The 57,671-nt window shown below is 32.9% G+C and carries 38 protein-coding genes and 1 pseudogene (1 of these 39 running past the window's edge); 19 read left to right on the top strand and 20 right to left on the bottom strand.

Annotated elements, in window-relative coordinates; genetic code table 11:
• The 3 genes in view from AABL81_RS10675 to AABL81_RS10665 are tightly spaced (at most 15 nt apart) and all read right to left on the bottom strand, a layout consistent with a single transcriptional unit that may run on beyond the window.
• Positions 1–470: the 5' portion of a porin family protein gene (locus tag AABL81_RS10675; protein ID WP_158210090.1), read on the bottom strand. The gene continues 226 nt to the left of window position 1, outside the view; only the first 470 of its 696 coding nucleotides appear in the window; it begins with the start codon at positions 468–470; the stop codon falls past the left edge of the window.
• 15 nt (positions 471–485) lie between these two features.
• Positions 486–1,691: a DUF3078 domain-containing protein gene (locus AABL81_RS10670; RefSeq protein ID WP_233269319.1), complete on the bottom strand. Its 1,206-nt coding sequence runs from the start codon at positions 1,689–1,691 to the stop codon at positions 486–488.
• A gap of 3 nt (positions 1,692–1,694) precedes the next feature.
• Complete coding sequence (locus tag AABL81_RS10665; protein ID WP_341341018.1) at positions 1,695–3,461, bottom strand: 1-deoxy-D-xylulose-5-phosphate synthase; 1,767 nt, start codon at positions 3,459–3,461, stop codon at positions 1,695–1,697.
• Positions 3,462–3,533: 72 nt separating this feature from the next.
• On the opposite strand from AABL81_RS10665, the gene AABL81_RS10660 reads away from it, so the two are divergent.
• From AABL81_RS10660 to pbpC, 3 genes are read left to right on the top strand one after another with little or no spacing between them, the layout of a single operon-like run.
• Positions 3,534–3,974, top strand: coding sequence for a nucleoside deaminase (locus tag AABL81_RS10660; protein WP_341341017.1), 441 nt, complete (start codon positions 3,534–3,536; stop codon positions 3,972–3,974).
• Positions 3,975–3,985: 11 nt separating this feature from the next.
• On the top strand, positions 3,986–9,505 hold the full coding sequence (locus AABL81_RS10655) for an alpha-2-macroglobulin family protein (protein WP_341341016.1): 5,520 nt from the start codon (positions 3,986–3,988) through the stop codon (positions 9,503–9,505).
• Between the two features lie 55 nt (positions 9,506–9,560).
• Positions 9,561–11,939 carry a penicillin-binding protein 1C gene (pbpC, locus tag AABL81_RS10650; protein WP_341341015.1) on the top strand — a complete coding sequence of 793 codons (2,379 nt, stop codon included), beginning with the start codon at positions 9,561–9,563 and terminating at the stop codon, positions 11,937–11,939.
• Positions 11,940–11,976: 37 nt separating this feature from the next.
• Here the strand turns inward: pbpC and AABL81_RS10645 are convergent, their stop codons facing one another.
• Positions 11,977–13,533 (bottom strand): Rne/Rng family ribonuclease, encoded by a 1,557-nt coding sequence (locus AABL81_RS10645; RefSeq protein ID WP_158210085.1) that lies wholly within the window; start codon positions 13,531–13,533, stop codon positions 11,977–11,979.
• Between the two features lie 292 nt (positions 13,534–13,825).
• Positions 13,826–14,122 (bottom strand): HU family DNA-binding protein, encoded by a 297-nt coding sequence (locus AABL81_RS10640; RefSeq protein ID WP_038986039.1) that lies wholly within the window; start codon positions 14,120–14,122, stop codon positions 13,826–13,828.
• Positions 14,123–14,260: 138 nt separating this feature from the next.
• Between AABL81_RS10640 and mutY the strand changes: the two genes are divergently transcribed.
• Genes mutY through gldD form a run of 3 tightly spaced genes read left to right on the top strand, consistent with a single transcriptional unit; the run spans position 14,261 to position 16,367 of the window.
• Positions 14,261–15,313 carry an A/G-specific adenine glycosylase gene (gene mutY, locus AABL81_RS10635; protein WP_341341014.1) on the top strand — a complete coding sequence of 351 codons (1,053 nt, stop codon included), beginning with the start codon at positions 14,261–14,263 and terminating at the stop codon, positions 15,311–15,313.
• A 1-nt stretch (position 15,314) separates the two neighbouring features.
• A complete protein-coding gene (locus tag AABL81_RS10630; protein WP_158210083.1) occupies positions 15,315–15,758 on the top strand; it encodes a single-stranded DNA-binding protein in 444 nt (147 codons plus the stop codon).
• Positions 15,759–15,791: 33 nt separating this feature from the next.
• Complete coding sequence (gene gldD, locus AABL81_RS10625) at positions 15,792–16,367, top strand: gliding motility lipoprotein GldD (protein WP_341341013.1); 576 nt, start codon at positions 15,792–15,794, stop codon at positions 16,365–16,367.
• A 377-nt stretch (positions 16,368–16,744) separates the two neighbouring features.
• On the opposite strand, the gene AABL81_RS10620 is transcribed toward gldD, so the two are convergent.
• The 3 genes from AABL81_RS10620 to AABL81_RS10610 all read right to left on the bottom strand — a co-directional run bounded on the left by AABL81_RS10620 (position 16,745) and on the right by AABL81_RS10610 (position 20,617).
• Positions 16,745–17,128: a heavy-metal-associated domain-containing protein gene (locus tag AABL81_RS10620; protein WP_158210081.1), complete on the bottom strand. Its 384-nt coding sequence runs from the start codon at positions 17,126–17,128 to the stop codon at positions 16,745–16,747.
• A gap of 99 nt (positions 17,129–17,227) precedes the next feature.
• Positions 17,228–19,279 carry a M16 family metallopeptidase gene (locus AABL81_RS10615; protein WP_341341012.1) on the bottom strand — a complete coding sequence of 684 codons (2,052 nt, stop codon included), beginning with the start codon at positions 19,277–19,279 and terminating at the stop codon, positions 17,228–17,230.
• A gap of 18 nt (positions 19,280–19,297) precedes the next feature.
• On the bottom strand, positions 19,298–20,617 hold the full coding sequence (locus AABL81_RS10610) for a M16 family metallopeptidase (protein WP_158210079.1): 1,320 nt from the start codon (positions 20,615–20,617) through the stop codon (positions 19,298–19,300).
• A 364-nt stretch (positions 20,618–20,981) separates the two neighbouring features.
• On the opposite strand from AABL81_RS10610, the pseudogene rplU reads away from it, so the two are divergent.
• From rplU to AABL81_RS10595, 3 genes and pseudogenes are all read left to right on the top strand, one after another.
• Positions 20,982–21,338, top strand: a pseudogene (gene rplU / locus AABL81_RS10605) (50S ribosomal protein L21); the annotation flags it as partial.
• Between the two features lie 27 nt (positions 21,339–21,365).
• Positions 21,366–21,626: a 50S ribosomal protein L27 gene (gene rpmA / locus AABL81_RS10600; protein WP_090405633.1), complete on the top strand. Its 261-nt coding sequence runs from the start codon at positions 21,366–21,368 to the stop codon at positions 21,624–21,626.
• 833 nt (positions 21,627–22,459) lie between these two features.
• Complete coding sequence (locus AABL81_RS10595; RefSeq protein WP_341341011.1) at positions 22,460–23,782, top strand: hypothetical protein; 1,323 nt, start codon at positions 22,460–22,462, stop codon at positions 23,780–23,782.
• Positions 23,783–23,850: 68 nt separating this feature from the next.
• On the opposite strand, the gene dgt is transcribed toward AABL81_RS10595, so the two are convergent.
• The 7 genes from dgt to AABL81_RS10560 all read right to left on the bottom strand — a co-directional run bounded on the left by dgt (position 23,851) and on the right by AABL81_RS10560 (position 35,104).
• Positions 23,851–25,200 (bottom strand): dGTP triphosphohydrolase, encoded by a 1,350-nt coding sequence (gene dgt / locus AABL81_RS10590; RefSeq protein ID WP_158210077.1) that lies wholly within the window; start codon positions 25,198–25,200, stop codon positions 23,851–23,853.
• Between the two features lie 17 nt (positions 25,201–25,217).
• Positions 25,218–25,922: an AAA family ATPase gene (locus tag AABL81_RS10585; RefSeq protein WP_341341010.1), complete on the bottom strand. Its 705-nt coding sequence runs from the start codon at positions 25,920–25,922 to the stop codon at positions 25,218–25,220.
• 171 nt (positions 25,923–26,093) lie between these two features.
• Positions 26,094–27,179, bottom strand: a complete 1,086-nt coding sequence (locus AABL81_RS10580) for a hypothetical protein (protein WP_341341009.1) — start codon at positions 27,177–27,179, stop codon at positions 26,094–26,096.
• Positions 27,180–27,300: 121 nt separating this feature from the next.
• Positions 27,301–29,694 carry a ribonucleoside-diphosphate reductase subunit alpha gene (locus AABL81_RS10575; RefSeq protein WP_341341008.1) on the bottom strand — a complete coding sequence of 798 codons (2,394 nt, stop codon included), beginning with the start codon at positions 29,692–29,694 and terminating at the stop codon, positions 27,301–27,303.
• 27 nt (positions 29,695–29,721) lie between these two features.
• Complete coding sequence (locus AABL81_RS10570; RefSeq protein WP_090405650.1) at positions 29,722–30,699, bottom strand: ribonucleotide-diphosphate reductase subunit beta; 978 nt, start codon at positions 30,697–30,699, stop codon at positions 29,722–29,724.
• 362 nt (positions 30,700–31,061) lie between these two features.
• Positions 31,062–32,282 (bottom strand): 2-oxoglutarate dehydrogenase complex dihydrolipoyllysine-residue succinyltransferase, encoded by a 1,221-nt coding sequence (odhB, locus tag AABL81_RS10565; protein WP_158210073.1) that lies wholly within the window; start codon positions 32,280–32,282, stop codon positions 31,062–31,064.
• Between the two features lie 47 nt (positions 32,283–32,329).
• The gene (locus AABL81_RS10560) at positions 32,330–35,104 is read right to left on the bottom strand and encodes a 2-oxoglutarate dehydrogenase E1 component (protein WP_158210072.1); all 2,775 of its coding nucleotides are present in this window, start codon (positions 35,102–35,104) and stop codon (positions 32,330–32,332) included.
• Positions 35,105–35,219: 115 nt separating this feature from the next.
• Here AABL81_RS10560 and AABL81_RS10555 point away from each other — a divergent pair, with 115 nt between their 5' ends.
• On the top strand, positions 35,220–35,795 hold the full coding sequence (locus AABL81_RS10555; RefSeq protein ID WP_341341007.1) for a hypothetical protein: 576 nt from the start codon (positions 35,220–35,222) through the stop codon (positions 35,793–35,795).
• On the opposite strand, the gene AABL81_RS10550 is transcribed toward AABL81_RS10555, so the two are convergent.
• Both AABL81_RS10550 and AABL81_RS10545 read right to left on the bottom strand, forming a co-directional pair.
• Positions 35,779–36,123, bottom strand: a complete 345-nt coding sequence (locus AABL81_RS10550; RefSeq protein ID WP_158210070.1) for a hypothetical protein — start codon at positions 36,121–36,123, stop codon at positions 35,779–35,781. The genes AABL81_RS10555 and AABL81_RS10550 overlap by 17 nt on opposite strands.
• 10 nt (positions 36,124–36,133) lie before the next feature.
• A complete protein-coding gene (locus AABL81_RS10545) occupies positions 36,134–37,108 on the bottom strand; it encodes a polyprenyl synthetase family protein (protein WP_341341006.1) in 975 nt (324 codons plus the stop codon).
• A gap of 174 nt (positions 37,109–37,282) precedes the next feature.
• On the opposite strand from AABL81_RS10545, the gene AABL81_RS10540 reads away from it, so the two are divergent.
• From AABL81_RS10540 to AABL81_RS10515, 6 genes are all read left to right on the top strand, one after another.
• Positions 37,283–37,894 (top strand): TetR/AcrR family transcriptional regulator, encoded by a 612-nt coding sequence (locus AABL81_RS10540; RefSeq protein WP_158210068.1) that lies wholly within the window; start codon positions 37,283–37,285, stop codon positions 37,892–37,894.
• Entirely contained in the window at positions 37,887–39,209 is a 1,323-nt protein-coding gene (locus tag AABL81_RS10535) for a TolC family protein (protein WP_341341005.1), read from the top strand. Before AABL81_RS10540 ends, AABL81_RS10535 begins: the two co-directional genes overlap by 8 nt.
• A gap of 11 nt (positions 39,210–39,220) precedes the next feature.
• On the top strand, positions 39,221–40,282 hold the full coding sequence (locus AABL81_RS10530; RefSeq protein WP_341341004.1) for an efflux RND transporter periplasmic adaptor subunit: 1,062 nt from the start codon (positions 39,221–39,223) through the stop codon (positions 40,280–40,282).
• A 20-nt stretch (positions 40,283–40,302) separates the two neighbouring features.
• Positions 40,303–43,488 (top strand): efflux RND transporter permease subunit, encoded by a 3,186-nt coding sequence (locus tag AABL81_RS10525; protein WP_158210065.1) that lies wholly within the window; start codon positions 40,303–40,305, stop codon positions 43,486–43,488.
• 256 nt (positions 43,489–43,744) lie between these two features.
• Positions 43,745–44,641 (top strand): helix-turn-helix domain-containing protein, encoded by an 897-nt coding sequence (locus tag AABL81_RS10520; RefSeq protein WP_158210064.1) that lies wholly within the window; start codon positions 43,745–43,747, stop codon positions 44,639–44,641.
• Between the two features lie 162 nt (positions 44,642–44,803).
• Complete coding sequence (locus AABL81_RS10515; protein ID WP_158210063.1) at positions 44,804–45,805, top strand: beta-ketoacyl-ACP synthase III; 1,002 nt, start codon at positions 44,804–44,806, stop codon at positions 45,803–45,805.
• Between the two features lie 670 nt (positions 45,806–46,475).
• On the opposite strand, the gene AABL81_RS10510 is transcribed toward AABL81_RS10515, so the two are convergent.
• Positions 46,476–46,760, bottom strand: coding sequence for a helix-turn-helix domain-containing protein (locus tag AABL81_RS10510; RefSeq protein ID WP_158210062.1), 285 nt, complete (start codon positions 46,758–46,760; stop codon positions 46,476–46,478).
• Between the two features lie 405 nt (positions 46,761–47,165).
• Between AABL81_RS10510 and AABL81_RS10505 the strand changes: the two genes are divergently transcribed.
• Both AABL81_RS10505 and AABL81_RS10500 read left to right on the top strand, forming a co-directional pair.
• Positions 47,166–49,547 (top strand): TonB-dependent receptor domain-containing protein, encoded by a 2,382-nt coding sequence (locus AABL81_RS10505; RefSeq protein WP_341341003.1) that lies wholly within the window; start codon positions 47,166–47,168, stop codon positions 49,545–49,547.
• 14 nt (positions 49,548–49,561) lie between these two features.
• A complete protein-coding gene (locus AABL81_RS10500) occupies positions 49,562–51,934 on the top strand; it encodes a TonB-dependent receptor (protein ID WP_341341002.1) in 2,373 nt (790 codons plus the stop codon).
• Positions 51,935–52,081: 147 nt separating this feature from the next.
• On the opposite strand, the gene AABL81_RS10495 is transcribed toward AABL81_RS10500, so the two are convergent.
• Positions 52,082–54,835, bottom strand: coding sequence for a DEAD/DEAH box helicase family protein (locus tag AABL81_RS10495; RefSeq protein ID WP_341341001.1), 2,754 nt, complete (start codon positions 54,833–54,835; stop codon positions 52,082–52,084).
• A 302-nt stretch (positions 54,836–55,137) separates the two neighbouring features.
• A complete protein-coding gene (locus tag AABL81_RS10490; RefSeq protein WP_158210058.1) occupies positions 55,138–56,136 on the bottom strand; it encodes a 2-hydroxyacid dehydrogenase in 999 nt (332 codons plus the stop codon).
• 381 nt (positions 56,137–56,517) lie between these two features.
• On the opposite strand from AABL81_RS10490, the gene AABL81_RS10485 reads away from it, so the two are divergent.
• On the top strand, positions 56,518–57,671 hold a 1,154-nt coding region (locus tag AABL81_RS10485), incomplete at its 3' end, for a hypothetical protein (protein ID WP_341341000.1).

Raw genomic sequence — 57,671 nt, 5'->3', positions numbered from 1 at the left:
ACATAACTTGCTTTAAAACCTAAGTGAACCCTCCAAAACTTATGTGAAAAAGGTGTAGATGTACGCCATCTTAATTCAACAGGAAAATCAACTGCGTGCAATGAAACACTACTCTTTTTATAAGAATCAAGAATTATATGGTCGTGTTCAGTAGTTAAACCAAGGTTTCCTCTTAGATTTAAATAAGAGTACCCTATACCTGGAGCAATTGCCATTGTTCTTTTCTTATTGACAGGGAAATCGCGTAAAAATCCCCCATTCACACCAATTGAAACAGAATTTGGCGAAAAACCAGCAGGTTTATCTTGCAATAATGTATGCGTAATCCCAAAATAAAATTGGTCTTCTCTATATTTTAAATCAGCTTGTTGAATACTATCATTATTATGCTGAGAAATACTTTCCATTTCTTGAGCATTAACCCCTATATTCCCAACAAAGAATAAAACAAAAACGATTAACTTTTTCATTTGATTACCTAATAATTAAAATGAATATACTAAACCTACTCCAAGAGTCTGTTTAAACTGAACCTTAGGTCCTTCTAATACTTGAACACCATCACGTTCAACTTTATTCTTAACATTATCATCGTAAATCATATAAGCTCCAACATTGGCTCTTACATAATTATTCACTTTCAAATCTAACTTGAACTCCCAACTTACATCAATGTTTCCAAAATGATCAACATAATCACTGTAGAAGGTCAACTTATGTTCAATAAAAATATTTTTAAATATCTCTTTTTTCCACTCATTACTTAAAAGGAAACCAATCTCAGCTTTATACTTTTTTCCCCTTCTTATAATATTTCCTAAATCATCTTTCTCCGCTTTTTCAACACCAAATGCCCCCTGATCTGCTAAACGTTGATCATTCACAAAAGTTGCTTTATACGTAACTGGTGAAATATAAAACTTCATACCTGTTTTTGGAGTCACGTATTCCGCCCCCCAACCAACAAATAAATAAGCTGGAGCAAACCATCTCGATACAGGATCGTCAGTATTTGGATAATTGTATCCGTCTGTAAATTGTGATTTAAAATTCAGTTTAGCCACATAATACCAATCTGAAATTGCTGTGGATTTATAACCAAATGTAGAATTATACTCTAATACGTCATCAGACTTACGAAGTTCACGATCAGATTGCTTATTTACACCATAACGGACATTTAGGACATTATCCCAACTCAAACGCCCTTTTATATATTTACGGCCAAATTCTCCTTTAAAAAGCCCGGCAATTGAGTTCTCCCCTCCAGCACTCCAATTAACAAAAGCTATCTGATTAAAATCAAGTCCTAACTTATTTTTCTTCTCCCAATATCCAACTATTTCATTGTTTATAGGTAAAACATTAAGGTTAATCAAAGGATTAAACGTTGCTTTAATAGGATTAACTTTTGGTTTAGCACGTTCTACAAATATCTCTGGTTTAAAGAAAGGAACATCTCCATAAACATCATTATTTCCATAAGAAATAATATTTTCATTATAATTCTTCGCTGGTAAAAAACCCATCAACGGGTTAAAAGGGTTTTCTTGTAAACTAATCGTATCGCTTTTTATACTTTGTATATCTCGCTTTGCTTCTGTTTCTTGCACAGGTATATTCTGCCCGTAAGAAGATAAAAATCCTCCTAAAAAAACAGCTATAAATAAACACGTATTAAACTTTCCCAAAACCTAATTATTAATAATTTTCACAATACTTTCAACGTCAATTCCACACTCCTGTTGCTGCTGTTGAACAGTTGCTTGTTCCACAAACAAGTCTTTTACCCCCCTAACATCTACTGATACACCAGGATAATTAAAACTAACAAATTGTGCAATACTACTTCCAAATCCACCAATTGTAGTTCCATCTTCAAAAGTGACAATTCTTGAATACTCTTGACATATTTGATGTAACATTTGTTCATTTAATGGCTTTACAAAAAGAAAATGATAATGAGACCATTCATCGCTTTTAGTTTGCTTACAAGCCTCTATAACATTATTTCCAATTGTACCAGTTGTAACAAAAGCAAATTTATTCCCTTTTTGTAACTTTTTGACAAATTGATTCGTAATTTTTTCAAAGGGTAATTGCCACGAATAATTGATAAATCCTTTCCCTCTTGGATAACGAATTGCCCAAGGCGAACTAATTCCCAATTGTGTTGTATATAATAAGTTTCTCAACTCAAGCTCATTTAAAGGAGCTGCTATAACCATATTCGGAATACAATTTAAGTATGCAATATCATATACCCCTTGATGAGTAGCCCCATCCTCTCCTACTAACCCTGCTCTATCTAAGCAAAACACAACAGGTAAATTTTGTAGTGCTACATCGTGAATAACCTGATCATACGCACGTTGTAGAAAAGTTGAATAAATTGCACAATAAGGTATAAGTCCTTGCGTAGCCATACCTGCAGCTAAAGTTACTGCGTGTTGTTCTGCAATTCCAACATCTATTGCTCTTTCAGGTATTTCGTCCATCATATATTTTAATGAACTACCAGTAGGCATTGCAGGAGTAATACCAATAATATTTTTATTCTCTCTTGCTAACTCTAAAAGCGTTAATCCAAAAACATCTTGAAACTTTGAAGGAAACTCATCTTCTATTTTTTTTATCAATTCCCCAGTAACTTTATCAAACTTTCCAGGAGCGTGATATTTTACCTGATCTTCCTCAGCTTGTTTAAGCCCTTTACCTTTCGTTGTTATAACGTGTAAAAACTTAGGTCCCTTTACTTTTTGTAATCGTTTTAACTCTTTTACAAGACGAGGTAAATCGTGTCCATCTATAGGTCCTTTATAATCAAAATTCAAAGATTTAATCATATTATTCTCTCGAGGATTGGTACCAGACTTTACAGAAGTTAAATAATCTTTTAGAGCACCAACACTTGGATCAATTCCGATAGCATTATCATTTAGAATTACAAGCATATTAGCATCAGTAGCCCCTGCGTGATTCAATCCTTCAAAGGCCATACCTGATGCAATTGAAGCATCACCAACTATAGCGATATGTTGTTTTTCACAATCACCTTTTAAGTTAGAAGCTAATGCCATTCCTAAAATTGCTGAAATTGCGGTAGAAGAATGCCCTACGCCAAAGTCGTCGTATTCACTTTCTCCTCTTTTTGGAAAACCACTTATACCGTTTTTTTGTCTATTTGTATGAAAAACGCTTTGCCTTCCTGTAAGAATTTTATGACCATAGGCTTGATGTCCAACATCCCAAACCATAAGATCGTCAGGCGTATTGAACACATAATGCAAGGCAATTGTCAATTCAACAACTCCTAAACTTGCCCCTAAATGTCCTTCTTTTGTAGAAACAATATCAATTATAAAACTTCTAAGTTCAACCGCTAATTGCATAAGCTCATCTATAGATAGCTTTTTCAAATCTTGCGGGTTATTTATTTGCGGTAGTAACTTTTTGATCATTATAAAGATAAATAAAAACAAATTTACGATTTTGTTTCTATTTTTGACTTTCCAATTATGTTAACACACGAAATGAGTACATTTTTTACAGATGAATATTTTATGCGAATAGCTTTAAATGAAGCTAAATTAGCATATGAAAAAGGTGAAATACCTGTAGGAGCAATAGTAGTAGCCAATAATCAAATTATTGCAAAAAGTCATAATCTAACAGAACTACTACATGATGTAACTGCACACGCAGAAATACAAGCAATCTCTTCTGCTGCTAATTATTTAAACGCTAAATATTTGAAAAACTGCACTTTATTCGTTACTTTAGAACCATGTCAGATGTGTGCTGGAGCTCTTTATTGGAGCCAAATAAGCAATATCGTTTGTGGTGCTGAAGACTCTAAAAGAGGGTATCGTGCTATTGGGGGACAAATACACCCTAAAACAAAAATAACATTTGGTGTTCTTGAAGAAGAATGCGCTAACCTTATGAAATCGTTTTTCGAGAGTAAAAGATAAATTATACTAATATGAGAATTAGAAAATTATTATTGGTTTTCTGCTGTATGCTTTTTGTACTACAGTCGTGTAAAAAAGATAAGGGAGAACATTTGAATCTTTCTAATCCAAAACTATTTAGTGAATACATCCTTGGATTTACATCTGGTATTATTTCAACGAAATCACCAATTGACATTAATATTCCAACTAATTGGAAAAATTGGACACCTAATGAAGAGTTAGACAATAGCTTGTTTACAATTACACCAGCTATTAAAGGAAATGTCTATTACCTTGCAAATGATGTAATTCGCTTTCAACCAAGTGAGAGACTTAAACAAGATGAAAAATACCATATCACTTTTCACCTAAATAAAGTTGTTGATACAGAAGATGCTTTAAAAGATTTTACTTTTATGCTTATGACTGTACCTCAAATTTTCTCTACTGAATTAACAGATCTACAATCCATTAATGATGATGAATACACATTGAATGGAACAATTAATTCAAGTGATTTTATCACTACAGAGGATATTAAAAAGGTGATTTCTGCAACTCAAGAAAAACAAAAGTTAGACATTAACTTTACAACTGACGACAAAACAGAAGCTAAAGAATTTCCGTTTACTATAAATAAAATAAAAAGAAACACAGAAGAAAGCACTGTATCTGTTGAGATAAATGGTAAAGCTATTAAAGCAAGTCAAAAAACAACAGAAAATTACACGATTCCACAGAAAGATAGATTCTATTTATTTAAAGCAACTCCTGTTCCAAATGATTCTCAATCATTCTGGCTAAACTTTTCAAACCCTCTTAAAAAGAATCAAGATTTTGAAGGGCTAATTGACTTAGATAATAGTGATGCTAAACTAACTTTTTCTACTGATGGAAATGTTTTAAAAGTTTATAGTGATAAACCTTTTCTTGAAACTGTTAATTTGCGTGTTTTTGCCGGAATTGAAGACAATAAAGGCAATAAGACAGATAGAACAGAGAAGTATGAATTAAAATTTGGGGTACTAAAACCTGATGTACAGTTGCTTAAAAATGGTACTATTTTACCAAGTTCTGAAAACTTAAAAGTGAACTTTCAGGCTACTACTCTAAATGCTGTTGATGTAAAAGTGTACAAAATATATGAAAACAATATTTTACAATTTTTACAAGAAAACAATATTGATGGTAAATACAGCTTATACAAAGTAGCTGATCCTATAGCAAAAACAACCATTAAACTTACTAATGCTGATCCAAAGGCATTGTTGAGATACAATTCTTACGCATTAGATTTATCTACTCTTATCACTCCTGATCCAGGAGCAATATATCGCGTGGAGTTTTCTTTTAAAAAATCATATTCGCTTTATAATTGCCCAGCAAGTGAAACTGTAAACACACAAGATAACGATGAGGAAGAAGATATTTTCACGCAAGATTTAGAAGAAGACGAGGAAGATTATTACTATTACTACTTTCGTTGGGATGAAAAAGATAATCCTTGTTCAGACTCATACTATTACTATCACGAAAAACCTGCTACCAATATTTTAGCAAGTGATCTTGGAGTTATTATCAAAGGAGGAAACAATAATGTTTATACAGCAATTGTTACAAACTTATTAACTACTGATCCTGTAGCTGCAGCAACAGTAGAGTTTTATACTTTTAAACAACAGTTAATCACTTCTTCTAAAACTGATAACACAGGTATATTAACTGTTAACCTGCAAAATAAAAAACCTGCTTTTGCAATTGTACGAAGTGATAAAAACACAACGTATGTAAAAATTGATGGAGCTAACGCTTTATCTATGAGTAATTACGATGTTGATGGTTCTTCACTTCAAAAAGGTATCAATGGTTACATCTATGGAGAACGTGGAGTTTGGCGTCCTGGAGATAATATTTATCTTGATTTTATTTTAGATGATTTAGCTAACCCTATTCCATCTAACCACCCTATCAAGCTAACTTTTTCAGACCCATTTGGAAAAGTAGTGGACCAAATTGTCTTAAAAAAGAACAAAACAAATCACTATTCATTCCACTTAAAAACAAATGCTGAATCTCCAACAGGTAACTGGCAAGCAGTTATAAATATTGGTGGTGCTAAATTTTACAAACAAGTAAAAATTGAAACTATTAAGCCTAACCGCTTAAAAATTAAAAACAATATTGAAGGCAAAACAATCAAGAACAATAATAACCAAGTTATAGTTGACTATAACGTACAATGGTTACAAGGAAGTATTGCTCGCAATTTAAAAGCTGATGTTGTTCTAAAATTAATTCCACAAACAACTACGTTTAAAGATTATAAAAATTACCGCTTTGACAATAGTTTAAGTTCTTCTGGCTCACAAGAAATTAATGCATTTGCAGGATCTACGAATAATGAAGGTGATTTTGCATTTCCAGTGAACTTAAATAATGTTCCTCAAAATGCAGGAATGCTTAAAGCTATTTTTACAACAAAAGTTTACGAAAATGGAGGAGATATGTCAACAGATGTTTCTACTGCTACGATATCACCTTACCATACTTATGTTGGAATAAAAGCTCCTGAGGCTAATAAATATGGTTACTATGAGACAGATAAACCTTTAAACTTTAACCTGATTACAGTTAATGACTCTGGAACACCAACTTCTGGTGAAATTGACGTAACTGTTTATAGACGTAAAGGTTATTGGTGGTGGGGATCAAATAATGAAGGAGCGTCAAGCTATAGTAGTTCAAATTACTATTCTGTGTACAAAGCTACATCAACAGTATCAACCAAAAATAAAGGACAAGCAAATTATTCTATTACAATACCCGAACAAGATTGGGGTACATATGAAATCGTTGCTACTAATAAACATGGTAAGCACATTGCATCTTCAACATTCTATGTAGATTGGCCTTATTGGTCAGCTAAAACAAAGCATTCTCAAGGAAAAGAAGCAATTTCTTTGGCTATTGCAACAGATAAAAAAGATTACAATACAGGAGAAAAAGTAAAAATATCATTCCCTTCAAGTGAAGATGGTAGAGCGCTAATTTCGGTAGAAAATGGTTCAAGTGTATTAGAAACTCATTGGGTAAAAACTCAAAAAGGAGAAACTACTTTTGAGTTAACAACTACTGACGCTATGTCTCCAAATATCTATTTGAATATAACGGCAATTCAACCACACGCATCTACATTAAACAACTCTCCTATTCGTATGTATGGTGTTTCGGCAATTAATGTTTTCAATAAGAAAACAAAATTAGAACCGGAAATAATTATGCCTGACAAATTAAAACCTGAAGAAGAATTTACTTTAAAAGTGAAAGAAAAGAATGGTAAAAATATGTCATATACAATTGCGATTGTAGAAGATGGACTATTAGATTTAACACGTTTTAAAACTCCTACCCCTTGGAATACATTCTACAGCAAAGCAGCTTTAGGTGTACGCACTTGGGATGTTTTTGACGATGTAATTGGTGCTTATGGCGGTGCTATAAACCAAGTATTCAGTATTGGTGGAGATGAGGATTTAGGAGCAGGACAAGTTAAAAAAGCGAATCGATTCAAACCTGTGGTTATTCACTTAGGTCCTTTTGAACTTGGAGCAGGAAAAACAGCAAACCACAAAGTTAAACTACCAAAATATATTGGTTCTGTAAGAACAATGGTTGTTGCCTCTGATATAAATAACAAGGCTTACGGAAGTACTGATAAAACAGTTAAGGTAAACAATCCCTTGATGATATTAGGTTCTTTACCTCGAAGAGCTGTTCCTGGAGAAAAAATAACTCTTCCTGTAACTGTATTTGCAATGGAGAACCATGTTAAAAATGTAACTGTAAAAGTAAAAGCAGACGACAAGTTTCGCTTAGAAACAAGTGCTATTCAAGAGTTATCTTTTAGTGAACCAGATGAAAAAATAGCGTACTTTGACTTAGAAGTCTTACAGAAAACAGGTATTTCTAAAATTGAAATAGAAGCTACTTCTGGAAAAGAAAAAGCTACTTACGTAGTTGAGTTAGATGTAATGAATCCTAACCCAATAACTGTAAACAGTAAATCTGTAATAGTAGAACCAAACTCATCTGCATCGTTAGATTGGGAAAAATTTGGTATCAGTGGTAGTAATAAAGCTACTTTAGAACTTTCTACTTTTCCAGGTATTAACCTTACATCAAGACTTAATTACTTAATTGGTTATCCACATGGTTGTAGTGAACAAATCACCTCTGGTGTTTTCCCACAATTATTCTTGGTAGACTTTGTTAACTTAAGTAAAACGAAAAAAGAGAGTGTACAGCGCAATATTAATGAAGGTTTAAAACAGTTAGCTCAACGTCAATTATCAGATGGTAGTTTCCGCTATTGGAGCAGTGATTCATACTCTGATGATTGGACTACTTCTTATATTCTTCATTTCTTCATTGAAGCGGAGAAAAAAGGATACGCTCTTCCTGTTGGAAGCAAAGCAAGTGCTATCACATATCAACAAAAGGCTACTCGCCAGTGGTCTTTTAATAGTAAAAGTGCTAATGATTTTGCTCAAGCTTATAGACTGTATACACTTGCCTTAGCTGGTAATGCTGATTTAGCTTCTATGAACCGTTTAAGAGAAACAAATGGAATTTCTACAAATGCTAAATTGCGTTTAGCTGCTGCTTATGCTTTAGCTGGACAAAAAGATGCTGCTAATAAGCTTATCGCTAATGCAAAAATCAGCGAGAATGCAAATACGAACTATTATTACTATGGCTCATTTGAAAGAAACCTTGCTATGGCTTTAGAAACTTATGTTTTAACGAAGTCAAATAAAAATACCGCAAATGAATACGCTATTGAATTAGCTAATCGCCTTGGTTCAAATAGTTGGATGAGTACTCAAACAACAGCATTTAGTTTACTTGCTATTTCTGCTTATGTACAAGGAAATAAATCGAAAGAAGGAATTGCAGTAGACTATACATTCAACAATGGTGCTAATAACATAAATACGAAAACAGATTTCTATGAAAAAGAGTTGTCACCTATTAATCAAACAAATGCTATAAATATTAAGAACAACAATAGTTCGACTGTTTATGCACGAGTTGCTTATAGTGGTATTCTTCCTGTCGGAAAAGAAAATGTTGAAGAAAGTAAATTGAGTATTAAGTCATTGTACCAAACGACATCTGGTCAGACAATAAATCCTACTCAACTACAACAAGGTACAGAATTCGTTGCTTATATTACCATAACAAATACAAGTGCAATGAATGTAAACAACGTTGCTTTAACGCAAATTGTTCCTTCGGGTTGGGAAATTGTAAACTTGCGTTATACTGATGCTGGTGGTAACAACAATAGTGTGCAGCATACAGATATTAGAGATGACCGATCACAATTTTACTTTAGTCTACCAAGTAGAAGTTCTAAAACACTGAAAGTGGTTCTTAATGCTTCTTATTTAGGAAACTATTATATGCCTGGTATTTTTGCAGAAGCGATGTATGACAATACTTACAGAAGTAGAACTGCAGGACAATGGATTCAAGTAGTTAAATAACCAAAATAATTATCAAATAAATACAGGGATTAGCTTCCCTGTATTTTTTCTTTATATGAAAATCATACAATATTGTAACTGGAAAAAGTGGAGTCTGAAAAAGAAAATATCAATAGTTTTTCTGTTCATACTTGCGATTATATACTACTTTTCTATTCCTAAAAAACTATTCGACAAACCTTATTCTACTGTTATTGAAAGCAATGATGGGCAACTTTTAGGTGCTCAAATTGCAACTGATGGACAATGGCGTTTCCCAGAAATTGATAGTGTCCCTTATAAGTTCAAACAATGTATAATTAACTTTGAAGATGAATACTATCGTTATCATTGGGGATTAAATCCTGTTTCAATTACAAAAGCACTTATTTCAAATACGAAAGCAAAACAGATTAAACGAGGAGGAAGTACTTTAACCCAACAAACGATTCGCTTAGCGCGTGATGGTAAAAAAAGAAGCTATGGTGAAAAGGTAATTGAAGCCATACAAGCAACGCGCCTTGAATTCAAATTTAGTAAAGACAAAATTCTAAGTCTATACGCATCGCATGCTCCTTTTGGAGGGAATGTAGTAGGCCTTGATGTAGCAGCGTGGAGATATTTCGGGACTACACCAGAACAATTATCGTGGGCAGAAAGTGCCACTTTAGCTGTCCTTCCTAATGCTCCGAGATTAATATATCCTGGAAAAAATCAAGAGATATTACTAAAAAAGAGAAATGCTCTCTTAAAAAAACTATATGATAAGAATATTATTGATGAGAATACTTATCAACTTGCCTTGATAGAACCATTACCTCAAAAACCCCATGAACTACCTCAGTTAGCCCCTCACTTATTGCAATTAGTCGCTAAAAAAAATAAAGAACAACGCATTACTACAACGCTTGACTATAATATTCAATCGCGATTAAACGATATTATTAAAAACTACTATAACAATTATAAGCAATCTGAGATTTACAATATCGCAGCAATTGTTATAGATGTAGAAACAAGAAATATAATTAGTTATGTGGGTAATTCTCCTACAACAATTGACCATCAAAAAGATGTAGATATAATTCAGGCACAAAGAAGTACAGGAAGTATTATAAAACCATTTTTATATGCAGCTATGTTAGATGAAGCAGAAATACTTCCTACAACATTAGTAGCCGATATTCCTGTCGTAATTTCAGGTTACAAGCCTGAAAATTTTAATAACTCATATGAGGGAGCTGTCCCAGCTAATGAAGCTTTATTTAGATCTTTAAACATTCCTTTTGTACTAATGTTACAAAAATATGGCATTTATAGATTTTATAATCAGTTACAAAATTTACAATTTAAAAGTATTAACAAGCATCCTAATCACTATGGACTGTCATTGATTTTAGGTGGAGCAGAAAGCAGTTTATGGGAAATTACACGTGCTTATACAAGTTTAGCTGCAACGCTAAATTATTATAATACTTCTCAAGGAAAATATAGAGTAAATGAAATTCAAAACTTAAATTGGAACAAACAACTAACCAATAGCTTTGGAAAAGATACATCGGAAAAAAACACCTTAGGAGCCGGAGCTATTTACAACACGTTTAAAGCCTTAACTTTAGTAAATCGACCAGAAGGAGATGAAGCGTGGAGACATTACGAATCAGCGGTTAAAATAGCTTGGAAAACAGGTACAAGCTTTGGTGGCCGAGATGCTTGGGCAGTAGGAGTTAATAAAAAATATGTTGTGGGTATTTGGGTTGGAAATGCTACAGGAGAAGGACGCCCATCTATAAGTGGTGTTAGAATGGCGGGCCCTATTCTTTTTGACACTTTCAATCTCTTACCTAAATCCAATTGGTTTACAGCTCCTTTAAACGACTTAGAGGAAGTTGATATCTGTACACTATCAGGCCATTTAGCAGGACCAAATTGTCAGTCTAAAAAGGAATTAATTCCATACAGAGCTAAAAAAACAGCACTATGCCCCTATCATCAATTAATACATTTAGATAATAATAAAACTTTTCAAGTTAACAGTCAATGTGAACCTATAGAAAACATTATCAATACATCTTGGTTTGTATTACCTCCGACAATGGCGCATTTCTACAAGAAATTCCATAGTGAGTATAAAGAGGTTCCTCCGTTTAGAGAAGATTGTTTACAAACAAATGAGCTAAATACGATTGAATATATATATCCAAAACACGGAGATATAATCTACCTTACAAAAGATTTTTATTCTCAATTACAACCATTTATTGCTAAAGCTGCAACGAATAATTCAGAAAAAACTTTGTATTGGTACTTAGACAATCAGTTTTTAGGGCAAACGGATCTATTTCACGAACAATCAATACAAGCAGAACCTGGAGAACACTACATCACTATTGTTGATACAAAAGGCAATAGTAAAACAATACAAATTACTTTAAAGAAGAGTAATAATCAATAAACAAAAAACCCGCAATCTATCGAATGCGGGTTTTTCGTTATTCTGAAAGTTCATTTCCTTTATCATCAAAGAAATGGTATTCTAGGTACGTGTAAGCGTCACGCGGTATTACTTTTACCCACTTCTTAAATTCTAAGAACCATTTAGCTCTTATAGAAGGGAATCCTTTAGTTAAATATGCAGCAACGAATGGATGCGTATTTAGGAATATTTTTTTCGAGTTATCTTTCGAAATAATGCTTTCTAAGTCAGCCTTGATTTTGTCAATTACAAGAATTGGAGCTGCGATTTCCCCGTGTTCATTAGGGTCCTCTTCTCTTGTTTCAATATTAACTTCAGGTCTAACACGTTGTCTAGTAATTTGAATTAATCCAAACTTACTAGGAGGCAAGATTTTGTGTTTTGCTTTGTCATCACTCATTTCCTCTTTTAAGAAATCGTAAAGTGACTTTCTATTCTCTGGATTACCCATATCAATAAAATCCACTACGATAATACCTCCCATATCCCTAAGTCTTAATTGTCTTGCAATTTCTGCAGCGGCAATAAGATTAACTTCAAGGGCAGTATCTTCTTGAGATTGAGCTTTGTTTGAGCGATTTCCACTGTTCACATCAATCACGTGAAGTGCTTCTGTGTGTTCTATGATTAAATAAGCTCCCTTACTCATAGAAACAGTCTTACCAAAAGAAGTTTTTATCTGACGTTCGATATTGTATTTCTCAAAAATCGGAACTTCTAAAGATTGGTAATGTTTAACAATAGAAACTTTTGAAGGAGCTATCTCTTGCAAATAATCCTTCGTATGATAAAACATATCTTCATCATCAGTAATAATACCCGTAAAAGTATCATTAAAAACATCCCTTAATATAGACGAAGCTTTATTAACTTCCCCTAATACTTTAGAAGGATGATGAGCGACAGTTAATTTCTTGCACATATTGTTCCATCGAGTCATCAAGTTTTGTAAATCTTTATCGATATCTTCAACTTTCATACCTTCAGCAACCGTACGTACAATTACCCCGAATCCTTTAGGCTTAATAGACTGTAATAGTTTCTTTAGCCTTTCCTTTTCTTCTTTAGATTCAATTTTTTGAGAAATTGAAATTCTATTTGAAAAAGGAACCAAAACCACATAACGTCCAGCTATTGAAAGCTCAGAGCTAATACGTGGCCCTTTTGTAGAAATAGGTTCTTTTACAATTTGAACCAATAAAGATTGATTAGCACTTAAAACATCAGTAATAACACCATCTTTATCTATTTCTTCTTCAAAAGGAAAATTCTTTAAGGAGTAATCTTTTAATTTACCTCCGCTTACAAGTTTAGTGAACTTTAAAAGAGTTCGAAGATTAGGACCTAAATCGTGATAATGCAAAAAAGCATCCTTTTCAAATCCCACGTGAACAAATGCAGCATTTAATCCTGCAACTGGTTTTCTTATTTTAGCAATAAAAATATCACCTACTTGAAAGCCATCATCTTCACTCTCTTCTCTTTCTCTATGAAGTTCAATTAGTTTTCCATCTTTTAATAAGGCAAAATCTACTGTATCAGAATTCGACCTAATAACTAGCTCTTTATTCAAACTGTACATTTTTATCCATACTCATTCATTACATTCTTATTATTCTATAACAACAAGAAATGAGTTTGTATAGATGGATTAAACATTAATTGTAGGAATTACCTAAATACTCACCTTAAGGCGCGTATATAACAATAACCTTTTCCTAATAAAAGAAAAAAGTAGTTTTAAACTACTTTTTCTTTTTGTGACGGTTAGCTCTCGCTCTTTTTTTACGTTTGTGCGTTGCTACCTTATGTCTTTTTCTTTTTTTACCACTTGGCATAATGTGTGTAATTTAGAGATTAATAAATTATTTTACTTTTACTTCTGTGTTTGACTTAACGCCTTCTACAAACACCTTAGCTGGTTTGAAAGCTGGGATGTTGTGTGCTGGAATTCTAATTGTTGTATTCTTAGAAATGTTTCTTCCTGTTTTTTCAGCTCTTGTTTTAATAATAAAACTACCGAATCCTCTTAAGTAAACATTTTCACCAGCTTCTAACGACACTTTTACTTCATCCATAAAAGATTCTACTGTCGCCTGTACTTCACCCTTTTCAAGCCCTAATTTTTCTGAAATTTTAGCTACAATGTCTGCTTTCGTCATTTTAGATATAAATTATTTTGTTGTTGTCTGATATTTTTAGAGTGTGCAAATATATTAATTTATATCCCAATAATTCAACCTTAATTGATTAAAATTTAAATATATAAAGTTTTAAGTTTGTACCCAATACTTTTAACAATGCTTTTTCATAATAAACTCATTGCTTGGTACTTACAGAACAAACGTTATTTACCATGGCGCGAAACTAAAAATCCATATGCTATTTGGCTGTCAGAAATTATTCTCCAACAAACGCGAGTAGCACAAGGTTTGCCCTATTTTGAGGCTTTTTTAACAACATATCCAACAGTTTTTGACTTAGCTGATGCAAAGGAAGATGATATTATGCGTTTATGGCAAGGCTTAGGATATTATAGTAGAGCAAGAAACTTACACGCAACCGCTAAAAAAATAGCTTATGAACTAAATGGTGTATTCCCTAATAACTATAAAGACCTACTTACATTAAAAGGTGTTGGAGATTATACAGCTGCTGCCATTGCTTCAATTGCTTTTGACCAAGTTGTACCCGTAGTAGATGGAAACGTTTTTAGAGTGCTTGCAAGAATATATGGTATTACTTCAGATATTTCAGCTTCTCCTACTAAAAAAGAATTTCAATTACTTGCGAGTGAATTAATCTCTCCTAATGAGCCTGCTACATTTAATCAAGCTATAATGGATTTTGGAGCAATTCAATGCACTCCTAAATCTCCTCTTTGCCACAGCTGTCCTTTTACAACTGACTGTGTAGCGTTTCAAACTAATCAGATTGAAAACCTTCCCGTAAAGTTAGGAAAAGTTAAAGTAAAAAAACGTTATTTAGACTTTTTTATATTTTTAGACAACAACAAAAAAACTCTAATTGAACAAAGGACTCAAAAAGATATTTGGCAACAATTATACCAATTTCCAATTGTAGACCGATTTGTTGATAATAAAATAGACGTTCATTCTCAATTACAGGAAATGTATCCTACTATAAAGTATGAAAATGTTACTTTATTAAATACAGAACACATTATTCATATACTATCTCATCAAAAATTACACATTCATTTTTGGCTAATAAATACCTCTAAAAATATAGAGAAAGGAACGCATTGGAAGGACTTAAATAACTTTGGTTTTCCAATTGTTATTCATAACTTTATTAATTCATTAGATTTTAACCACTTAACTAAAAAATAGTATGAACGGCACATTAAATAAAGTAACTCTGATAGGTCATTTAGGCGATAATGTAAAAATGCACTATTTTGAGAATGGAAATTGTATTGGTCGATTTCCAATTGCTACAAATGAAGTTTATTTAAATAAAACAACAAACGAGAAATATACTTCTACGGAATGGCACAACCTTGTAGTGAAAAACAAAGCGGCTGAAATGTGTGAAAAATACTTAAGTAAAGGAGATCGTATTTATGTTGAAGGTCGTATACGCACTCGTCAATGGCAAGCTGAAGACGGAACTCAAAGACAAACAGTAGAAATAATGGTTACTGAGTTTATGTTTTTAGACACTAAAAAAGATAATGACAACAAAAATAAAACTGCTTTTGACACTGAGAAAAAAGCAAATATTGATAACTTTAACATCCCTAAAGAAACAAATAACGACGATTTACCTTTTTAGGTTAGTGCCTTAATTTTTAAAATTTAGAATTTAATGAAGTTATATATTATAGGTAGCTTATTTCTATTGACACTTTTTACATCTTGTAAAGAAGAAACAACTCCTAAACCAAATGCTTTCTTAGCTTTAGAATATCCTACACAAGAGTATTCAACATATGTTAGCAATTCGAATTATCAATTCGATCAAAATAAATGGGCTCAAATAAAAGAAGGAAAAAAGAATTCTTTAGAAATTCATTACCCTCAAATGAAAGCTACAATCTTTTTAAATTATAAACCTGTTGAAAACAACTTGAACCTATTATTAAAAGATGCTCAAAAATTGACCTATGAACACTTTGTAAAAGCTGATGAGATTGTAGAACAACCTTTCGTAAATCCAAATGCAAAAACTTATGGTATATTTTATGACGTAAAAGGAAATGCTGCTACTAATGTGCAGTTTTATGCAACTGATAGTGTAAAAAACTTTTTAGTAGCTTCACTTTATTTCTACGCAAAACCAAATTATGATTCGATATTGCCAGCTACCGATTATGTTAAAAAAGATATGAGGAGAATTATGGAGTCTTTAGAATGGGTAAACAATACAACTTTATCTAAATAGAATAAATAATTCTTTCCCAACATAAAAAAAGCCCTCTTTTCGAGGGCTGTTTTTATGTTTTGTCATTGCAATTTGGAATAGATACCCTTAAGAACATCTTTTACATATAGTAAGTAATCTTTCAATTACATTACAATATGCTTTGAAAGGGCTTTTTATGACTTTTACATCAATGTAAATTACTAAACACCATTTTGTTGTAAAAATTTAATCCCCTCTAAAAACAGCTTATAAACAACTAATAACTTATTGCTCTAATTTACTACGATAGTACAAATAAGATCCTCAACTTAAGCTATAAAAAAAGTAACCAATAAAAAAGTCTTTCCTATGAGATGACTTTTTTATTGGTTACTTAATATATTAAACTCTACTAATTATTTATTCTCTGCAACTTGCATATTCTCTACTTTGTAGATTCCATTAGCAATTTTCTCTACTGTTTTTGTTAATGACTCCGAGTTTTGCTTTGCATCATCAAATTCAACAACAGCCGTTTTAGAATCAAAATCAACTTTTGCTTCTTTTACACCTTCTAAACCTGCTAATTTTCCTTCAATTAATTTAGCACATCCTATTTCGCAGGTCATTCCTTCAATCTGAAATGTAGCATTTTCTACTTTTCCAGCAATTTCTTTAGAATCTGTAGCAGTTGCCGTTTGCTCTACTATTTCTCCTTCTTGTACTTTAGTTTCACTCTTACAACTAACCAATGCAGTTGCTCCAAGAATTGCTACTAAAACTGATTTTGTTACTTTCATTTGAATACTTTTTTAAATTCTACTACTATAAAGGTACAAAAATAAAAAAAAGCAACTGAAATTCAGTTGCTTTTTCATTCTTATGATTTAGATAATCAATTATTTAAAATCCGCGTCTGTTACTCCTTCGTTAATTTTAACTTCAGAAACATTCACTTCTAAATCAAATCCAACATTCATAGTTTGTTTGAATGGAAATTTGATTCCTTTTACTTCTTTGTACTCTCCCATATAAATAGCTTGAGTCATTGTTTGTCCTCCTTGCTCTACAGTTGTAATTGTAGCCACTTTAAGTCCTGAATCTACATCGTAATAATGTACTGATTTACCAACTTTTAATCCTATTGCATCTTTACCGTTAATTGCTTCAACTCCTGTTAAAGTAACAGTAGAATCTTTTTTCCAGTTCAACTCTGCAAAAGGTACCGCTCCTTGTTGTGCTTCAGTTAAGTCTGCTCCCTCTAATGGTATTTTTTGTCCTTGTGCAAGTACAAACCCTTCTTTAGGAGTAACTATCTGTTTTGACATTACATTCCCCATCATCTTCTGCTCTGACATAGCATATCCTTTCTTAACTTTAGATACAATTTCCAATGTCATTCCTTGTACTGAAGCTGAACTTACAGATGCAATACTCTTTACATCTGATAATTTCTTTTCACCTCCAATTGCAGTAATGTATTTATCTAACAAGGTAGCTACTGTAACTCCTGCTGGAATCTCTTTCTTGAAAACAGGTTTTTCAACAGCGTCAGCTTCTTTACTATAGAAATGTACAGGTAATCCTAATTTCTCTAATCCATCAATTACTTCTGCTCCTTTTCCTACAATAATAATACGCATATTATCTTTCAAGAAATATTTTTGAGCTGCCTTTTGAACATCTTGAGCTGTCACTGCATTAATATTTTTAATGTAGTTTTCATAAAAATCTGCTGGCAACTTGTGTAATTCTTTATTTAATGCATAGCGAGCAACCGTAGCTGGTTTCTGAATCTCCATTACGAAGTTACCAACATATTTAGCTTTAGCCATTTTCAACTCTTCGTCTTTAACTAAAGTCGTACGCATCAAGTCAATTTCTTTAATAAATTCAGTTACGGCACTATCTGTAACAACATTACGTACAGACGCACCCGCTCTAAATTTACCTGGATATTTACGAGCTGAACTGATTGACGAATATGCTCCATACGTCCATCCGTGTGCTTCACGTAAGTTTAAAAACAAACGTCCTTCTCCACCACCTCCAAGAATTTGATTTGCTAAAATAGCAGCAAAGAAATCCTTGTCTGTCATTTTTAATTCCACTTCATTTACCAATGCAATCTCTGATTGAACAGCATTTGGCATATCTACGAAGTTAATTTGCGTTTTTGCAACATTTCCTTGCATAGTATATTTCTCGTACTGAGTTTTATTACTTTTCCACCCTTCAAATAATGAACGAACCAATTTCTCAGTTTTCTTATAGTCAATATCTCCAACTACTACCAAGTAAGCATTCTCTGGAGAGAAATACTTTTTATAATAATCTTGAACATCTGCTAAAGTAATATTTTGAATGCTTTGTTCTGTTTCGAACTCACCTGCTGGAGAATTTTTCCCATACAATAAAGCATCTTCTACACGACTTGCGATTGCAGACACACTCTTTTCTCCTGATTTAATCCCTTCAATAGCCTGAGCTTTTACTTTTTCAAATTCCTCTTCTGTCAAAATAGAATTTAAAGCCCCATCAGCTAATAATGAAAGAATTTTTTCATTGTATTTTGACAACCCACTTGCAAAAGCACCATTTGAACTAAATCTAATATTTGCCCCTAAGAAATCAATCTCTTCAGTGAATTGCTCCTTCTTCATCTTCTTAGTTCCATTTCCTAACATTTGAGAAAATACAGATGATACACCTGCTTTATCTCCTTCAAAAGTTAATGGATTATCTATCGTCAACGAATAAGACACTCTCGGTAATTTGCTATTTTGAACAACTAAAACTTTCATTCCATTTTTTAATACAAATGAAGTTGGTTGATTAACGTGAACAATTGGCGCTGGTCCTGGAGCTGGCTGTTTTCTTTCTTGTGCTTGAGCTTGCATAGCAACGAATGCAAAAGCTAAACTCGCTGCATAAATATGTATTTTTTTCATTTTACAGTTTCTATTTAATTAGTTATTAGCTTTTTTCTCTGGAACGTAATCTAAAAGTAATCTTTGATTTTTGTTCAAGTATTTTTTAGCTACTTCACGGATCTCCTCTCTTGTTACACTTCTATAGATATCTATATTAGTATTAATCAAATTCACATCTCCATATAATAAATAGTAAGTTGCCAAATTGTGTGCTAAACCTTCTACATTGTCATTTTGATCAACGTATTGTTTCTCAAAAATGTTTTGTAATTTTTGGAAATCGCGTTCAGAAATCAACTCTGTTTGTAGCTTTTCGATTTCTTCATCCATTTCTTTCACTAAATCAGCTGACGTAAATCCTTGCATTGGAATTCCATAAATAAAATAGATTCCATAATCTTCTTGACTAAAACTAAATGAAGACATTTCTAAAGCCATTTTCTTTTCATCAACTACCTTTTTGTAAAGTCTTGAACTTTTCCCTCCTGATAACACCGCAGAAATCATATCTAAAACTCTTGCTTCACGTGTTTTCATTGATGGAGTTCTATACGCTTCAACAACCATTGGTAACTGAATATTTGGATCTTCAAATTCAGCTCTTATCTCCTTTGTAATTGCATCTTCTTCTACTTTTGTACGAGTCACAGATTCACCTTTAGCAATCGGTCCAAAGTATTGTTTAATCCAATTCTTTGCTTGGTCTTTTTCAAAATCACCTGCAACAACTAAAACCGCATTGTTTGGAATGTAGAACTTTTTATTAAACGCTAAAAACTCTTCTAAAGTTGCAGCATCTAAATGTTCCATTGATCCAATAGGAGCCCAACGGTAAGGGTGTTTATTAAATAAATTCTTTTTTACTTCTGTAAATAATTGTCCGTAAGGTTGGTTATCTACACGTAATCTCTTTTCTTCTTTAACAACTTCATTTTGTGTATCTACACCAATTTGGTTAATTACTGGATGCATTAATCTTTCAGATTCCATCCATAAAGCCAATTCTAAATTGTTTGAAGGAAATACTTCATAATAGTAAGTTCTATCATCTGACGTATTTGCATTATTTTGTCCTCCGTTTGCAGTTACTAATTTAAACCACTCTCCTCGTTCAATATTTTTTGTTCCTTCAAATAATAAATGCTCAAAAAAGTGCGCAAATCCTGTTCTTTCTGGATTCTCGTCTTTTGCACCTACGTGGTACATTACTGAGGTAATAACTACTGGTGCAGACTTATCTTGATGTAAGATAACGTGTAGACCGTTGTCTAAAGTGTACTGATCGAATTCCACTTTTTGAGCTGAAGCCGATATTCCGAAGAATAAAGCACTTAAAATCAACAAAGATTTTTTCATTCTACAAATATTTTGAAATTAGGTTATAACTGTATTAGTGTATCTAATAACAAATATGTTACACTTTTTACAAAATATTTTTCATACTATCTGATGAAAGCATAAAAAACTCAATCATCTAAAGTGATTTATAAAAAAACCACATACAACATTGCACAAAAAAATAAATAAAATATGCTATTTTTAGACCTAATATCTCTACAATCAATAGATATAATTTACAGATGTTTACGCTTTTAACGTTGACTGACTGAAAATCATTCATTTACAAACAAAAAATACTAAAGGTTGTCTTCTACTTTCTTTTGTATATAAAAAAATAAGTTTATATTTGCACCCTTAATTAACATCTTAATTTATTGTTATGTACGCAATCGTAGAGATAGCAGGGCAACAATTCAAAGTTAGCAAAGACCAAAAAGTGTATGTACACCGTCTTGCATCAGAAGAAGGAACTCAAGTTACTTTTGACAAAGTTCTTTTAATTGATGACAACAACAACATCACTTTAGGCGCCCCAGCTATAGAAGGTGCTTCTGTAGAAGCTAAAGTTTTACAACACCTTAAAGGTGATAAAGTAATCGTTTTCAAAAAGAAAAGAAGAAAAGGTTACAAAAAGAAAAACGGTCACAGACAATCTTTAACTCAAATTGTTATTGAAGGAATCAATGCAAGTGGAGCTACAAAGAAAGCAACCAAAAAAGAGGCTGTAGCAGCTGAGTAATTAACATCTAAATTTTAAAACGTCATGGCACATAAAAAAGGTGTAGGTAGTTCTAAGAACGGTAGAGAATCAGAATCGAAACGTTTAGGCGTTAAGATTTACGGTGGTCAAGCAGCTATCGCTGGAAACATCATCGTTAGACAAAGAGGTTCTAAGCACAATCCTGGTGAAAACGTTTACATGGGTAAAGATCATACTTTACATGCAAAAGTTGACGGAGTGGTTAAATTCCAAAAGAAAAGAGACAACAAGTCTTACGTTTCTATTTTACCATTTGAAGCTTAAGAATCATTATTTGTTCTTGTAGAACAAATATTAAACATAAGAGAAGGCGCTTAATTAATTAGGCGCCTTTTTTTGTACACTATAGTATGATGTTAAAAATTATTATTTGAGAAATAGTTGTACAACCAAACTTCTTTATTCTACCCCAAAATCTAAACCAGTAGAAAACAGTTCTACCTACAAAAGTTGGGGATTTGCAAAAAAAGATATATCTATCATACTTTCCTTTCCCATCGAATGTTTTTATAATTAAAATTATCAATAATTTTATAAGAACGTTATTTCAAAAGTCTTTAAAACAGAATTAAAGCACTCATATTATAAACTTCTTTGATACTTGTTTCACACAAGTACCACATAAATACCACACACTTTCGGGAAAAAGTCTTTTTTCCGAAAGTGTGTGGGACTTGAGTGGGAGATGTGTCGAACAAGGTACCTCTAATACCATACTTGAATATATTCTTTATCACAATAACAATCCAATATATTGCATTTTAAGGCTACGCTTATTTTGTTTCTTATTGAAAAAGGATATTTATACTTACTTTCCAAATTTTGAGCTTAGTCATCAAAAACAGAATTCAACTTCTATTTCTCTCAATAATATTTATAATCATTCTAAAATAAACTCTTTTTGTAATTTATTTTTCTTTATTCAAACTATTTCCCACACTATAATTCTCCTAAAAAACAACATCAACAAAGACATAAACAACTAACAAACAGCTACTTATTTTTATTATTTAGAAATATTACAAATAATTATTGTTTATTGATTATTATTATTTATTTTTGGTCTAAATAATTATAACACAATAACACTATTAAATATGAAATTAACTAAACTATTTTCAGCATTTGCAATTTGTGCCTTTTTACTGACAAGTTGTTCTAATGACGACAGTAATGAACCTATTAGAGTTGATCAAAAAGACCAACAAGAAATAGGAAAAGAACTTCCATTTAAAGGTGAATTCATTTATGCACATTCAGGAATGCCTATCCCATTTACATTTGAAAAAAATTCTATTACAATGAATATGTCACAAATGGCTGGAAGCGGACAAGATGACGACAAATACAACATACTAACTGTATATAAGAACAAAGAGGGAGTATTAAAAGTTGTAACTAAACACGAAAAAGAGTCTCAATACAAAGCTTTTTTCCTAAGAAATATAAAAGACGAATCATTAGATATAAATATTGATTACACTTTTAAATCCGAAATAGAAGCTATTAAAACAAACTACCCATCAAAAGCTGGAGGAGCTTTAGATCACGCTAATAACCAATTTGGATGGTTATTACTAACTAAAAAAGGTAGTCAATCTACTCCAATTAATTTACCTGTAAATGGTAAGTATGTCTTCACACAAGGACAACATTCTTATTATTACAACTTCACTAATGAAACTGTAAATTTTAATGGAAGCTACGATATGAAAGTTTTAGCTCACAATACATCAACAAATAAAATTTTACTTCAAGGTGTTGATACCGAAAGAAAAGATTTCTTCTATGTAATACAATTAAAAAATATCAAGGAAAATAATGTAGATATAGCAAGAGCTACTTTTAATGAAGGAGAAACTAAAAAATTAGCTGAAAAAGAATTTGCTGGAATTGAAGAGTTGAAAAACAACTTTACAACTTACACTAAAGAGGATAAAACAGGTACTGTTGTTAATTTGAAAGGAACTTATGGTTCGGCAATAATTAAAGATAAAGAAACTGGTAAACCACAAGCACAGTATGTATTTAAAGTTGGTGAAGGTACAGAAGCTTTCTTATTCAGAGCCGATATGGGATCTGGCTTCGGGGATTCTGCTTCTTTTACTCTTAAAAAAGTAGCAACTGATGAGAAAAAAGGGCAATTGATTTACGAAATCACTGGTTCAACTGGGTATTATGCAGGAAGAACAGGACAATTTCTAACAATTTACTTTAAAGATATTTCTGCTAATGGAAACAAAGCAACCTTTGCTATTGCAACTAAAAATGGTAAAAACTCTGTGTCATCAAGTCAAGGTGACGTAATTGGTAAAACTATTGAAGAAGCTAAAGCTATCAAGGCTCCAGAAGCTAATTTAGTTTGGGAGAATGATATGATGAAGTATGCCCATTTGTGGATACCAACAACTAAAGAGTAATCTTTTCATAATTTTTAAGCTTTAATAAGAAGGGCACTGCATATTTTAAATTGCAGTGCCCTTATCTATTAATTATGATCTACTCCTTTGATCATATGATATAACTCTAATGCTTTACCATCTGTTAACATAGAAATAAAATGACAAATACTCATTAAACGAACATATAAACTATCACTTTCTACTATATACTTATCTGGTAACAATGTTAAAATCAATGAATCGTAGTGCGTCTCTTCACCGTAAAAACTATTATTTGTTGCTGTTGTGAAACTATCCAGCAACGTATTAATGACACGATACCCTACAATTTCTTTTTCAATTACCTCTTTACTTTGATAAACCTTATTAATACTAACTGCTAAAATATCTTTCATCTGAGCAATATAGCTACACTTTTCAGTTAATGCATGTGGGAACTCCCCTGCCATAATCTTATCTTCATTTTCTAAGAAAACACGACTTACATCTTGAATAAGACTACCTACTGCTAACGCTCTTAAATAACTAACTCTATCTTCTTTAGAAGTTAATTGCGAATAAGTTTGTGGATTAATGCTATTCTGTACAATCTTGATTAAAAACTCTAAAGCATGTTCTTCCGGAATCCATCCTAAATTAATTCCATCTTCAAAGTCGGTGATAGTATAACAAATATCATCTGCTGCTTCTACTAAGTATGCTAAAGGATGACGAAAGAAAGCAACCTCCGTACGATCTGCTTTCATTAACAATCCTAACTCACTTGCAACATCAATAAAAGCTTCTTTATCTCCTTGAAAGAAACCAAACTTTTTATCAGACACATCACGAGTAGGCTTTTTAGGCAAACTCTCTTTTGGATATTTCATAAATGCACCTAAAGTCGCATAAGAAATACGTAATCCTCCAGAAATACCTGAACGACTTTTCGTAAGAATACTAAAACCATTAGCGTTACCCTCAAAGTCAATCAAATCTTGCCATTCTTTATCTGACAAGTGTTGCTGATACTTTTCTCCTTTACCTTTTTTAAAAAAATCACCAATAGCTCTTTCTCCAGAATGCCCAAAAGGTGGATTACCAATATCGTGTGCTAAAGATGCTGCTGCAACAATAGCTCCAAAATCATTAACTGTATAACCGAATTCTTCAGCCAAGTAAGTATATTTATTTAAAATACTTGATCCGACTATTCTACCTAATGAACGACCTACTACAGATACTTCTAAACTATGCGTTAAGCGTGTGTGTACAAAGTTCGTTTTTGAAAGCGGTATAACTTGTGTCTTATCTTGTAAACTACGAAAAGGAGATGAAAAGATAATTCTATCATAATCGACTTCAAAACCAATTCTTGTCTCACTCTCATCTAATCTATGTCTTACAAAAGTGTCGCCGTGTTTTTTCAACGATAGCAACTTTTCCCATTTCATCATAAGCTGTTTTATTCTTTTTAATTACCCAAAGCGATCTGCTTTGTGATAATGTTATCTTTAACTGTCTTGTGTATGTGATTTTTTGCCTCTGCATACGATATTTCATAAATACGCACTAATTGACAATACTCCTCCGGATATTGACTCAGCATTTTGTCGTAATACTTATCTAAAGCTACTTTTGAGGGAGCCTTATACTCCAACTGAATTTCAAAACGTCTTATTAATGCCTCATCAATCATTTGAATTTGATTCGTAGCTGCCATTAAAATAGACTTTTGAGGTAAATTATCTATCAATTGCAAAATTGCATTAACTACACGCTTCATTTCACTATTATCCTTGTTGTCATAATCACGAATCTGCCCTAAAGAATCAAACTCGTCAAAAAAGAGTACAGAACTTTCATATTGAATCTCTTTAAAAAGACTTTCAATATTTTTAGCTGTCTCTCCTAATTTAGAAGAAACAATAGTTGCTAAATTAACGATAATAAGTTTTTTATCTAATGTTTTAGCAATAGCTTTTGCAGTCATGGTTTTCCCACATCCAGTCTTACCATAAAGTAATATTTTATTGCTAACGGGTAAATTATACTTAGTTAGTATTTCCCTATACTTATATTCTTTTAAAAATTGCTCTATTTGCGAAGCCACATTTTCATCGAACATTACGTCATCTAAAGACACTTTGGTTCGATCTATATAATACAAAGAACTCATAAACTTAATAATAAGATTAGAACATTAATGCAAACAAATATACCGCTTAAAATCCGCAGATTATAATTGTAAAAAAGATAATAGAATTAAATATGAACAAATTGTTTATATCTTAAATAGAAAAACTTCTAAATCTTGTATCCCACTAAAAACTTACAAAGTGAAGAGCTACTAAAAGTAATTACTCCTAAGTGTGATTCTATACAAAACCAATTCTCCCTTTTTATCTCTAAAAAAGTCAAAATGATTATTGCGATATTTTCCTTTATTTTCCTCTTTGAGGATTAGTTCAAACATTGGAAACAACTCCTCTCTCCACTCATTTGTAGTATTATAATAAACACCAAAATCTTCAATGTCTATCTGTCCATCATCAACATACCCTCCCCAATTATCAACTCTATAACTAAATTTAATACTATCCTTTCGCCTTTGATCTACTAACTTAAAAAGTCTTTTCAACTTCTTTTCATATTTACGCAATAAAACTCCTCCTTTGCCTACTTCATAATCCCCAATACTTCCATTGTTAAGTTCTATATTGACTATTGTATTCTCATTTGTAAAATCAAGCCACTCTTCGCCTTTACTTTTGGGCAAAAAGTCCTCTTCTACGAATCTCTTGAAATAGCTTTCTAAATTTAGAAAATTGTAATACTTCCCATTTACACCTAACAAACTCATATAACGTTCATCTTGCATAGGCTGTTCTGTTATTGATAAACTATACATATCTAAAACAACATTTGGCGCTAACATTTCGTTAATCAAGACTGTGCCATCAGGCTTTATCAACCTCGTCTTGCCTCCTTCAAAAACAATATGCTCATCTCCACCACGCCCTATATTTCTAACTTTTGCATCACTTAATGCATAAAGTACTCCATTGTGAACTCGAGATAGACTGGTATAAATCGGTGAAAGAACTATCTCTCCTTTGTCGTTATACAACCCTACTAAATTCGTTTGCTTATCTCGAAAACGAATATACCCCTCACTTTCAAAATCAGGAGCTCCTACATCATAATAAAAAACTTGTTCTTGATCAATCACTAAATCACTGCCATCATCTTTTTGAATCAAATAATAAGTAGATATCCCTTCTTCATTATCATCCATAATTGTTCGAATACGATTAGATGAAGCGATACAACTTGATATATCAACTACCTTTCCGGTACTATATATAATCTCTTGCCCAAAAACAGAGAAGCTTCCTAATAGAAACAAATAAACTCCAATGATCTTTTTAAACATACTATTTGCTTTTTAAAACAATAAAAATACACTAAATAAAATATGTTTTAGTGTAACTGTTTTAAACAAAAAAGCCCAAATGTATATCACTTGGGCTTTGTAAATATTTTAAACGCTGAAATTATGCACCACACATTTCGCAATCATCTTCTTCATTAGATGCCATCTTTGCTCTTTCAACCATAGCTCTATACTCTTCAGCAGAAATTGCAGAAGGTTCTACTACATTAATTGAATTTGCTTTCTTTTCATTATTCAACGTAAACTTAATTGCATCAACAGCAGACTTCGTTCTTAAGTAATACATACCTGTTTTAAGTCCAGACTTCCAAGCATAGAAATGCATTGATGTCAACTTAGCATAGTTTGCTCCTTCCATAAACAAGTTCAACGATTGAGACTGATCAACAAAATAACCACGTTGACGAGACATATCAATAATGTCTTTCATACTTAATTCCCAAACTGTTTTATACAATTCTCGAATATCAGCAGGAATATAATCAATGTGTTGAATTGAACCATTCGCTCTCATAATTTCTTGCTTCAAGTCTTCATTCCACAAACCTAAATCAACTAAATCTCTCAATAAATGTTTGTTTACAACGATAAACTCTCCAGACAATACACGTCTTGTGTAAATATTAGACGTATACGGTTCAAATGCCTCGTTATTTCCAAGTATCTGAGATGTTGACGCTGTTGGCATAGGTGCTAATAACAAAGAGTTTCTAACCCCATTTTTAACAACTTCCTGACGTAAAGCATCCCAATTCCATCTACCACTTAACTCTTCGTCTTTTATACCCCAAAGGTTAAATTGAAATTCTCCTTGTGAAATCGGAGACCCTTCAAATGTAGAATATGGTCCTTCTTCTTTTGTCATCTCCATCGATGCAGTTACTGCCGCGAAGTAAATAGTCTCAAATATCTCTTGATTTAATTGCTTTGCTTTTGGACTTGTAAACGGTAAACGCATTAAAATAAATGCATCTGCCAATCCTTGTACTCCTAAACCAACTGGTCTATGGCGCATATTCGAATTATAAGCCTCTTCTACAGGATAATAATTACGATCAATAACTTTGTTCAAGTTTCGCGTAATTCTCTTTGTAACGTCAAATAAATAAGCGTGGTTAAATTCTCCATTCTCAACAAACATTGGAAGTGAAACTGACGCTAAATTACAAACTGCTACTTCATCAGGAGAAGTGTACTCCATAATTTCTGTACACAAGTTTGACGAACGGATTACACCTAAATTCTTTTGATTTGATTTACTATTCGCTGCATCTTTATAAAGCATATAAGGTGTTCCTGTCTCAATCTGAGCATCTAAAATAGCTTCCCAAAGTTCGCGTGCTTTTATTGTACGACGACCTTTTCCTGCTTGCTCATAAGACAAGTATAATTGTTCAAACTCTTCTCCATAAACATCACAAAGACCTGGACACTCATTAGGACACATTAATGTCCAAGTTCCATCAGTTTCAACACGCTTCATAAACAAATCGTTAATCCACAATGCCAAGAATAAATCACGTGCACGCATTTCTTCTTTACCGTGATTCTTACGCAATTCGATAAAGTCAAATACATCAGCATGCCAAGGCTCAATATAGATAGCAAAACTACCTTTTCTCTTTCCTCCTCCTTGATCTACATAACGCGCTGTATCATTAAATACACGCAACATAGGCACAATACCATTTGATGTACCATTTGTTCCTCTAATATATGAACCTGTTGCTCTAATATTGTGAATTGATAGTCCAATTCCTCCAGCTGATTGTGAAATCTTCGCTGTTTGTTTTAAAGTGTCATAAATTCCCTCAATACTATCATCTTGCATTGTCAATAAGAAACAAGAAGACATCTGAGGTTTAGGCGTACCTGAATTAAATAAAGTTGGTGTAGCGTGTGTAAAATACTTTTTAGACATCAACTCATAAGTTTCAATTACAGAGTCAATATCATCTAAGTGAATACCTACAGCAACACGCATTAACATATGTTGTGGTCTCTCAACAATCTGACCATTCAAACGCAATAAGTAAGAACGCTCTAATGTTTTAAAACCAAAGTAATCATAATTAAAATCGCGTTGATAAATAATCGAAGAATCTAATCTATCTACATTTTCCATAATTACGCGATAAACATCGTCTGCAATCAATGGCGCCTCTTGATTTGTTCTTGGATTAACATAGCGATATAAGTCTTCTACAGTTTCAGAGAAAACCTTTTTTGTGTTTTTATGTAAGTTAGAGACAGCAATTCTCGCAGCTAACAAAGCATAATCCGGGTGAGATACTGTCATAGATGCTGCAGTCTCTGCTGCCAAACTATCCAATTCAGATGTACTAACTCCGTCATATAGCCCTTCAATTACACGCATAGCAACCTTTACTGGGTCAACTAACTCATTTAATTCGTAACATAATATTCTGATTCGATCTGTAATTTTATCAAACATTACAGGCTCACTTCTACCGTCTCTTTTTACTACAAACATCTCTTTCTTTTAGCTATTTATTATTAATTAAAAATCAGCATCAAAGCTAATTTTATTACCCCCTTCTTCTTTACTGATAACTCCCGCTTTTTGATATTCCGAAACTCGTTTTTCAAAAAAGTTAGTTTTACCTTGTAGAGAAATCATATCCATAAAATCAAAAGGGTTGCTTACATTGTATTCTTTCTCGCATCCTAATTCTACTAATAATCGGTCTGTAACAAACTCTAAGTATTGTGTCATTAGAACAGCATTCATTCCTATTAAACTTACTGGTAACGACTCAGTAATAAACTCGCGCTCAATATCTAAAGCATCTACTAAAATCTCTCTAATACGCGCTTTTGGCACTTTATTAATCAAGTGGTGGTTGTGTAAGTGAACTGCAAAATCACAATGTAATCCCTCATCTCTTGAAATCAACTCATTTGAGAAAGTTAACCCTGGCATTAATCCACGTTTTTTCAACCAGAAAATTGAACAAAAAGATCCTGAAAAGAAAATTCCTTCTACAGCAGCAAAAGCAATCAAACGCTCAGCAAATGAATCTGATTCAATCCATTTCAATGCCCATTCTGCCTTTTTCATAATAGCAGGAAACACTTCAATTGCGCGGAACAATTTATCTTTTTCCTCTTCGTTTTTAACGTAGGTATCGATTAACAAAGAATATGTTTCACTATGGATGTTTTCCATCATAATTTGGAAACCGTAGAAAAACTTTGCTTCTGGGTATTGTACCTCATTTACAAAGTTCTCAGCTAAATTCTCATTTACAATACCATCAGATGCAGCAAAAAATGCAAGAATATGTTTAATGAAATAACGTTCATCTTCATTCAATTTGTTGTTCCAATCTGATAAATCTTGATGTAAGTCAATCTCTTCTGCAGTCCAAAAACTTGCTTCCATTTTTTTATACCAGTCCCAAATATCATGGTGTTTAATTGGAAAAATAACAAAACGATTTTTATTCTCTGTTAAAATAGGTTCTTGAATACTCATAGGATTTTCATTATAAAGATTTAGACAATTTTCAACATATGAAATGTTTACTTAACGATGTTAAGTAAACAAAGATTGTCATTTTTTACATGATACGAAATTGAACGCCGTATAACTTATCCACAAAAAACTAAAGTTATTAACAATACCTATAAGTCAAGCAGTTACACAATTCTCTCATTTACAGCAACTTATTTTAATCAAAAAACAACAAACCCAACAAACATCAAGGCTACAAGCTACCCAATCCAACATTGTGTCAATTAATAACAAACACTTATTTTTCACTATAAAACAAAAGAAAAAGGCTAACCTCCATAAGAGATTAGCCTTTTCTATATAGTCCTTAAAACTTAGCTCTACTAAAGTTCTAATGCTTTTTTAGGATTGTTGTCCATTAACAACTCAACCGGATTTTCTAAAGCTTCTTTAATAGCCACTAAGAAACCAACTGACTCACGTCCGTCAATAATTCTGTGGTCATAAGAAAGTGCTAAATACATCATTGGGTGAATTTCAACTTGTCCGTTTACTGCGATAGGGCGCTCAATAATATTGTGCATACCTAAGATAGCAGATTGTGGAGGGTTGATAATTGGAGTAGATAACATAGATCCAAATACACCACCATTAGTAATAGTAAATGTACCTCCAGTCATTTCATCAACTGTAATTTGTCCATCACGTGCTCTGATAGCTAAACGTTTGATTTCAGCTTCAACTCCACGGAAAGATAATAACTCAGCATTTCTAACTACTGGTACCATTAATCCTTTTGGTCCTGATACAGCGATAGAAACATCACAGAAATCGTATTTGATTTGCTCTTGACCATCGATCATAGAGTTTACATCTGGATACATTTCTAATGCACGAGTTACAGCTTTTGTAAAGAAAGACATAAATCCTAATCCAACACCGTGTTTAGATTTGAATACTTCTTTATATTCGCTTCTTAATTTATTTACATTAGTCAAGTTAACTTCATTGAAAGTAGTTAACATAGCTGTTGTGTTTTTAGCCTCAACTAAACGCTCAGCAACTTTACGACGTAACATAGACATTTTTTTACGCTCTTCTCCTCTTGATCCTCCTGTTGGAGTACCCATTGAATGTTTAGCGTTTAAAGCGTCTTCTTTAGTTATTCTTCCATCTTTTCCTGTTCCTGAAACAGTTGCAGGGTTGATGTTTTTCTCATCTAAAATTTTCTTAGCAGCTGGTGAAGCACTTCCTGTTGCATAAGTTGCAGCTGGAGCTTGCACTGGTGCAGCTTTTGGAGCTTCTGCTTTTGGAGCCTCAGCAGCTGGTTTAGCCTCTGTAGAAGCACCTCCTGCAGGTTTAGCAGCACTCATATCAATTAGACATACTACTTGACCAACAGCTACTGCGTCACCTTCTTCAGCTTTCAAAGTGATAATACCACTTTCTTCTGCAGGTAACTCTAAAGTTGCTTTATCTGAATCTACTTCAGCAATCGCTTGGTCTTTTTCAACGTAATCTCCATCTTTAACTAACCAAGTAGCGATTTCAACTTCTGTAATTGATTCACCTGGCGAAGGAACTTTCATTTCTAAGATGCTCATCTGTATATTCTTTTATTAAATATTGTTTTGTAAAAATACTGTTTTTCTTATAAATTCTTATCGAATACTTTAGCTATCGCATAAGCATAACGTTTTTTAGAACGTGTAGAACTTCCAGAAGCTGGAGCACTATATGCTTTTGTACCTGCGTAACGTAAAGGTTTTTCGTGGAAGTTCATTAACATATGTCCATATGCTCCCATATTTTTAGGTTCTTCTTGAGCCCAAACATAATCGTCTGCATTTGAATACTTAGCAATAACTTCTTTCATTTGTTCGATAGGTAATGGGAACAATTGCTCAATACGAACAAATGCAATATCTTTTCTACCTAACTCTTCACGTTTAGCTACTAAGTCGTAATAGAATTTACCACTACAGAATACTAATGATTTCACATCTTTAGCTTCAACTCCGTTATCATCGATAACAAATTGGAATTTACCGTCAGTAAACTCACTGATTGAAGAAACTGCTGATGGATGTCTTAATAAACTCTTAGGAGACATTACGATTAATGGTTTTCTAAATTTAGTAACCATTTGACGTCTCATTAAGTGGAAGAAGTTTGCAGGAGTCGTACAGTTTGCTACAAACATATTGTGCTCAGCACACAATTGTAAATAACGCTCTAAACGTGCTGATGAGTGTTCTGCTCCTTGGTTTTCATACCCGTGAGGTAATAACATCACAATACCGTTTTGACTTGTCCACTTATCTTCTGCAGCAGAAATATATTGGTCCATCATAATTTGTGCACCATTAGAGAAATCTCCAAACTGCGCTTCCCAAATTGTTAATGTATTTGGATTTGTCAATGCATAACCATATTCAAAACCTAAAACAGCGTATTCAGCTAACAATGAGTTAAAAATTCTCATTTGTCCTTTTTGGTTTTTCAATTGGTTTAACAAGATGATTGACTCTTCAGTATCTTCTGTTTTAACTACTGCATGACGGTGAGAGAAAGTACCACGCTCTACGTCTTGTCCAGACATACGAACATCGTATCCTTCAGTCAATAAAGAACCATAAGCTAATAATTCACCCATTGCCCAGTCTAACTTATCTTTTTCGAAGAACATCGCTTGTCTGTCTCCGATTAGACGTTTTACTTTATTAATGAATTTTTTATCTCCTGGTAATTCAGTAATTACATTTGCGATATCCGTTAAAACTTCTTTTGATACTTTCGTATCATAATCAGCTAACATTTCTTGAGTTCCAGCAAGTTCAAATCCTTCCCAGTTCTCTTCCATAAATGTTCTAATTTTAGCGAATTCGTTTTTACGTGAAATCTCTAAATCTTCTTCTAAAGCTCCTTTGTATTGTTGTTCTAAAGAAGCAACGAAGTTATCGTCAACCACTTTATCTTCTAACAATCTTGCATTGTAAATATTACGTGCGTTAGGGTGTTTAGCAATTAATTTATATAAAATTGGCTGAGTGAACTTAGGCTCATCACCTTCGTTGTGTCCATATTTACGGTAACCTACCATATCAATGAATACATCACGACCAAATTCCATACGATAGTCTAAAGCGAATAAGAATGCTCTTACTGCAGCTTCAGTATCATCTGCATTTACGTGAAGTACAGGACATCCTGTTACTTTTGAAATATCAGTAGAGTAAGTAGAAGTACGACCATCTGTATAGTTTGTAGTAAATCCTACTTGGTTATTCAATACAACGTGAATTGTTCCTTCTGTTTTGTATCCTCTTAATTGTGCCATTTGCACAATTTCGTAAACGATACCTTGTCCAGAAATAGCAGCATCTCCGTGTAAAGCAATTGGTAACACTTTTGCTGGATTAGCAGCGAAAACAGTATCTTGTTTTGCTCTTGAAATACCTTCAATAACTGCACCTACAGTCTCTAAGTGAGAAGGGTTAGGTGTTAAGTTTACTTGAATTTCTTTCCCTGTTCTTGTTTTACGAGTTGATGTAAGACCTAAGTGGTATTTAACGTCTCCATCAAATCCTTCCTCAGTATCATAATCTTTTCCGTCAAACTCAGAGAAAATCTCTCTTGCTGGTTTCTTGAAAACATTTGCTAAAACGTTAAGACGTCCTCTGTGCGCCATTCCCACTACGATTTCCTCTACTCCTTTTGTAGCAGCAGAATCCATCAAGAAATCCATCGCTGGTATAGCAGCTTCAAGACCCTCTAATGAGAAACGTTTTTGTCCAACATATTTTGTGTTTAGGAAGTTTTCAAATGATACAGCTTCAATCAACTTGTGAAGTATCTCTTTTTTCTCTTCACTGTTAAATCTCGCTTCTGGTGCTTCGTAGTGATTCTGAATCCAATTTACTGCTTTTTCATCAGTAATGTACTTGTATTCTATCCCTAACGTTGAACAGTAAACTTTTTCTAACTGTGCAAGAATTTGTGATAAAGTTGATGTTGGAAGTTGTATTGTTTTAGCAGCTTCAAAGCTAACATTCATATCAGCTTGAGAAAGACCAAACTTCTCTAAACTCAAATCGGGATGTTCAACTTTTCTATCTCTTACTGGGTTTGTTTTAGTTAACAAGTGCCCGTAAGTTCTATATGCGTCAATCAAGCGTAGTACAGCAAACTCTTTTTGAACTTGCTCTATCTGACCTGAATTATTTACACTAGCATTGCTTGTCGGTGAAGTATATGCTTGTGACAACCGTTCTACAGGCCCATCACTGAATTCATTTGCGAAGTCAAAACCCTGAAAAAATGCTCTCCAACTTGGCTCAACACTATCAGGACTTTCTAAATATTGATCATATAACTCAGCAAAAAATGCAGTGTGCGCCGCATTTAAAAAGGAATATCTATCCATAATTTCGTCTAAAGACCTTTTGTTTAAATATTATACATACAAAAATACAAACTCTTTATGAGAATACTCTAAGTTTTTACTTATTTTTATCTCATAATTAATCCACAAAACAGAAATGAAAATATTTAATGTCAACTCTTTATTGCTTTTTTTATCAATATCGTTTTTTTTAAATACCTCCACTCCTATTCTTGCACAAGAATCCAAAAATAATACCAAAAATCACGATTTTAATAAAAATTGGAAATTTGGTGGTGGTTTAGGTGTAGGGTTTGGAAGCGGTTATACTGATATTATGATTGCTCCAAGTGCTATTTACCAAGTAAATGAGTACTTTAGCGCTGGTGTAGGTCTACAAGGTAGCTACATACAAAGTAAAGATAGAGGGTACTATTATTCTTCTATAAAAGAATATGATTCGTGGTTATATGGGGGAAGTTTAATCGCTTTGTCTAACCCAATACCTCAATTACAATTTTCAGCTGAACTTGAACAGTTAAGAGTTAATAATAATTATACTTATCACGACAAAGAAAAAATGAGTGATAATTTCTGGAATACTGCCCTGTTTTTAGGAATAGGTTATAGCAGTGGTCCTGTAACTATAGGTATCCGTTATAATGTCTTATATAAAGAAAAAGATATGGTTTATGGTGGGGCTTATATGCCGTTTGTTAGAATGTATTTCTAATAACCACTTTCTGAAATTCTCTTTTTAACAACAAGAATGTAATGCGTTCAAGATATTCTTCTATATCTTGACTTTTAATAGCTTTGACATCTGCTTCTGATACATCAACTCTATATAATAGGTTTGAAAACTTTGAAACAGATGTCGAAGTTATTACTCTATGTAACTCATTGACTACCTGAGATACTAATTCAGCAGGAGTCTGCGCTGTAAATACAATATCTAAATCAACAGCCATCTGAAAGTCTTTCTGAACTTGTTTTACCAAGTCATCAAAAAAATGTGGCTCATTAATTTGTTGCTCTAAATATTCTACAGCTTGTAACATAGTATTTTATTTAAACTCTTCTATTCATTAATTCATTACTGAATACTTGCAATAATTCTTTCTTATCTGCAGGTATATCCATTGCTTCTAAAATTGCAAGTGCTTTTTCTGTGTACTCTTTAATCAACGCTTGCGAATCTGTTGCTGAAGCAGTCTCTACAAATAACTCTTTTACACGTTTAATTTTTGCATTCTCATCTCCTTCTGTTGTTGAAAAGAAGGTAATCAATTCTTCTTTCTGCTCAGTTGTTCCGTTAATTAATGCTTTCAAGTATAAATACGTTTTCTTATTCTCAAGGATGTCTCCTCCTATCATTTTCCCAAACGTTGCTTCATCTCCAAAAGCATCTAAATAATCATCTTGTAATTGAAAAGCAATTCCTAAGTTTAATCCAAAATCATAAATATCATTTGCATTCTGCTCGCTTGTCTTGGCCACTATTGCTCCCATTTTTAGAGCAGCTCCAACTAAAACAGCTGTTTTGTATTCAATCATTTTTAAATACTCTGGAATCTGAACATCATTCCTCTTTTCGAAACAAATATCCCACTGTTGTCCTTCACATACTTCAATGGCTGTTTTACTAAACAATTTTGCTAAATCTCTAAATGTCTCTGGCTCATATTGCTCAAAATATTGATATGCTAAAATCAACATTGCATCTCCTGACAGAATAGCCGTATTCACATCCCATTTCTCGTGTACTGTCGCATTCCCTCTTCGCAATGACGCATCATCCATAATATCGTCGTGCATCAATGAAAAATTGTGAAACAATTCGATGGCAGTAGCTGCATGAATCGCTTTATTAGCTTCTATTCCGAAAACTTCAGCGGACATTAATGTTAATACCGGACGGATTTGTTTTCCGCCAAGGGATAAAATATATGAGATAGGATCGTATAAATCCTTAGGGGATCTATCTAACGAAATAGACTCTATAAAAGCAGAGATCTGCTCTTTGTATTTAACGATTGATTGCATTTCACTAAAAATTTTGCGTAAAAATACGCGTTTTTTTTAAGTATAACGACTATCCTAACATTAATACTTCTAAACACGGAAACTTTTTAACAAGTTAAAGTTTTCTTAATACCACGGAAACTTTAAAACTTATTTAGTTTCCATAGTATATTTGCCTCCACAAAACAAAAACTTATGGAATCTGAAATTTTATTAAAGGCGACAGAAATGTTTTTAGCTCAAGGGTATAAGACTGTTACAATGGATGATATCGCATCTGAATTGTCTATCTCTAAAAAAACAATCTATCAATATTATAGTTCTAAACCTGAATTGATTGAAAAGAGTTTAGTTTACTTAAATCAAAAATTCATTGAACAATTAGAAATTACTATTGCTAAAAACCACGGAGCAATTGAAGAAATAGTTATGTCTCACGAAGACATCGATAAGATTTTTGCCATTGATGCTTCTGCTTCTTTGTATCAACTAAATAAATACTATCCTAAGGTTTGTGAAAAACAAAAAGCTTTTCACCGCAAAAAGTATTTACACATCATCCAAAGAAACTTAGAGAAAGGAATCAAAGAAGGGGTTTATAGAAACAATATAGACATCGAATATGTATCGAGATTCCACTTGGCTTCGGTTTGTGCTATTGATGATATTGAATACTTCCCAATCGAAGAGTTTGATCAGAAAGAAATACACAGTCAACATTTAGAATACCATATCAGAAGTATCGCTACAGAAAAAGGGGTACAATTATTTGAAAAATTAATTAAAGATAAAAACACGAATGAATAGATACACGCTAACGTCTGTACTATTGCTCTTCAGTTTTTTTGCTATTGCGCAAAATAGAGAGCTTTCACTTAAAGATGCTTTACTACACGCTTTAGAATTTAAAGCTGAAGCTAAAATTGCTGATTTAGATATCAGAAATAGTCAATATCAAATTGAAGAGGTCCGCGCAAATGCTTTGCCTCACTTGAATATTGAAGCTAATGTAGTTAACAACCCTCTTATTCAAAAAATGCCACTGACTTTAGGTGATCAAACTCAAATGATTCCGGTTAACCTAAAGTGGAACTCTCAAGCTACTGCTACGGTTTCACAAGTTTTGTTCAACCAAGCTGTTTTTATGGGCTTGAAGGCAGCAAGAACGGCTAAAGATTTTTATATCATCAACAAAGAGTTGACTGATGAATTAATCATTGAGAAGGTTTCTACTACTTATTACCAAGTTTTCCAAGCGAAAGAAATGTTGTCTACAATTGAAACTACTATTGCAAGTACAACGAAAATAATGAAGATTATTGAGGACTTACATAAAAACGGTTTGGCAACTCAGATTGACTTAGATCGTACTAAAGTGAGTTTAAGCAACCTACAAGCACAAAGACAACAAATCGTTAATGCGGTTGACTTACAACAAAACGCTTTGAAGTTTTTAATTGGAATGGACTTAAATGAGGAAATTACTTTAGCCAACAACTCTTTCGATATTGATGAGTCTGTTGTACTATTAGACAATAAAATAGACAATAGAACAGAAATTCACTTGCTTGAAAAACAAAAGGATTTACTGAATTACAAGAAAAAAGCAAGTCAAGCTGACTACTACCCTTCTCTTGCTGCTTTTGGTACGATGAATTACCAAGGAACAGGAAGTGAGTTTGTTTGGGGCAAGAAACCAAGTGAAGGTGTATTCTGGACTAATAATGCAATGGTTGGATTAAGCTTAAAAGTTCCCGTGTTTAACGGTTTTGAAACAAGAGCTAAAGTAAGACAAGTGAAAATTGAATTGGACAAAATAGACGTGCAATTACAAGATACAAAAAACGCCTTGACATTGGCTTTTAAAAATGCACAGAAATCACTTGAAAACGCTCTGATTTCAATCAACATTCAAAAAGATAATGTCGCATTGGCTAAAAGTATTTTAAGCAATATCCAAAACAATTACAAACACGGATTAGCTACTTTAACTGACTTACTGAATGCTGAAAATGCTTTTACGCAAGCAGAAAACAATTACACTACATCTATACTTGATTATAAATTATCTGAAATACAATTGATAAAAGCACAAGGGGAATTAAAATCTTTACTTGACTAACACCTTATACTATGAAAAAAATAATTACAGCTCTTGTAGTGATTGCACTACTTGGTGGTACTGCCTATATATTGACAAGCAATAAATCTAAAAACGAAGCAGAAACAGCTATTGTAGCAGAAAAAAGTACTATTATTTCTGTTCGTGCGGAACAAGCTAAAATTCAAAACATAAACGCTAATTATAAAGCTAATGGAAACTTTGTGCCTTTTCAAGAGGTAATTATCTCAGCTGAAACTCCTGGACGCGTTATCAAATTATTGGTTGACGAAGGTGCTTCTGTGCGAAAAGGACAAGCTTTAGCCTTGATAAATGTTGACCAAATCAATGTGCAATTACAAAATGCAGAAGCGGCTTATGCTACTGCTAAAGCTGATTTGGCTCGCTTTGAAAGCGCTTTCACTACGGGTGGGGTAACTAAACAGCAATTAGACCAAGTGAAATTATTAGTTAAAAATGCGGAGGCTAATCTTAACTCTGCAAGAATCACAGCTAATGATACACATATCAAGGCTCCTATAGACGGAATCATCAATAAAAAACACGTTGAATTAGGAACTTTCGTTGCTCCTGGTGCTCCTCTTTTTGAATTAGTAAACGTAAATCAATTGAAGTTGAGAGTTAATGTTGACGAACAACACGTTGCTAACTTAAAAAATGGGGATATCATCAAGGTTAAAGCAAGTGTATTGTCAAATGAAGAGTTTCAAGGTAAAGTTACTTTTATCGCTCCTAAGGCTGATGCTGCTTTAAACTTTCCGGTGGACTTACTAATTACAAATAATGCCAATGCTAAATTAAGAGCTGGTATGTATGGCTCTGCTTATTTTGACTCTGAAGAAAACCAAGCTACTCCTATCTTAATGGTTCCAAGAAATGCCTTTGTAGGTAGTGTTAGCTCGAATTTAATTTACACAGTTGCCAATGATAAAGCGATTGCCAAAACAGTTGTTTCAGGTAGAAACTTTGGGGACTTCGTAGAAATTTTAGACGGACTTAAAGAAGGGGATACAGTTATCACTTCAGGACAAATCAACTTAACAGATAACGCATCTGTTACAATCATTAAATAACATCCCTAAAGGATTTACTTATGAAAATAGCAGAAATATCAATAAAACGACCAAGTATTATTATCGTTTTATTTATCGCTTTAATCTTAGGAGGTATTTATAGTTACAAAAACTTGAGCTATGAATTAATCCCAAAATTTGAAGTTAACGTAATTACGGTAGCTACTGTTTATCCAGGGGCTTCGCCTTCTGAAATAGAAAATACTGTAACCAAAAAAATAGAAGATGCAGTGGCTTCTTTAGAAAATGTAAAAAAGGTAGAGGCTATGTCTTTTGAAAGCTTATCTACTGTAATGATTGCATTGACTTCTGAGGCTGATGTTGATTTATCTTTAAATGATGCACAACGTAAAATTAATGCCATCTTAAAAGATTTACCGAAAGACGTTGACCCTCCTTCTCTTCAAAAATATTCGCTAAGTGACTTGCCAATTATGACATTGAGCGTTACGAGTAATTCAAATGAAAAGGAGTTATACGATTTATTAGACAAGAAAATCCAACCTATCTTCTCTCGTGTAAACGGAGTAGCTAAAGTTGAATTAATTGGTGGTGAGGAGAGACAAATCCAAGTATTACTTGATCCAAAGAAAATTGAAGCTTATGGTTTAAACGTACCTGCGGTTCAACAAATGATATTGGCGTCTAACCTTGACTTCCCAACAGGAAACGTAAAATCAAACGACAAACAAACATTAATCCGTTTAGCAGGTAAATACAAGAACGTAGAGGAAATGCGCGAACTTGTTATTGCTTCTAAAGGAGGAATTGACATTCGTCTAAGTGATATTGCTGATGTACAAGATGGTATTAAAGAGATTGAGAAAATCGCGAGATTAAATCAAAAGTCAACTATCTTAATGCAAATCATCAAACAATCAGATGCGAATGCTGTGACAATTAGTGAGCTTGTACACCAAACTATTGCTGAAGTAGAAAATAACAATAGTGATATTGACTTAAAAATACACATTGCTAACGATACGTCTCAATTTACATTGAAGGCAGCAAACTCGGTTATTTTTGACCTTTTCTTAGCGGTTGTGTTAGTGGCCTTTGTAATGCTTTTCTTCTTACATAGTTTCAGAAATGCCTTAATTGTAATGGTAGCAATTCCATTATCATTAATCGCAACATTCCTTGGACTATATTTATTTGGATACTCATTAAACTTATTGAGTTTATTAGCACTATCGTTAGTAGTTGGTATTCTTGTGGATGATGCCATTGTGGTAATTGAAAATATTCACCGCCACATGGAGATGGGGAAAAACAAAGTACGCGCTTCTTATGACGGTGCAAAAGAAATTGGGTTTACTGTAACCGCAATTACCTTAGTAATTGTTGTTGTATTCTTACCTATCGCAATGTCATCAGGATTGGTTCCAAACATTATTAAACAATTCTGTGTTACCGTAATTATTGCTACAATGCTTTCTTTATTGGTATCATTTACAATTGTTCCGTGGTTATCATCGCGTTATGGAAAAATTGAAGTAATTAAACCAAGTTCTTTCTTTGGTAAAATATTGCACAACTTTGAAAAAGGATTAAGCAGTTTTACGCACGCTATTTCTGACTTATTAGTGTGGTCGTTAAACTCTACTCGCAACACAATTATTGTATTAATTGTAGTAGGTATCACATTCTTTGCATCGATTGCTTTAGCGCCAATGGGATATATCGGTTTCGAGTTTTTCCCTAAAACAGATAAAGGAGAATTCCTTGTTCAATTAGAATTGCCAAAAGATGCATCTGTTGAACAAACAAATAAGGTAACTCAAAAAGTAGAAGAATACCTGCAAACAAAACCAGAAATTCAGGATTTAATCACCACAGTTGGACAATCTTCTGAAGGGTATGGCGGAATTCAAGGGACTAAGTATAAATCGGAAATTCAAGTTGTATTAGTTGATAAAAAACAACGTAAAGACAACTCATTCGTTTATGCTGCAAAGTTGAAAAACGAATTAGCACCACTTGTTGTTGATGCTAAAATCAAAACCGTTCCTGTAGGATTAATTGGTGCTGAAGAGGCTCCTCTTTCCCTTACAGTGACAGGATCTTCTTTAGACGATGCTATGGATTTTGCTATTCAAGCTAAAGACATTTTAGAGCAGATTCCAGGTGCTATGGAGGTAAAACTAACTTCTGAAACTGGTAGTCCAGAGATTAATGTACAAGTTGACCGTGATAAAATGGCTGCTTTAGGGTTAGATATGTATACGGTTGGTATGACTATGCAAACGGCATTCAATGGAAATACAGATAGTAAGTTTAGAGCTGGGGAATATGAATATGATATCAACATCCGTTTCCAAGAATATGCCAGAGGAACAATTGATGATGTAAAGGATATTTCGTTTATGAATAACGTAGGACAAAATATCAAATTACAACAATTCGCAACTGTTGCTTATAGCTCAGGACCTTCTGTATTGGAAAGAAGAGATAAAACGCCATCTGTAACTATTAAATCACAAACGATAGGACGAGATCCAGGACAAATCGGAAACGAATGGTTAGCGCAATTTGATCAATTAGAGAAAAAAGCGGGAGTAAACTACCAATGGTCTGGAACAATGGAAGACCAAGAAGAAGGTTTCGGTACATTAGGAGTTGCTTTATTAGCTGCAATTATCTTTGTTTACTTGGTGATGGTAGCTTTATACGACAGTTTCTCAAAACCATTTATCGTAATTTTTGCCGTTCCTCTTTCTTTTATTGGAGCTTTATTAGCCTTGGCAATTGCCAATATATCGCTGAATATCTTTACCATATTAGGTATCATTATGTTGATTGGTTTGGTATGTAAGAATGCGATTTTATTAGTGGATTTTGCCAACCATAGAGTTGAAGCAGGAGACAGCGTACACGATGCATTAATCGCTGCCAACCACGCGCGTTTACGTCCAATCTTAATGACTACAATTGCAATGGTAATCGGAATGGTGCCTATTGCCTTAGCAAGTGGTGCTGGTTCTGAAATGAACAACGGATTAGCTGTAGTAATTATTGGAGGACTACTTTCTTCTCTATTCTTAACCTTGGTAATTGTACCAATTATCTATTCTATTTTTGATAAGATTGGAAATCGCTTTGGAAAGAAAGAAAAAGTAAACTTTGGTGAATTAATGACTAAAGATTATACTGTAAATGACAACTTCGTAGATGAGTTTGCAGCGAAAGAAAACACTGCTAAATAAGAGTATTTATATATTTAGATTAAGGGAGCTTTTAAAAAGCTCCCTTTTTTATATGCAAGAGTTCTTTATGCTTATAACATAGTAGCATAAAAAAAACACCAAAATAACATCAGTAAATAATATAAGCAGCCTTACTCAACCTCTATTATTTGCAAGGTTTTAATAGGTTTTTATCCTTTTTTTATTATTTGATATTAGTTAACAATTGCTAACTATTACTTACTTTTAGACTCCCTTAAACAACCAATATATTATTGTGAATTCAGACTTCGTACAGGTTTATTCTTTAGACAATATTACAGACAGATACAAGCATATCTTAACAGATAAACGCCTTGCTATTTTTGAAATTGGTCCTAAACACAATCAATACTTTGTTGTAGATAGACCTTACCAATTCAATGTTTTTGGACTTATTTTAGTTACTCGTGGCAAATGTGAGATTACCATTAACTTCGAACCTACTATGGTGAAAAAAGACGATTTACTTGTAGTTCTTTCTAATCAGTTGTTTGAAATAAAAAAATATAGTGAAGACTTTACTGTAAAAACTCTTTTTGTTGATGCTGATATTTTTTTAGAGGCTGGTTTTCACATTAAATCAAATAACCTTATTCAATTTCTATCATCTCAATATCCGAAAATTATTTCTTTGGATAAAACAGTTATTAGCAAAATTAGAAACAACCTAAAGGAGCTGTCTAAACTTTGCTTTAAAAATGAACACACTTTTGGGAAAGACTTAATTCTAAATTACTTTTCTATTCTTATGTACGAGTTAGGGCATTTTTATAATAAAACCATTTTAGTACAAAATCACGGCAAACAACTTCGTAAAGAAGAAACTACAAAAACATTTCTCTATTTAGTGGCTACACACTTTAAAAAAGAACGTAGTGTACAATTTTATGCTGATCAAATGTATATTAGTCGAAAACACTTAACTAAAACAATCGTAGAAGTTTTCAAAAAGACTCCCAAACAAATTATATCAGAGACTATCATTTTGGAAGCTAAAGTTTTATTGAAAAACCCACGTTTATCGATTTCTGATGTGATAAATGAATTAAACTTTCAAGACCTTTCAGTCTTTAGTAAATTCTTTAAAACTCATAATGGTGTTTCACCGACAGAATTCAAAAATAAAAATTAACTTTTCTTTAGTAGTTAATCGTATAATTGCGTCTTTTTTACAACTTAATCCGTTTAATTATCTACTTAAAAAAACTGGAAAAGCAAGAAATTTGGGATGTTTTAAGTCAGTTTATAGTCAAACAGAACTTAACAACTTTATTTGAGATAAAGACGCGTGAAAATGAAAGAAATTAATAGTACAAAACAACTATTTGCATCCATTACAGCTATCGGAGGATATGTTCCTGAAGAAAAAAGAACTAATGCAGACTTAGCATTAATAACTGATACATCTGATGAATGGATAACTAAAAGAACTGGTATTAAAGAAAGAAGAATTTTAAATTCTGGACTTGCTACTTCTGATATGGCAGTTGCTGCTATCAAAAATTTACTTGAAACTTATCATAAAGACATCAAAGCAGTTGATGCTATCATTGTAGCAACTTCTACTCCTGATATGCCAATGCCTGCTACTGCAAATATTATTTGTGAAAAATTAGGTTTAGACAATGTTTGGGGGTTTGACGTTAATGCCGCTTGTTCTGGTTTTTTATATGCTCTTGATCTTGGTTCTTCTTTAGTTGAAACACGTCGTTACAAAAATGTACTTGTTATTGGTGCTGATAAAATTAGTGCTTACGTTAATATTAAAGACCGCTCTACAAATATATTGTTTGGAGACGGAGCTGGTGTTGTATGGTTAGAGCCTTCTGCAGAAGAAGGAGTCTTAGATGCTGTTATGCACAGTAACGGACAAGGAAGAGAATTCTTAAATATTGAAGGGGGTGGATCTTTATATCCAACTACTGAAAATGAAAATACAGAAGACAAAAAATATATTAAACAAGATGGTAAGGTTGTGTTTAAACACGCTATACAATCTATGAGTGATGCTTGTTTAGATGTACTACAAAAAAATGATTTGACTATTGAGGACGTAAACTGGTTAGTACCTCATCAAGCAAACAAAAGAATCATTGATGCAGTAGGTAAAGAAATTAAAATTCAACCTGAAAAAACATTGGTTAATATTGCAAACTATGGAAATACGATTGCTGCAACTATTCCTTTGTGTATTTGGGAGAATACAAATCAAATAAAGAAAAACGATTTAATCTTACTAACAGCTTTTGGAGCAGGCTTCTCTTGGGGAGCAAGTATCTTAAGATGGTCTATATAAATAAAAAGACTGTCTAAAAGATTAACGAACAACCTGACTCTTGAATATTAGCCTACCCTTTCTATGAAACGATAAGGATAAAAATAAATCAGGTACAAAAGTTGAGGACTAAGTATAAACATCCCTTTTCTATAAGAAACAAAATAAACGAAGATTTAAAATGTAAAATATTGGATTGTTCTTACTATAAAGAACATATCAAAGTGTAGTTTTAAACGTACCATGTTCGAGACATCTACCACTCAAGTCCCACAGAAGTTCGGAAAAGAGGCTTTTTTCCCGAAGATGTATGGTATTTGTGTGGTACTTGTCTGAAGCAAGTATCAAAGAAGTTTATAACAACAGTACTTTAATAGCGTTTGAAAGACTTTCGAAACAATATATTAATTACTTGAATAAAGACGTAAGAATGCTACTACTGAATCCTTTAATGCGAAATTAAAGCACTTTAGATTGATATATAGAGGAGATAGAAATAAAGATTTTTTCTTTTGTAGATTAATCATTGTCTTGTTTAATCCACAACTTTCGTTATTGATGTATATAACAAAAAATAGGGTGCCTTACTAAGGCACCCTATTTTTTGTTATATGCAATACCTATTCCTCTTTCTTTTAAATTTACTTAAAGAAACAATATAAAAATAAGGTATACTATTATCTGTATTGTCTTAAATGAACTTCTCAGGAAAATCAATTCCTCTTTCCATTAAATAAGTTATCAATCCCTTGTGTTTTGCATCAATATCAAAATGACAATCACACGCAATTGGACAAATAGTAGCAGGAGAAATTTCCAATATCTTAGCAATTTCATTCAACACTTCGCTTTTCAGCTTTGTCTTCCCACTCTCAATATCAGAATAAGCTTTTTGAGAAAGTCCTAACTTACTCGCTACAAATTCTTGAGAATATCCCAATAATTTTCTTCTACTTTTAATCTTATCTATTTCCATAAACTTAACATTAGCGCACGTCCTTTCTTAAAATTATATAAGTACAAACGTATTTTAGAAACAAAAATAACAATTATAATTTCATAAAGTAAAATATATCAAAAATATCAGTACTTTTGTGCTAACAAATTTTCATAAACAACAAAGCCGGTCAAGCTCAAAAAGTGATTATCTTTTAGTCAGAAATAATTTAATCATATAGCTTAGCCAAGAAAACTGCTTTCCCCAAGCAGTTTTCTTTTTTTATATACCTTCCTTTTCTGTTCACTTTCGCAAAAAAACTGTCCATATCTGAACACTCTTATTCTCTACACAAAAAACAAACACCTGCAAAACAGTTAGTTGTATTTTATTTTCTCATTGGCATATTTATAGTCTTTTAGATAAACAGAAAAGATAAATACTATGAAACATTTTATACTAACTGCTTCCCTATTTTTAATTACACTTGCTGCAAATGCTCAAAACAGTATTAAAGGGACTATCGTTAATACAGAAAAAACACCCGTAGATTTTGCTGAAATATATTTATTGGATATGAATGGAAAATTAGTTCAACAGACATTTTCCAATGAAAAAGGGGTATTCAATTTAGATAATGTAGAAAATAACGCTTACTTATTTCAAATACATAGCTTAGGTATTCAATATCTTGAAAAGACAATTGAAGTAACTACTCCGGTAGATTTAGGTGAAATAAAAATTGACACTAATAACAACTTAGACGAAATTGTTGTCAAAACACAAGCGAAACTTTTTGAACGAAAAGTAGATCGAACTGTTTTCAACATTGAAAATTCTGTTCACGCTACTAATAACAATGCAACCGACCTACTTAAACTAACCCCTGGAGTAAAAGTAGATGACCAATCAATTGACTTAATTGGAAAAGGCGCTGTTAGAGTAATGATTGATGATAAAATTGTACATCTCTCAGGAGAACAATTACTAAACTATTTAAAAACAATTCCTTCTGATAATATTAAAAAGATCGAAGTAATTACTGCTCCTCCTGCTAAATATGAAGCAGAGGGACAAAGCGGACTTATCAACATTGTTCTAAAAGAACCTAAACAAGATGCGTGGAGCAACCAAATATCTACAGGTGTTATGGCTTCACAAAAAGCAATATGGAGATTTGGAGATGTATTCAATTATAATAAGAATAAAGTATCTATAAATGCAAGTGTTAATGGAACAACAGGTTATGCTGCAGGAAAAGATAAATCGATTATCGCTTACCCTACCCAAACTTGGTCATCAACTAATGATAGCAATTCAAACAATGGAAGTATTTCTGGTAACTTCTTAATTGATTATAAGGCTTCTGACAAAACTTCTTTTGGCGTACAATACAGAGGTGGTAAAAATACACCAAGTAATGATGATTACACAACTACTATTGTTAATAACCCTGTTGATAACTTAATAAAAACAATCGAAACTGACGGGAAAACAAAAAATATTACTAACAACCACTCTGTTAACGCACATCTTATTCAAAAGTTTGATACACTGGGAACTAAGCTAAATTTAGACTTTGATTACTTTACTTTTAACAACGATAAAAGTAGACTTTTCAACACAAATGAACATAGTGTTGATAACGTTGTTAACAAAGCATATATCGCAGAGAGTACAGGAGAACAAAACATAGATAATTACAGTATTAAAGTTGACGTTGAACAACCTTTTAAAAGTTTTAAACTTTCCTATGGAGCAAAGGCGAGTTTTACAACTACTAAAAACAAAACAAACTTCTTTGATCTAACTTCTGGTAGTCCTGTTCAAGATGATAAACAGAGAGATAATTTTGAATATAAAGAAAACACTCAAGCTGTATATGTTAGTGGAAACAAATCTTTTGGAGAAAAATGGCAAGCGCAAGCTGGTCTAAGATTAGAAAGTACACAAACAGAAGGGTTTTCTAAGATTTACAATACAACAGATAAGAATGATTACACAAAACTATTCCCGAGTTTATATGTTTCTTACGAGATGAATGACGATAATACATTTTCTGTGAATTACAGCCGTCGTATTATGCGTCCAAGCTTTTGGCAGTTAAATCCTTTCCGTTGGTATGTTAACGAATACAGTTTTGTAGAAGGGAATCCTAAATTACAACCTATTTTTTCTAACAGTGTAGAACTTACACATACGTTTAAAGGGAAGTTGATAACTTCTGTGCGTTATGCTAAATCAAAAGACTCTTTTTCTCAATACCCAATTGCAGATCCAGAAACAAACACACAGATGTATTTAAACGATAATATTTTCGATATGTATTCTTTTAACGGATCTATCACTTATGTATTCAATACACTGCCTTGGTTACAATCGCAAAACTCATTTAGTGCATTTCACAATCGAACAAAACTTATCAAAGATTTAGACTTTGAAACGCTAAATGGTTGGGGAACTTATTTCTCTACTAACAACACTATTAATCTAAATACAGAGAAAACATTACAAGCTCAAGTTGACTTTTGGGTACAGCCTAAATTTAATGTTTTGATGTACAAACTTAATACTATGTCGTCTTTAAATCTTGGTTTAAAATACGCTATGTTAAATAAAAAGCTAAATATGTCGTTATATGTAAATGACGTATTGCGAACAAGTGGACAAACTGCTGTAACAGAAACGAATGGGGTGCGACAAACCTATAAAGCAAATGCACTAACTCGCTATGTTAATGTTGGACTTTCTTACTCTTTTGGAAACTCTAAAATTAGAGTAACAGAACATCAGGGAGGAAATAAAGACGAAATCAACCGAAAATAACCTACTATCTAATTATGAAACATTTTTTGACAACTACTTTTCTATTTTCTTTGTTTTGCACAACTACTTGGGCACAGCATACGATTAAAGGAAAAGTAACTAATGAAAACAACACGCCTATTGACTTTGCTGAAATATTATTAACACAGCCGAAGGCCGTATTGATTAAACAAGTATTCTCTGATGAGAATGGAACCTTTGCAATAGAAGATATCCCTACAGGTGATTATGATTTTAAAATTGTGTACTTCGGCAAAAACCTCAACAACCAAAAATTATCATTGACAGAGAGTATGGATTTGGGGGTAATTCAAATTAAAGATAATAACCAATTAGACGAAATTGTTTTACAGGCAGAGAAAAAGCTGATCGAACGCAAAGTGGATCGTCTTGTATTCAATACAGCTAATAGTATTTCATCTCAAGGTATGAATGCTATTGAAGCATTGACCAACACCCCACTTGTAAAAGTAGTAGATGATAAAGTGAGTATTGTTGGTAAAAGTGGTGTTACTATTATGGTCGATGATAGACCGCTATACTTATCAGGCGATGCATTAACTAACTATTTAAAAACATTGCGCTCTGATGATATCGAGCGTATTGAAGTGATTACTTCTCCCCCTGCCAGATATGAAGCATCTGGTAATAGCGGAATGATAAACATTGTGTTGAAAAAAAATAAGACAATGGGATTATATGGTACTGCAAGTGGTTCGTATTCCTATAATAACAATCCAAGCTATAATGCAAATGGGAGTGTAAACTTTCAAAATAAAAAGTGGAGTATAATGTTGAAGGCTAATGGTAATGACAGCCACTACCAATCTGAAAACAATTACACCTATACAGAAGCGACAAAAGGGATGGCTTCTAACTCAGATTGGAATTCGAAATACAAATCTGTTGGTGGAAACTTAACTACGAATTACCAAATTACAGACAATGCGTTAGTTGGTGTAACATACGACATCACACGTATGACAAACGACTCTAAGCGTCATAACAAGACTATTTATAGCACATACCCTCAAGCTGTCATTGATTCAACAATAACATCATTGAGCAGTGGTGATTCGAAAAACTATTATCACACACTAAATACCTTCTTTGACCAGAAGTTAGACACCTTAGGTAGTAAGTTGTCTTTAGGAGTAAATTATTTTGCTAATATTCCAGACAACACAAACACAATTGTGGACTATAACGCTATAAGTGCTATTAGTAATCAAATGTATTACACAAATAAACTTGACTATAATGTATGGAGTGCTACTGCTGATTTGTCTTACAAACTAAAATGGGCTGATGTTGAAATAGGTGGTAAATACACAAATTACGACAACAAGGCAACTGTAAATTATTACAATTGGAAGAACGATGACTATGTTTTAGACAACAAAAAGAGCAATCGCTTTAACTATGCAGAAGATAATTATGCTGCTTATTTCAGCTTAAGCAAAAAGCTAAGTGACAAATGGCAAGTAAAAGGAGGTCTGCGCTATGAACAAACAGAAGTAAAAGGTCATTTGTTAGATACAGATGAAAAGTTTACGAAGTCTTATGGTAAATGGTTCCCTACAGCCTATATATCATTTGACCCTAATGACAATCACTCATTTAGTTTTAATTACGCAAAACGTATCAATAGACCGTATTCTAACATTCTAAATCCGTTTAGATATTATGAGAACAAATATTCATACAACAGTGGTAACCCTGAATTAAGTCCTGCTATTACAAACAATTTTGAATTAAACTATGTATTCAATAGCACGCTGTCATTCACGCTAAACTATAGCAAATTGACAGATTCATTTGATCAATTAGCAACATTTGAAAATGGAATAATGGCTTCTACATATTACAATATGTTTAACCAGGAAAGTTATGGTATTGATGCGTCTTATAGTAATAAAATACTGCCTTGGTGGGAAACTAATACAGGTACGAACTATTACTATGCTATTGCGTACTATAGAGCACAGGAAGCATCACAAGTACCTCAGAATGGACCAACTTTTAGCTATTACTCACAAAACACATTTAATGTAAATAACGCTAAAACAATAAAACTATTCTTAAACTGGTATCACCAACTTCCGAATAAAGAAGACAACACAAGATATAATAGTTACAAAACATTATCTACAGGAGCTAAGTTTGCTCTATTAGATAAAAAGCTTAATATAAACGTAACCCTTTCTGATATATTCAACACAGGAAAATCAAGTGGAACAATGTATTATGAAAACAATACACAGACATTTGCTAACAAATGGAATTCAAGAAGACTAAACCTTAGTGCTTCGTATTCTTTTGGAAATAGCAGCAATAAAAAACAAATAAAAGAAGCTCGCTTCGAAGATAAAAACAGAAGTAATTAGTTAGTCTTGATTACAAAAAAAACGCCCATTATAGCACTTGCTAAATGGGCGTTTAAATTTATATCTACACTATTACAAGATATTTTTATGTACTTGTATAAGCTAATTATAATCTATTTCTTGATCAACTCGACATACTCAGTTTGCTTATACCCACACATTCTCTTCTCGTATTCCATTATCAGCTAACTGATTTGACAAAGCATCAACTCGACAACTAAGTAATTCGCTTCTACCTTCAGGTGTTCGCGTATAAACAATGCGCGTTGGACCTACATACTTTGCCCATCTTCCAGCAAAGTAATCTACCATCTTTCTATTCATTCCCAAACATTCTGGCACTGCGTGAAAATCAGAGTAACTATCTGCGTGAGCTAAAAAAGAACGTCTTTCGATAACATAACGTGGATTATCTATTGGAGCTAATATCTCATTTAAACAGCTAACGAATAAATTACCTTCTAACACTGTGGTTCCTTTTACAACACAATAGATACTGCCAAACACATCAATTCTACTGATAATCTCTATTTCTGCTTTAGGGGTTGCAATCAATTCAAACTTGCATAATGTCTCTAATAAAGCAGTTGCAATATTGAGTACATCTAAACTAATATCTCTATACTTTCTGGCAATCTTATAATTTCTATAAGCCTTCTTACCAAACTTTAAAAACACTCCCATAAAAAACGTGTTGAATAACCAAAACAAGAAGCCTTCTTTGTTCATATCTCCCCAAATAACCACATTTAACATTAAAAAATAAAACTGGTTAATCAAGAAAGTACCTATTAATACACCTAAAGAGAATAGTGCATTCGCAATTGTTTTATGAGTATAAAAAGCTTTCACACTCTCTAAGGTGCGATTGTCCTGAGAAGGTATAAAAGGCACTTTAATCGTATGTACTAAATCCGTTCCCTTTGCTATTCCCTCATTCCATCGGCTGTATAGTGCCTCCCTATTCTTTGCTTGTTCAAATGTTCTTTTATTCTGTTCCTCTATCTCTTCATACGATTGTAAAGAATAAGGCAATAACAATCGCTGTGTACCATTGCTAATAACAACTTGCTCTTCTTCCTCGTGATTTGATATTCCAACAAAGCCACGAAAACGACGTGACAAGACATTTCTATCATTTCCTCCGTGTTCTACATCCGGATCTAAGCAGACTAAATGCCAAATATTTGCTGTCTTTGTAGGATTATTACGTTCAGTACGAATAGCACGGCCCCTCATTTGATTAGAAGAAACGTACGAGCCTACAACACTGGCAAGGATAAGCGCATTAATTGCAGGAGCGTCCCATCCCTCCCCTAAAAGAGCTTTGGTACCTACTAATACTTTTATTTCCCCTTCTTCAAACAGCCGAGTAATAAGATGAATTACATCATTCTTAAAATGTTCTCTAATACTTATTTCAATATAAGAACTATCATAGGCTACAGGAAGTATGGCGACTTCCTTTATATTTCTCTCTTGCATTAACGTTACAAGTCGCTCCTTCGCTGAAATAGGAATGATCACTAATGATCCTGTTAGTACTCCCAATTTAGTAATATGAGGCGCATTTCTTCTCAAATGTTCAAAAATTGACACAACACCTACTTTACTCAAGGTACTGTCATTTATTTCTTTCTGAACGTGGTACTCCTTACGTATATAATCCGCTAAGACTACTAAGCGCAATTGATCTTGCAAACATTGGTGCTCAAAATTAACGATGTCTAAAATACTACTCAGCTTATTGACACTCGCATTGAGTAGTGCGTTCTCTTTTTTGCTATTTCCAAAACGTATTTGACGATGCTCCATCGCTCCATAACGACGAAGTCTATTAATTATCTTCTCAACCCTCTCTTCATATCCTTCAATGTCTTCAAAAAAGATCTTTCCCCTAAAACAATAAAAGTTTAAAGCCTTTTCCATCCATTCATATGTCAGGATAGGAACAGTCGTTTCTTCATCTCCTAAAATCTCTAAATGTACAGATGGCACCGTTCCCCTAAAATCGTTTATTAATACCAAACACGCCATATAGTTCGCAAGGTTCTCATATATCCAATCGAGATACTCCATTGGTTTTTGATAAACAGGTGTTTGTTCTAAATCTACAATTAACTCTTCATTCTGACGTAATTTAGTATAAATCTCGTGAACATTGTTTCGTATTTCAAGTATAGCCTCTCTTTCGTGTAATTCAGGCATACTAAAATAAATATAGTCCTGATGAGGACACAAATCTCCTTGTCCAATTAATTCCGGAACAAAAATCTCTTCATCAATTGGTCCGTTTAATGAGATATAACGATTCCACTCAAACCCAGTAACATCATAAGGAGGCGTTGCCGTAAGTCCAACAACAGTTGGCGATAATTTCTGTTCTAAAAAATCTAAAGACTTCCACCATTCCTTTTTCAAATGATGTGCTTCATCTACAATGATAGTAGAAATACCTGCCTCTTTTAGTAATTGAATAATGGTATCCCCATTCCTATTACCGTAAGAAACGGTTCTTTCTATTTCTTCCTCTTCTAATACCTCTTCCTCCTCTTTTAGGTTGTTGAAAGTAGCGTGAAGTCCTTGATAAGTTGAAACCGTTAAAAACTGTGGATTGTATAAATCACGAGATATCCAATCAGGCACCTCATCAACTTGTAAAAACAACTCACAAAAGCGTTCTACCCATTGATTACGAACAGCCAATGTAGGAGCTAAAATTAAGGTTGGTTTATTTAATCGCAACATTACTTCAAGCCCAAGTACTGTTTTCCCAGAACCAGGAGGAGCGACGATATGAAGTTTATCATCGCTTAAATGTTGGCTTAACTGGTCTAACACCTTTTGTTGATAACTACGCCAAGTATATTTAAAACCAATATGGGAGGGAAACTCTTTCACTGTTATGAATTAAAAGGAAAAGATACAAAAAAATCAAGTATACTAAATTACAAAATGCGAGTTTCACAAATACTTATCTTCACTTTGCCCTTGATTACATTACAAAAGCAACTATAACTTTGTTAAACACACAATGTTTAAGTTCTAATATCAACACAAACATACATATTCAAAAAAACACCAGTTCAACGCAAATAGTGTTAGTAAAAACAAGAAATCTACTATTAGAAAATAGCCATAAAAAAAGCAAGCAGAAACACAAAAGTCTCTGCTTGCCGAATTCAAGAATTACAATAATATTTTTATAGTTCAGCCACTCTACCTTCGATTGCTCCTTTAGTAGATAACTGTTTTAAATTGTCTAATGTAATATAAGATATTTGAGATAATGCCTCATCTGTAAAGAAAGCTTGGTGAGCTGTTACAATTACATTCGGGAATGATGTTAACAACTGCAATCTCTCATCTTCTAAGATAGTTTCAGACAAGTCGCGGAAAAACACCTTCTCTTCTTGCTCATATACGTCAATAGCTAAAGCACCTATTTTCTTTGCACGCAAAGCTTGGATAGCCGCGTGTGATTCAATAAGTTTTCCTCTACTTGTATTTATCAAGAATACACCATCTTTCATCTTAGCAATAGTGTTTTCGTTAATCAAATGCATTGTATCAGGAGTCAAAGGACAGTGTAAAGAAATAATATCAGATTTAGCGTAAATCTCGTCTAAGCTAACATATTTGATACCTTCTTTTTTCAATTCTTCATTCTCATAAATATCATAAGCCAACACTTCTGTTCCTAAAGCTTTCATCATTCTACAGAATACAGCTCCAATATTACCTGTACCAACAATACCTACTGTTTTTTTGTAAATATTTGTTCCTAATAGTCCATTCAAAGAATAGTTTTGTTCACGTACACGGTTGTATGCTTTGTGAATTTTTCTATTCAATGTAAACAATAAAGCTAATGTATGCTCAGCTACTGCTTCAGGAGAATATGCAGGTACTCTACAAACTTTGATATTGTGCTTATGTGCCTCTTCAAGGTCAACATTATTAAAACCAGCACAACGCAAAGCAATGTACTTCACATTCTTCTTTGCTAATTTTTTAATAACCTCAGCATCTACTTTATCATTAACGAATACACATACAGTATCCGTACCTTCAGTAATAAGATTTACTGTTTGTTCTTCTAATCCTGTATCAAAATATTCTAACTCAAAACCGAAACTTTTGTTCTCTTTATTGAAGAAAGTAATATCATAAGGCTGCGCTGAAAAGAAAGCAATTTTCATAATTTTATTTTTTCTGTAATAACACAATTAACATACCATAAGGACCTATATCCTTACCAAGAATTAAAGTTACTCATTAAATTTAACAATCCCTCTCTTTCCTGCCAAATAATCTCATTTTGTCTATTTTACAAAAGTTATTTTCTTCTTTTTATAGTAAATTATCTCTCATTAAAACAAAGAAGTAATTAATTAAAAAAACATTTATCTTCTAATCAATATCCTAAACAAAATGACATTTTATTCTTTTATACTAATTCTTATATAGAAGTCCCTTTGTTTTAATAATATTTTCAGCGTATTACTTATTACTTACAATATTTTTTCATTATTTTGTGTACTTTCTTAGAAACTTATAAAACGGCTTTTTCCAAACACAAAATGATCGCAAAAATTCAACTTAAATTAAATAATGATGTTCTTCTTACAGTTATCAAAATGGTACAACAAACCGATGATTATGCTGTAAAAAATGTAACAGATGCTTTGCTTATAAGCACCAAAGAAGATCTAATTACTAAGTTGGAAGAGAAAGCAAAAAATATTCACAAACAGGTTTCTATTCTTGACCACAACAAAAAACATTCTTTAGTTCTAAAATACCACGAAGCTTATTCTTTGTATAAGTTATTAGATGCTGTTTTTAATAAACAATTATTTAACGACAGCCCGCATATCAAAAGGATAAAAAGACTTATCAATGAGTTGCATAACAAAGTTGATATTTTTGCTAAAGAAGAAGATTTTGCTGTAGTTGATGTTGAGCATAATGATGAGGTTACTACTCCCGCTATTGCTACTAATCTTGTTGAAACTGAACTTTTCGTAAATGAAACTACTGACCAACAAGTTGAAATAACATTAGAACCAGATGCTTTTGAATCACTAAACTTTAATGAAGGAGTAACGGATGAAACTCATTTGAATTTATTCACAGAAGCTCCTCAAGAAAATATCTCTCCTATAAACAGCAATAGTCGTTCACAAACAGATGTTGATACAGAAGAAGAGCAAGAAGCTATTATCTGGGAGGAAACACTTGAACTTGATAATTTACCTATTCAAGAAGAGATAGACAAAGATTTGTTTTCTATTGAATTCACAAATGAAAATACAATCCCTAAAATGGATTGGGAAATTATAAAAGCAGAAGATTCTATTCCTTCTGATTGTCCTCCAAGTCCAGCGGCAATAGAGAAACAATCATTAAATGATTCTAAGTTTAGCGAGTTTTTTAATATTGCAAAAAAAGGTATCAATGCAGAGGAAAATGATTTAGCACAAAAAGAGACTAAACCGTCTTTTCAGAATAAAACGACATTGTTCGAAATACCTGCAACAGAACTACCTTTAGTAGACAACAAGCCACAAGAGGATATTACGGCAATAGAGCAACCTTTAGTAATAGAAGACAACTTAGCCATAGAAAATGAAGCTACATTGTTTGAAATACCTGTAACAGAACTACCTTTAGTGGACGACAAGCCACAAGAGGATATTACGGCAATAGAGCAACCTTTAGTAATAGAAGACAA

Origin of the sequence: Myroides sp. C1519 (assembly GCF_038039755.1) — a bacterium.
Taxonomy (GTDB): Bacteria; Bacteroidota; Bacteroidia; order Flavobacteriales; family Flavobacteriaceae; genus Flavobacterium; species Flavobacterium phaeum_A.
The sequence above is the reverse complement of the archived record's forward strand: the minus strand, read 5'-3'. Positions and strand labels throughout refer to the sequence as shown.

Bases quoted from the DNA above. Each gene is read 5' to 3' on its own strand.
- AABL81_RS10525 (WP_158210065.1), top strand. From the start codon at position 40,303: ATGAAAATAGCAGAAATATCAATAAAACGACCAAGTATTATTATCGTT.
- AABL81_RS10615 (WP_341341012.1), bottom strand. From the start codon at position 19,279: ATGAAAAAAATACATATTTATGCAGCGAGTTTAGCTTTTGCATTCGTT.
- odhB (WP_158210073.1), bottom strand. From the start codon at position 32,282: ATGAGCATCTTAGAAATGAAAGTTCCTTCGCCAGGTGAATCAATTACA.
- AABL81_RS10655 (WP_341341016.1), top strand. From the start codon at position 3,986: ATGAGAATTAGAAAATTATTATTGGTTTTCTGCTGTATGCTTTTTGTA.
- AABL81_RS10575 (WP_341341008.1), bottom strand. From the start codon at position 29,694: ATGTTTGTAGTAAAAAGAGACGGTAGAAGTGAGCCTGTAATGTTTGAT.
- AABL81_RS10530 (WP_341341004.1), top strand. From the start codon at position 39,221: ATGAAAAAAATAATTACAGCTCTTGTAGTGATTGCACTACTTGGTGGT.
- pbpC (WP_341341015.1), top strand. From the start codon at position 9,561: ATGAAAATCATACAATATTGTAACTGGAAAAAGTGGAGTCTGAAAAAG.
- AABL81_RS10640 (WP_038986039.1), bottom strand. From the start codon at position 14,122: ATGACGAAAGCAGACATTGTAGCTAAAATTTCAGAAAAATTAGGGCTT.
- AABL81_RS10500 (WP_341341002.1), top strand. From the start codon at position 49,562: ATGAAACATTTTTTGACAACTACTTTTCTATTTTCTTTGTTTTGCACA.
- AABL81_RS10570 (WP_090405650.1), bottom strand. From the start codon at position 30,699: ATGAGTATTCAAGAACCTATTTTAACAGAGAATAAAAATCGTTTTGTT.
- AABL81_RS10580 (WP_341341009.1), bottom strand. From the start codon at position 27,179: ATGTTTAAAAAGATCATTGGAGTTTATTTGTTTCTATTAGGAAGCTTC.
- AABL81_RS10560 (WP_158210072.1), bottom strand. From the start codon at position 35,104: ATGGATAGATATTCCTTTTTAAATGCGGCGCACACTGCATTTTTTGCT.
- AABL81_RS10665 (WP_341341018.1), bottom strand. From the start codon at position 3,461: ATGATCAAAAAGTTACTACCGCAAATAAATAACCCGCAAGATTTGAAA.
- AABL81_RS10550 (WP_158210070.1), bottom strand. From the start codon at position 36,123: ATGTTACAAGCTGTAGAATATTTAGAGCAACAAATTAATGAGCCACAT.
- AABL81_RS10630 (WP_158210083.1), top strand. From the start codon at position 15,315: ATGAACGGCACATTAAATAAAGTAACTCTGATAGGTCATTTAGGCGAT.
- AABL81_RS10505 (WP_341341003.1), top strand. From the start codon at position 47,166: ATGAAACATTTTATACTAACTGCTTCCCTATTTTTAATTACACTTGCT.
- gldD (WP_341341013.1), top strand. From the start codon at position 15,792: ATGAAGTTATATATTATAGGTAGCTTATTTCTATTGACACTTTTTACA.
- AABL81_RS10490 (WP_158210058.1), bottom strand. From the start codon at position 56,136: ATGAAAATTGCTTTCTTTTCAGCGCAGCCTTATGATATTACTTTCTTC.
- AABL81_RS10620 (WP_158210081.1), bottom strand. From the start codon at position 17,128: ATGAAAGTAACAAAATCAGTTTTAGTAGCAATTCTTGGAGCAACTGCA.
- AABL81_RS10660 (WP_341341017.1), top strand. From the start codon at position 3,534: ATGAGTACATTTTTTACAGATGAATATTTTATGCGAATAGCTTTAAAT.
- AABL81_RS10555 (WP_341341007.1), top strand. From the start codon at position 35,220: ATGAAAATATTTAATGTCAACTCTTTATTGCTTTTTTTATCAATATCG.
- AABL81_RS10510 (WP_158210062.1), bottom strand. From the start codon at position 46,760: ATGGAAATAGATAAGATTAAAAGTAGAAGAAAATTATTGGGATATTCT.
- AABL81_RS10540 (WP_158210068.1), top strand. From the start codon at position 37,283: ATGGAATCTGAAATTTTATTAAAGGCGACAGAAATGTTTTTAGCTCAA.
- AABL81_RS10535 (WP_341341005.1), top strand. From the start codon at position 37,887: ATGAATAGATACACGCTAACGTCTGTACTATTGCTCTTCAGTTTTTTT.
- AABL81_RS10515 (WP_158210063.1), top strand. From the start codon at position 44,804: ATGAAAGAAATTAATAGTACAAAACAACTATTTGCATCCATTACAGCT.
- rpmA (WP_090405633.1), top strand. From the start codon at position 21,366: ATGGCACATAAAAAAGGTGTAGGTAGTTCTAAGAACGGTAGAGAATCA.
- AABL81_RS10545 (WP_341341006.1), bottom strand. From the start codon at position 37,108: ATGCAATCAATCGTTAAATACAAAGAGCAGATCTCTGCTTTTATAGAG.
- AABL81_RS10595 (WP_341341011.1), top strand. From the start codon at position 22,460: ATGAAATTAACTAAACTATTTTCAGCATTTGCAATTTGTGCCTTTTTA.
- AABL81_RS10585 (WP_341341010.1), bottom strand. From the start codon at position 25,922: ATGAGTTCTTTGTATTATATAGATCGAACCAAAGTGTCTTTAGATGAC.
- dgt (WP_158210077.1), bottom strand. From the start codon at position 25,200: ATGATGAAATGGGAAAAGTTGCTATCGTTGAAAAAACACGGCGACACT.
- mutY (WP_341341014.1), top strand. From the start codon at position 14,261: ATGCTTTTTCATAATAAACTCATTGCTTGGTACTTACAGAACAAACGT.
- AABL81_RS10610 (WP_158210079.1), bottom strand. From the start codon at position 20,617: ATGAAAAAATCTTTGTTGATTTTAAGTGCTTTATTCTTCGGAATATCG.